Source organism: Enterococcus sp. R12, assembly GCF_058135755.1.
Window position 1 is genome coordinate 1268772 of sequence record NZ_CM176874.1, and the last position, 57671, is coordinate 1326442.

Consider the following 57671-nt stretch of genomic DNA (forward strand, 5'->3'; position numbering starts at 1 on the left):
ATATTTTAAAAGGGGATATGAGTCTAGTTGGGCCTAGACCTCCGTTAGAAAGGGAAGTAGCAGAGTACACTAATTATGATAAACAAAGATTAATGGTAAAACCTGGAGCAACAGGGTTATGGCAAGTCGGCGAAAGAAATGATGTTAGTTTTGATCAAATGGTAAATTTAGATTTAAAGTATATAAAAAAGCTTAGCACTCTAAATGATTTTAAAATTATTCTTAAAACAGTTTTAATTATGTTTTTTCCAAATAATGCATATTAGGGAGACAATATGTTAGATAAGATTGACTTATACTTGGATGATATGAATAAATTCATATCAATGATGGTAAATAACAAACAGAAGAAAATGTATTTTGCTATAAATGTTGATTGTTACAATATTGCTTTAAAAAATGTTGAGTATAGAGATATATTAAAAAATAAATATGCAGTAGTTTATATTGATGGCATGGGTTTGATAAAAGGTCAAAAATTTTTGAAGATGAAAGTTGCAAAAGAAAGAATTGCAACTACAGATTTATTTCCTGCACTATTCTCATACTTAGAAGAAAATGAGATATTTGATAAAAAATTCTTCTTGTTTGGCGGTAAAGAAAATACTGCATTAACAGTTAGAGAAAACTTCAAAATTAAATTTCCAAATGTAAAAATTGCTGGAGTGATGGACGGTTATAATGTTGATCTAAATAATTCGAAAATGCTAATAGAAGAAATAAACAAGTTGAATATTGACTTTCTTTTCGTTGGATTAGGGTGTCCACTACAAGAAAAATGGGTAATCGATAATTATGAGGCTTTGAATGTGAATAATATAATTACATGTGGTGGACTGTTTGATTATTATTCCGGAAATGTTAAAAGAGCACCAAAGTGGATGCAAGATAATTCTTTAGAATGGTTTTATAGATTAATTCAAGAACCTAAAAGACTTTTTAAGCGATATGTATTTGGTAATTCAAGATTTCTTTTTAAAGTATTTAAGCTGAAATTATTAGGAAGGAATTTATAATGATAGATCTATACTCATGTTCGACACCCTTACATGTTTTGAACAGTTTAGTAATGATTTCAAAAAATAAGAATGATGCATATATTTATTTAACACCTGTTAGTAAAGAACTGTATGACAATTTTAAAAAAATGACACCTAAATTATATAAGTTGAATAAAGTTAAAAAAGTTATATTAAGGCGAAGACCTCTTTTTTTGGATCGCATTTTACTTTCTTATGCTATAGATTTATCCTATAGGATTAGATATCTGCCAAATGAGTTTCATTTAGTAACTTATAATTGGAAACCCCAAAGTTTGTTTTTTTCATCAAATCAATTATTTTATTTTGCTAAAAAAGTCACTTTAATAGAAGATGCTCCAAATATTTATATGTATCCTGAAGATTCTTTTAGCAAAAAAATGATAAGGAAATATATATATAGAATTAATTATAAATATATGTATGACTCAAAATTAGAAAAAGTATTAGTGACATTTCCAGAAAAATTTTCGTTCAAGTCTTCTATACTGGAGATTTATAATAATGATAAGGAGTATTTATCTTTACCAAACAAAACGAAAAGACAAATTAGTAATATTTTTGATGTGCCTGAAAATCTCGATCAAATTTCTGATAAGGAGGTTGCGTTGGTTTTAACTCAACCTTTGTCAGAAACTGCGTATATGGATGAAAAGCAAAAGATTTTAATATTTGATAACATTATAGAAAAATATAAAAATAACGGATATACTGTACTACTAAAAAAGCATCCGTTAGATAGCTCGTATTATTCTAATGAGGATTTGACTATATTAATTAATAAATTTATCCCGTCAGAATTATTAAACAACAATAATTTTGTAGTGTCGGATGCTATAAGTATATTTTCAAGTAGTATCTCAACTATTAAAGCTAAGAGAAAAATTAATCTGAATTTAGAATTTCCGGAAAACAGAAGTATTTCGGTAATATATTGTAACTTAAATAATATTTTCGATGAGGAGAGCCGAATTTGACTTCAAAAAATTTTTTTTCCTTGAAAAATGTATTCATAGTTTTTCCAATAATTTTTTTTCTAAACGAAAAAATCTACATGAGTATTAATCAAGCATCAGGTACATATAACTCATATATATCTATAATCATGCTTGTTTTAATTGTTATAGTTGGTTTTCTTTTAGATATACGTTTTACCAAAGTTCAAATTTTAGTTTCTTTTATATTTCTTTTTTTATTAATGATTACCTTTTTACTAAATAAAGCTTCGCTGGATGAGACATTTCGATACCTCTTTGACTATTTGCTATTCGTGATTGTTTCCAAAATTAACTATATTAACCTTTCAGTACTATCAAAAATAATAATAATGAATGGATTATATTATGTCTTAACCAATCAAAATTTGTACTTTGAAAGAACGGCAGGTTTTTTTATAACCAGTCCACCAAATTTTTCGATAGTTATTTTAATTTCAATGTTAGTTTTATTGAAAGAATTGGAATATAAACAAGTTAATTCGGGAACCAAATTTTTGAATTTAATTTGTATATTCGTTTCATTGTACATGATTTACTTGAGTGAAACACGAAGTGTTTTAATTCTTGCTTTGATTTTTAATATATTTTATTTCTACAAAAAATATATTAAGAAACATTCTTATAAAATAAAGTTTTTGTTTTTTTCAATATCAATACTGGGGATCTTCCCAATTTATCAAATTTTTAATAACATCTTAAATTCTAGATTAAATGGGGATGCTAGTACAGAAACTAGATTTTTTTTGTACAGAACGGTATTTGATGCCCTTGTGGCTAATCCGAGCAAGTCTTTAATAGGAAATGGTCCAGGGGCTGCATATGACTTAATTTCAAGAACAGTAAATTTGCAATTTCCATTGCATTTTGATTTTTTATCAATAATGTATGACTTAGGAATAATTGGTATTGTGTTGTTGTTCATATCCGGACGAGTATACTATAAAAAAACTCCCTTATCGGTAGGACTTTTAATTTTGTTAGCAAATTTCCATAATTTAATTTTTTTTCCGTTGGGCATAATATATATTTCTTTGTTTTGGAACTATTTAAATTCGCTGAAAGAGAACAAAGAGTTAGGAGAAGCTGAGTTTGTTGAATCAATTAAAAGAATCAAAGCTTATTAAATCAAGTTTTTGGTATATAATTGGAAATTTTTTTGTTAAAGGGATATCATTTATCACAGTTCCTTTATTTGTACGGATAACAACACAAGCAGAATACGGGTTGATTAACAATTATACATCCTTTGTTTCTATTTTTTCTATATTAGTAGGACTAAGTTTAAATGCTTCAGTGAATAATGCTAGCTTTGACTTTAAGAAGGATATATCAAATTTTATGTCCTCAATTTTATCTTTAGCAACATTAAGCTTAATCTTCTTTTTATTTTTTGGAAACTTTTACTTTTTGATATTTGATAATTTTTTTGATATGAATCAACTAATTTTTAATTTGATGATAATTCAAAGTTTTTCAACTTTTTTAGTTACATTTTTACAAGCGTTATACACAATAAATTTTCAACATTTTAAATTTCTCAAAATTTCTCTCCTATCAACAGCATTAAATATATGTGCATCTGTTTTATTGATGCAAACAGTGTTTTCCTATGATAAATATTTGGGAAGAGTTTTAGGAGGAGCGGTTGGTTTATTAATTTGTGGTGTATTTATCTATTTATCCATAGCAATTAAAGGCAAGGAAAGGTTTAATTTAACTTACTGGAAGTATGCTTTGAGAATTTCATTACCACTCATACCCCACTCATTAGCAAGCATTATGTTAGCCCAATTTGATCGGATAATGATTAATTTTTCGTTAGGGTCTAATGAAGCTGGTATATATTCTTATATTAGCAACATAGCTATCATATTAAATGTAGTTTGGATTTCAATAAATAATTCATGGGTTCCGTGGTTTTATGAACAAATGAGTAAAAAAAAATATTTAAATATAAAAAAAGTTTCAAGTTTATATAGTCTTTTTTTTACTATTATTTCCATGTCATTTATGGTTATTTCGGTGGACTTAGCAAAGATTATGGCAGATTCTAGTTATTATAGTGGGATTCCACTTGTAATTCCGATTTGTTTAGGGTATTTTTTTCAATTTTTGTATAGTTTACCAGTAAACATAGAGTTTTATTTAAAAAAGACGGGGTATATATCCTTTGGTACTTTATTTAGTGCGATAGTTAATATAGTGTTAAACTTAATTCTTATCCCAGTATATGGTATTTTAGCAGCTGGATATACTACAGCTTTTACGTATTTTTTGTTATTCCTGTTTCATTATAATTGGGCTAAGAGAATAATAAGTAAACAATTGTTCGATACTAAACTTTTAATGATTTTAACAATTTTAATGATTTTATTTTCGTTTACAATTTTATATTTAATTGATTATTTTTGGATAAGGTATGGTTTCACATTAGCTTTAATTTTGATGATTGGTGTTTTAGCTTATATTTTAAATAAAAAAACGAACAAGTGAATCTGGGGGAAGAATAGGATGTTTAAAGATAAATCGATTTTAGTTACAGGTGGTACAGGATCTATAGGAAGCGAACTTGTCCGACAGCTACTGAAATACGAGCCAAAAGTAATTAGGATTTTTAGCAGAAGTGAAGAAAAACAATTTTACATGCAACAAGAATTATCGGAGTACAAAAATATAAGGTTCTTAATTGGAGATATAAGAGACAGTAATAGAGTAAATTACGCATGTAAAGGGATTGATTATGTTTTTCATGCAGCTGCTATGAAACATGTTCCAGCTAGTGAATATAATCCCATGGAGGCAGTTAAAACTAATGTTATTGGAACCCAAAATATTATAGAGGCAGCAATTAATCAAGGTGTAAAAAGATTGGTTGCAATCAGTACTGACAAAGTAGTGAATCCTCAGAATACAATGGGAGCTACCAAGCTTCTGAGTGAGAAAATAATCTTGTCAGCAAATAAATATAAAGGGAACTCAGATACTGTTTTCTCTATTGTAAGATTCGGAAATGTTATGGGATCTAGCGGTTCAGTAATTCCATTATTCATAAAACAAATTAAAGAAAATAAAAATATAACATTAACAAGTAAAGATATGACAAGGTTCATGATGTCTATACCAGATGCTGCTAAATTGGTTCTAACTGCTGCTGAGCATGCGAAATTTGGAGAAACATATGTTTTGAAGATGCCGGCTATAAATATTGAATCAATGGCAAGATATTTGATTGAAGATTATAATTTTAAAAGTGAAGTTCCGTACAGTGGAAATATAATTGAAGTTGGTATAAGACCGGGTGAAAAATTATATGAAGAATTAATGACTACAGAGGAAATCGCGGTTGGTTTAGAGAATGATCAGCTCTATTTGATTCCCGATCAAAAAAATTGTAATTTATATGAAAATTTTAAGCATATCCAATTAAACACATATTCTTCAGATAAAACAGATTTGTTGGATAAAAAAACATTTTTAGAAATTCTTCGTAAAAATAATCTGTTGAAATGGTAGGTGTAGGTTATTATGAAAAAGAAAAATTCTGTTTACATCATAGCAGAAATAGGTGTAAACCATAATGGTAGTCTGGAAATCGCAAAAAAGAGTATATATCAAGCAAAAATATCAGGAGCAGATGCAGTAAAATTTCAAACATTTAAAACAGAAAAGTTAACTTCTAAAAATGCGGAGATGGCTGCTTATCAAAAGGCTAATACTGGAAAAACACAAACCCAGTTTGAAATGTTAAAAGCTCTTGAGTTAAAAAATTCGGATTTTATTTACTTGAGAAAATATTGTGAAGAATTAAATATTGAATTTTTATCTACACCCTTTGATGAAGAAAGTGCTAGCTTTTTAAAAGAAATCGGGGTACATGCTTTTAAAATTGGTTCGGGTGATCTGACGAATATTCCATTTTTGAGAAAAATTGATTTGTACGGATTACCTGTCTTATTATCTACGGGGATGTCTAATTTAGATGAGGTTAATGAAGCTGTTAGGTGCTTTAACTACAGCCCTTTAACAGTTCTTCACTGTACTTCAAACTATCCTGCTCAACCAGAGGATATAAATTTATTAGCTTTAAACTCTTTAAAAAATGAATTAAATTTGGAAGTTGGTTATTCAGATCATTCTTTAGGTTATGATGTTGCGATTTGTGCGGTCGCTATGGGAGCACGGGTTTTAGAAAAACATTTTACTTTGGATAATAATTTGGAAGGACCAGATCATAAATCATCTTTAAATCCTCAAGATTTCAAGTTGTTTGTTGATAGGATTAGGAATTGTGAGATTTTTATGGGGGATGGAATAAAAAAAGTTACTCCTTCAGAACTGGATACAAAAGAGAAAGCTAGAAAAAGCTTGGTTGTGACTCAGGATTTGAAAAAAGGTGAGATTTTAACTGAAAATATGTTAGAAATTAAAAGACCAGGAAGTGGTATTAGTCCTAATATGTTATACAAAGTAATTGGACGAGAATTGGTGAATGATAAAAATCAAGACGAATTATTATATGAGGATGATTTAGTGCTATGAAAATAGTTGTTATTAGTGGTACCAGAGCTGATTACGGGATTCTTAAACCTGTTGCTAAGTATTTTTTGTCGAAAAAATGTGATTTATCGTTCCTAATTAGTGGTATGCATTTGGCGCATGATTACGGATATACTGTCAACGAAATAAAGAATGATGGTTTTGACATTATTGGTGAAGTTGATAGCTTGTTTTTAGAAAATACAAAAAGTAATATGGCTAGAACCGTCTCTAATGAAATCAATGGTTTCACAAATATAATAAAAAAAGAAAATCCCGATTTTGTTTTTTTATTAGGAGATAGAGGAGAAATGTTAGCGGCTAGTATTTCCTGTCTATATTTAGGTGTTAAAACTGTTCATTTTCATGGGGGGGAAGTTTCTGGAACAGTAGATGAATCTATAAGACACGCGATATCTAAATTATCATCCATTCATTTCACCTCTACTATTAATTCGAAAAGAAGATTAGAGAGGATGGGTGAAGATTCTTGGAGAGTATTCAACATTGGAGCTCCTAGATTAGACGAAATTTTAAACATTTCGTTTCCTGATTTTAGTTTAGTAAAACAAAAATATAAGCTAAATATAATCGAAAAGAAATATGCCCTTTTAGTTTTTCATCCAGTTGTGACAGAATATGATGATACTCGTGAACAAATTAAGACCATAATCAAAGCATTAAACTTGAAAAAGCAAAAGGTTCTTTGTATCTTACCAAACTCAGATGCAGGAAGTAGTAGTATAAAAGATGTTTACAAAGATATAAATTCAAATTTATTCGAATTTGTTGTTAATCTTCATCCAGATGATTATTTATCTATATTAAAAAATTGCTCATATATGATAGGTAATTCGTCATCAGGTATAATAGAAGCAGCTTCGCTTAGTGTTCCGGTAATAAATATTGGTTCTAGACAAAGTGGCCGGGAAAAATCTAAAAATATTATAGATAGTTCAAATCTCTTAGAAGATATTATAGATTCTATTGACAAAGTAACATCTGATTCTTTTTTAAAGGGACTCTGTGCAGATGATAACATTTACGGAGATGGAAAATCGAGTGAGAAAGCTTTTAAAATCTTGCGAAAAATATATGAAACATCTAAGAATGATATAAAATGGATTCAAAAAAAGATTACTTATTAAGCGGGAGTAATGATGAAAAATAGTTATATTTTAATTGGAGCCGGTGGTAATGCCAAAGTTGTTCGAGAGATACTTTTAAATGAAGGCAAAGAAATAAAAGGCTATTTTGATGATGAAAAAAAACAATTTTATAATTTAAAATATTTAGGGAATATTAGTGAAATTTTATCAATGACAGATGATTTTCTATCACAGCATTATTTTATTATTACTATTGGTGATAATTTGCAGAGAAAGAGTATCAAACAAATTTTGTCCAAAAGAAAAATTTCATATGGTAGAGCAGTAGATCCTAAAGCTATTATTTCAAGTACAGCAGAAATTGGCAATGGATCTGTGATCATGGCTAACGCAATTATTAATGCGGATTCCAGAATTGGTGAATTTTGTATTATTAATACAGGGGCAATTATAGAACACGATTGCAAAGTTAATAATTTTGTCCACGTTTCACCAGGTGTGAAAATAGCCGGTAATGTAATTGTTGATGAAGATACCCACATAGGTATTGGAGCAACTATAATTCAAGGGATTAATATAGGTTATGGTGCAACTGTAGGAGCCGGTAGTGTTGTAATCAGAGATGTACCGAATAAATCTATTGTATATGGAGTACCAGCTCAAGTAAAAGAAAGAAGGAGTAATATTGACTAAAAGAATTTTACTTTCATACCCACACATGGGACAAAATGAAATTAAGTATATTGAGAAAGCTTTTGAGGACAATTGGATTGCTCCGCTAGGACAAAATGTGGACGAGTTCGAACGTGATATTGAGAATTTCACAGGTGCAAAAGGTGGTGCTTCAGCCGTGAGTTCGGGAACAGGGGCCATACACCTTGCTTTAGACATATTGGGTGTTGGAAAGGAAGATATAGTTTTTGTACCATCGTTTACTTTTGTGGCTACAGTTAATCCCGTTTTATATCAAGGGGCTATTCCTATTTTCATTGATTCAGAACCAGATACTTGGAACATGAGCCCTGAGGCGTTAGAACAAGCATTTATCGATGCAGCTTCAATTAACAAACTTCCCAAAGCTGTCATAGTAGTTAATTTATATGGCCAAGTAGCTAATTATGATGAAATCAGAAGAGTCACTGATAAATATGAAGTGCCTATCATAGAAGATGCTGCCGAATCACTTGGATCAAGTTACAAAGAAAAAAAGAGCGGTTTATTAGGAGACATTGGAATTTTTTCTTTTAATGGCAATAAGATTATTACAACTTCTGGTGGGGGTGCTCTAGTCTCCAATAATAGAGATTATATAGAGAGATCTAGATTTTTAGCTACGCAGGCTAGGGACATTGCTCCGTACTATCAACACTCACATGTAGGGTATAATTATCGATTAAGTAATATATCTGCAGGAATTGGACGTGGGCAGATGGAAGTTCTACCGAATAGGATAGAGAAACGACGCAAAATATTTGATTTATATACTGAGTTATTTAGAAAAAATGACGCTATTAAAATGATGCCAGAGCTTGAACAATATTTTTCAAATAGATGGTTATCTACTTTGACTATAAATACATGTTGTGACATAGAAGATGTAGTGAAAATTATTAATGAAATGTCTGAGAAAAACATTGAGGTTAGAGCTTTATGGAAACCACTTCATTTGCAACCATTATTCAGAGGATATAAGTTTTATAAAAATCCCAATTTTGATAAATCTGTCAGTGAAGTTTTATTTAGTAAAGGCTTATGCTTGCCTTCCTCAAGTCAAATGAGCTTAGACGAACAAACATATGTGGCTGATTCTTTATTAGATATAATTAATAATCAATGAAACTTTATGGTAAAAGGAAGGAAAAATGATGAATATATTGTTTACACTCTGTGGGCGCGCAGGATCAAAGGGGCTAAAAAGCAAAAATTTACTCAGTATTTTGGACAAACCGCTAATTGATTATGGCATATCATTAATTGAGTTGTATATAGATACTCATCCTAGTGATCAAGTTCATATAGCATTAAATACAGATAGTGATGAATTGAAAAAACAAGCAATTAGTAGAAACTCTGAAATAGTAATCATTGAACGAACAGAAGCATTAGCAAATGATACAGTCGGTAAAATAGAAGTAATACGAGATACTTTTTTTAAGATGAAACAAAAAAAAGAAGTGATCTATGATTTTATTATTGATTTAGATTTAACCTCTCCATTACGTACACTTCCTGATTTAAATGGATTGATTGAAAAATACATGAATAGTCAAAATACTGATTTAATCTTCTCTGTAGTTCCATCTAGACGTAATCCTTTTTTTAATATGGTTAAGTTAGATGGAAACCAAGTATCTTTGGCGATAAAATCTCAGTTTACCTCTAGACAACAAGCTCCTGATGTATACGATATTAATGGTTCAATGTACCTATATAAACCGCTGTTTTTAGAAAATAACACATATTTATTCGATGGTATAATTGATCTGTTTGTTATGAAAGACTACAAAGTTTTAGATATAGATGACAAAGAGGATTTTGAATGGATGAATTTTTTAATGCCAAAATTTTTGAGCGATGATCCGGAACTAAAAAGGGTTTATCTAAAAAGATAATTAGAATTTAGCATAAATTGATCTGTTTATTTTCTTAGGCATCATAGTTCACATAGTATGCCACGTTTAATAGACTTTTATGTATGATGTCAAAAAGAATTGCTTTGTTATATAAAAAAGACTAGGATTAAATGGATAAGAATCATCACCACTTAATTTCACATAATAAATTTTTGTGACTTAGGTTAAGCACAGTTAGTTCTTTAAGTAAATATAACTTTGAAATACTAATCTTAGTAGTTTGTTGTATCCAAAGATTCTTAACTTTCTGGGTATTTAAATTGATATAGCAGTACCTGACGGTTTTCAAAGCAAATATTATTTACTCATCTTCACCCACTTTTACAAATTTAAGATTTAATAAGTAATATAGCTATCAGAATATTCTTCACGTTTATATCTACTTTTAAAATCAATCTGCACTTAACAAAGTATTGAGGAAGCGAAAGCTAGATTCTCATTAAAATACTGAGTGATTCCGTGTCCATTCATAAAACAAAGAATAGTTTCTATTACTTCTAAGGCTGCTGCAGATCATCTTGTTATGTCCTATCATAAAACCTACGACTTGAATGTCAATATTGTTAGAGCAGCAAATAATTACGGTCCAAATCAATACAAAGAAAAATTGATCCCGTTGATGTTACATCAAATAAGCAATAATAAACCATTGCCGGTATATGGCAATGGTTTGAATAAACGTGACTGGCTATATGTTGAAGACTTTTGTAGGGCAATCTTCATCGTATTAGAGTGCGGAAAAACGGGTGAAATCTATAATGTTAGTGCCCATGAAGAAATTGATAATCTTGCTTTAGTTAAGAAGTTATGTCACTTATGCTCATATGATGAACGCATGATTGAATTCGTTGAAGATCGATTAGGTCATGATTATCGTTATGCCATGCAAACATCAAAGATAGAATCACTTGGCTGGAAACCAAAAACAAACCTAGAAAAAGGTTTAATTAAAACTGTAAAGTGGTACTCTGAAGCCAAACGGTTGGAAAGTTGAAATAGCATATAAGATCATGACTTTCATTGGATAATCCTTCTTGGCTTACATCTCAAACTTCCGCCAATCAAACAAATTAATCACCCCAATTGCTTTAAACGTCAAATAGATAAAATGACCATAATTATGGCCAATCAGATGTAACGCATCTGCGGAAGCTCCTTTATTCGACCAAAGAGTAAAACCTAATATAATGGCTAAGATCAACAGACCTTTTCCTAATGCAAAGACAATTGTTTTTGCAGGGAGGGGTCTTTTTTTTGTGAGGAAAAAGCCGAATAAAAGGACAAAGTTAACTAGTAACAAAAAATGTGCAGCAGCTGTCCATAAGGTCATTGTTCCTGTAGGTGTGAAGAAGTCGGTGAAAACGCAAGCGACGACTGCAGTCAAATTTAGCAAGTATAGAGGAAGGCGAAAGGTTGGTTTCTTTTCGTCACTCATTCTTTCTGGTTCGTCTGCTAATTGTTCTGGTTTTAGCAGTGACTCTAAATCGATTTGGTAGAGATCACTTAATTTGATCAAGGTGTCGATGTCTGGGGTACTTCGGTTGTTTTCCCAATTTGAGATCGTTTGTCTAGTAACAAATAATTTTTCGGAAACTTCTTGTTGAGTGAGTCCTAATTTCAAGCGACTCTCTTTTATTTTTTCAGCTATAGTCATTTCAATGCTCCTTCTGACCTATCCTATCATAAAGCGGTTCAAAGAAACAATTGTAAAGCTCGATTTAACGAAAAAATGCACAAGATATTTTCTTTGTTTACATAAGATTAAATTAAAATGAGCTTCCTTCAGATATTCCTAAAAAAATTTCTGGAATTACTCGATTTTTTTTCAATGAATCCTTCACCTGTAATAAGTAACAATTGTCATATATGAACTGATAAATGTTCAAAGATGGCACATATTCAGAGTAGAAGATAGACTTGCTCGAATCATTCAAAAAAAGAATGCCACGATTAAGTAAAAAATAATTTGCTTTTTTGAAAATGAAATCATTGATAAAACAAGGATGCAAAGAAGATTTGCGCTGATTTGCACTGGATTTGCTTGAAGGTAAGGGTGCTTGAATTATAAAATTCTGAAGAGGTGATGCAATGCGCTGACAAGTGAATTAAGTATACATACGATCAATGGTATTTCATGTGTCCGCATAAAAAATTTTTGAGAGGAGTGGATGATACGCTAAATAAAAAATTGTTTGTAAATTAAAAATTAATAAATTATAATGATTTTTAGGCGAAAAAAAGTTTGGATAATAAGGTTTTAATTTTGAAAAAGAAGGTTAAGGTGAAAGTTTGTGAAAAAGAAGTTTAAATCTATTCTATCTTTAGTAATCTTATTAAGTGCTGCGGTGGTAACGCCAGCATTTCAGGTAATGGCGGAAAGCCAAGTGTTTTCAGAATCTCCGCAGGTGGATCAGGAAGAAGTGAATACTGTGCAATCTGATGATACGAATGTTTCTGCGGATGTTGGACAAGCTACCTCTCAAGTAGAAAATCCTACGTTGACAACAACGACCTCAGCGCGCGTGGATGCTGAGAACGAACAAACACAAGCAAGTAGTGACAGTAAAGAAGCCATCAGCGGATCAGAAAATAAAGAAGAACCTGCTGCAAGCCCTGTAAATAATGTCCCTTCTTCTGTTGATCCGTCTTCTGCAAGAGCTGTCAATGCGCAACTGACGGTTCAAGTTTTAGATAGTAATTCAAACCAGCCAATCCAAGGCGCTTATTTCACATTGACCTCCTCGACATCTGGTGAAGTGACGTTGTTAGTCACGGACAGTTCAGGAAAGGTAACGATTCAGGTTCCTTCAGGGGGCTATTTTATTAAGCAAGTGGGTACAACGAATCAAAGTTTGAACTACGCATTTACATCGATTGGAAATTCTATCAATTTGCAAGCAGGAGAAACGAAAACATTGGCACTTTATGAGCGTCTAATTGTGGGCGAGTATGCTTTTGGAGATAGTCCCGATACGATTCATATTCCTGTAAACAGTAGCTTCGATTTCTCAACACAGGCATTAGGGATCGAGGCGTTTAAGTTAAATTTTAGCGGCAACATAGAAAAAAGTATTTCTGACTCACAGATCTTTCCGTACTACACAAATGTTGATCCGAGCAAACCGGGGACTTACGTAGCAATTTTTATGGCTAGACAAGCCTCATATAGTGTATATACAACACATGTAGTCAATGTCATTGTTGACCCGGAGCAGGTGGGAGAGGTAACTGTCAGATATCTTGATAATCAAGGGCAAGAAATCCATGAAACGAAGACTTTATCTGGTACCATTGGTGCTTCATATGATGCTAGTACGGATGAGTATAAGTTATCAATTGACGGTTACACCCTAGACGAAAGCCAATTACCAGAAAACAGTAAAGGCGTATTTAGTGAAACAGCACAAACCATCACCTACATTTACACAAAAAATCCGATATCAGCAGCGGATGTCACGATTGAGTATGTAGATTTAGAAGACAACGAAATCCACGCTAGCCAAACGATTAGCGGGAATGTGGGTGACTCTTACGATGCAAGCACAGATCAATATAAACTATCGATCGATGGCTATACACTAGACGAAAGTCAATTGCCAAAAAACAGTAAAGGTGTGTTTAGTGAAACAGCACAAACCGTCACCTATATCTACAAAGAAAATCCGATACCAGCAGCGGATGTCACGATTGAGTATGTAGATTTAGAAGACAACGAAATCCACGCTAGCCAAACGATTAGCGGGAATGTGGGCGACTCTTTCGATGCAAGCACAGATCAATATAAACTATCGATCGATGGCTATACACTAGACGAAAGTCAATTGCCAAAAAACAGTAAAGGTGTGTTTAGTGAAACAGCACAAACCGTCACCTATGTGTATACAAAGAATCCGATACCAGCAGCGGATGTAACGGTCGAGTATGTGGACACAGAAGGCAACGAAATTCACGCTTCACAAACGATCAGTGGAAACGTAGGCGACTCTTACGATGCTAGTACAGAAAAATATCAGCTAACAATCGATGGCTACACCTTAGATCAAAGCCAATTACCAGAAAATCTTAAAGGTGTGTTTAGCGAAACAGCACAAACCGTCACCTATATCTACACAAAAAATCCGATACCAGCAGCGGATGTAACAGTCGAGTATGTGGACACAGAAGGCAATGAAATTCACCCTTCACAAACGATCAGTGGAAACGTGGGTGACTCATATGATACCAGCACGAAGAACTATCAATTAGTGATTGAAGGCTTCACTTTAGACGAAAGCCAATTACCAGAAAATAGTAAAGGCACATTTAGCGAAAAAGCGCAAACCGTCACCTACATCTACACAAAAAATCCGATACCCGCAGCTGATATAACAGTAAAATACGTTGATACAGAAGGCGAAGAAATTCATTCTCCTCAAACGATCAGTGGAAACGTAGGCGACTCTTACGATGCTAGTACAGAAAAATATCAACTAGCAATCGAAGACTACACATTGGATGAAAGCCAATTGCCAGAAAATAGTAAAGGCGTATTTAGCGAAACGGCACAAACCGTCACCTACATTTACACAAAAAATCTGATACCCGCAGCGGATGTAACGATTGAGTATGTGGACATAGAAGGCAACGAAATTCACCCTTCACAAACGATCAGTGGAAACGTAGGTGAGTCTTACGATGCCAGCACGAAGAACTATCAATTAGTGATTGAAGGCTACACCTTAGACGAAAGCCAATTGCCAGAAAATCTTAAAGGTGTCTTTAGTGAAACAGCACAAACCGTCACCTATATCTACACAAAAAATCCGATACCAGCAGCGGATGTAACAGTCGAGTACGTGGATACAGAAGGCAATGAAATTCACCCTTCACAAACGATTAATGGAAACCTAGGCGACTCTTACGATGCCAGCACAGATCAATATAAACTATCGATCGATGGCTATACACTAGATGAAAGCCAATTGCCAGAAAATAGCAAAGGCATATTTAGTGAAACCCAGCAAATAATTACCTACATTTACAAAAAAAATCCGATACCAGCAGCGGATGTCACCGTGGAGTACGTGGATACGGAAGCTAAAGAAATTCACGCTTCTCAAACGATCAGTGGAAACGTAGGCGACTCTTACGATGCTAGTACAGATAAATATCAACTAGCAATCGATGGCTACACTCTAGACGAAAGCCAATTACCAGAAAATAGTAAAGGCGTGTTTAGCGAAACAGCGCAAACCATCACTTACATCTATACAAAAAATCCGATACCAGCAGCGGATGTAACGGTCGAGTATGTGGACACAGAAGGCAACGAAATACACGCTTCACAAACGATCAGAGGAAACGTAGGCGACTCTTACGATGCCAGTACAGAAGAATTTCAACTAGCGATCGAAGACTACACTTTAGACGAAAGCCAATTGCCAGAAAATAGTAAAGGTGTATTTAGCGAAACAGCACAAACAATCACCTACATCTACAAAGAAAATCCGATAACAGCAGTGGATATAACGGTCGAATACGTAGATACAGAAGGCAAAGAAATTCACCCTTCACAAACGATCAGTGGAAACGTGGGCGAGTCTTACGATGCCAGCACAAAAAAATATCAACTAACAATCGAAGGCTACATAGTAGACGAAAGTCGGCTGCCGCAAAATGCCAAAGGTACATTCGGTAAGGAAGAGGCAACTGTGACGTATGTTTATACAAAAGAAAACGCAGCAACCGCCATTATTTCTAATAAAAAAGAACCAACGGCGACTGTTGTTTCGAAAAAAAGCGCTTCTGCACAAAGATTGCCGCAAACCGATGAACAGGGGACGTTGTTCCCGTTTGTAGTTGGTTTGTTCTTTATCGCCACGGCAAGCTGGCTTTATTTCAAAAAGCGTAAATAGTGATTAAGTAAGCCTTTGGGGAAAGGCGGTACTAACTATCAAAAAGGACAGCTAGGCTTCAGCTGTCCTTTTTGTTGCTTATTTACCTAAAAATGAAATGAATCCCAGAGAGTCATAGAGAAAATGGCAGATCCAGCTGACCCATACGCTATTGGATTTTTTCCAAACGTAGTTGAGTGCCAATCTGGCAGGCATCAAGGTGATCAATAATTGGGCTGGATGAAAGCCGTACGCTGGGATGTGCCATAAAGCGAATAGCACACTGCAAATGATGGATGACCAGGCAAATGAAAGGCCTCTTTTCTGCAACGCCAACAAGAGGTTGGTACTTAGCAATTCTTCTCCCATCAGCATAAAGGGAACTTGCAAAAAGACCATTTGGACAGTGATGGTTTCGCTGATCGAGTTGGTTGTTGGTTGTCCAAAAATAGCGGCATAAATAAAGGAAAAGAACACGCCAGTCAAAATAACGAAAGGGACACCCCACAATAAAACGGTAAACCGAAAATGTTTGAACTGCTCCAAAAAGGTTGCTCGTAAGAGAAAATACCCTGCGCTAAATGCGAAGACCAGATTCCAGATGGTACCGATGATCGATAACACGGAATCATTTAGTGGGGTATAAGGAAGTAATTGATAGGTTAACCCAATGAGTAAGGTAAGAACGAATAAATAAACTGCTGATTTGTGTTTCATTTTGAACACATCCTTCATAGTAATTGCCACATGCTGAATTATAAACAGAAAAAACATCAAAGTACAAAAAGATATCTCTCATTATTTTTAAACAAAAAGAAAAAGCAGTGAACACGATATCATACTTGGCAGAATTGGTTTTCTTAAAAGCAGAATAAAGGATTTCTAAGAACAATTCTCAAAATTTGTGAACAAAAAGAGAAGTTTATAAGAATCTCTGTAACACTGTTGAAATATTATTACGCTTATGTTACATTTTGTTTACGTTATTATGTTTGAGGGAGAATGTTTATGAAGAAATCAAGCAATGATTCAAATAATTCACAACATAGAGAAGCGACTTCTGAAAAACAAGCACCTACTTCAAGGGTCGAATCACATCAAAAGCAAACAACGGGAACGACAAGACGCACGCCAACCGCCAATCGTCAAGTTTCTAAAAAGAAGCCAACCCATCGCAAGTATCTCTTTTCATTGATGACGCTGCTGACAATCGTCATTATCGCCACTGGCGGCTATATCGCTTTTACTTTGAAGCAGCAAGAAGCATTGGCACGCGAAAAATATGAAGCTGCCGCGCAAAAGCTATTAGCATCGATCCAAGAAGAGCAAGCCAAAGAGGGAATTCCCGCAAAACTTGAAACATTGTCTGATGGGGACAAAAAAGAATTGATTTTCCGACCAAAAGAAGAAAATGCCATCCCGGTAAAGGATGCAAGTCAGAAATTATCGACCATGGCGAACAAGCTATGTAAAAAACATGCCGACAAAGAGACCGTTACGATCGCTCGGATTCAAGCACAAGCAGTCGCATCGAAAGTGTCAACCTATTCCTTAAAAGCGGACAGCTATGTTTGGAATCGGGAGACTGGGCGGTTTGAAGATGCGGATAGCGTGGTTGCCGATCCAATTTTTATTTCCGAGAAAACTGGCAATGAACTATCTTTGAAAGACTTGGTTCCAGATGAAGGCAGCTTGCTAGGGATCCAGCAAGTGATTCAACAAAAGCTTTTGGATCAAGCCAAAGAACCGACTAAAATCATTGATGCGGTCTTGGGGATGGACCGAATCACCTATGATTCAAAATTTACTTATGATCCTGAAAAAATAACGCTCCAGTTGCCGCAAAATCAAACAGGTGTATCCGAGATCACTTTGGCTTACAAAGAGATTGCGCCGTTTATTGATCCAGAGCTGGTCAATGCGGATCAATTGAAAGAGCAACAAGCGATGTTAGACGAAAACAAAAAATATGTTGCGTTGACTTTTGATGATGGACCAAATGATACTTCGACATTGGATCTCTTAAAAATCTTGAAAGACAATGATGTGAAGGCAACGTTTTTTGAATTAGGCCAAATGGTGGATCGATATCCTGAAGTCGCGAAAAAAGTCCATGAGGAAGGGCATGAAATTGCCAGTCACTCCTATTCTCATCCCCAATTAAATACGTTGTCGCCAGAGGAGGTCAAAGCGGAAATAACCAAAACGGACAAAGCCATCTATCAGGCGACAGGGGTCTTGCCTAAGAATTTGCGCCCGCCATATGGGGCGATCGATCAACAAAGCGCCCAAGCGGCAGGAAAATCGATCATTCAATGGAGTGTTGATACCGAGGATTGGAAGCTAAAAGATCCGAACAAGATTTTGAAGGTCGTCCAAAACAATGTTTACGATGGATCGATTATTTTGTTACATGATATTCATCCGAAATCTGTTCAAGCCGTGCCCGGTATCATCAAAGCACTCAAAGCGCAAGGCTATGAATTTGTGACGGTCGATCAATTGCTCAATGGCAGCCAAAAACCAATGTATCAATACTTTGGTGCAACAGATGAACGCAGTGTTAGCTAATAGCTGAAAAAGGAAGTGATGGCAATCATCGCTTCCTTTTTTTTAAACGAGCGCTGCAGTTGCTGTTTTATCACTCGGAGGAGGCAAATGCTCGAAGGTAGTCATCATCCAGTAGTAAAGCAAAATCATCGGCAAGGGCACCTTGATCCAATTCTCGCATGATAGCTAGCATCTTTGTGGTAATCCTTTTGCCTGCTTTTTTGTCACCGGTTCTTAAGAGCAACACGCCTTGGAAAAACTTGCAGACGGCTTGGTGGAAAAATTCTTTGTAGTCTGTCGCCAAAAGTTTTAATTGGACGACGAGAACTTCCGTCGCATCGTATTGCTGGTGTTTTAGCGTATATTCGATCAAATTGATCAGTAGTGCGCAATAGATTTCCCGACCTTTTTCCATATCGATGTAGTATTCGAGCATCTTGGATACTTTTTTGAAGAAGAGGAAATTATGGTCGTTGTCCAAAAGATCGATGGTGTTGCCAAATAGTTGGATTTCTTGTAACGTCCAGCTCTCAACATCAACGAGATAGGAGATAATCGTTTGACGATCACATTCCAAAACCGCACGTTTCCGATAGACGCCATGCTCTGCCAAGCATTGCAGCATGCGAATCCGTGAGCGAACCTCTGCAATGCGGACCTTGTTCAGTCGGCTAGAGGTTTGCTGCAGCTCCTGTAATAGAATTTGTAACTGGTTGATATCGTGCTTGTTTGAATATTGTGTGTACCGATGGTTGTAGCTGTTTTGCTCATCCAGCCGATAGCCATTCGCGATATAGAGAAATTCATCGATATCCATTGATAGATTTTCTAAGATTTGCAACAGCAGGTTGGCAGCAATCTGATGCTTGCCTTTTTCAAATTCGATGGCATAGGATTTTGAAATAATCGTGCCATAGACTTCTTTTTGGGTGAAGCCTTTTTTCAATCGGATTTGTCTGATCGTTTCGCCATACATAAGAAAGCCTCCGCTCTCATTGAATTAATGAAATCATGTATCCCCATTATAGTAAAACAAGTCCAGTGTAGGAATTAAAAAGGTCTTATATTTCAGACCTCAACTTATTTTATGAGAAAACAGTTGGTAGTTTTTGTGATGATTGCTAGTTAGACAGATACAAAAATAAACCAAATCAATTGAAAAACGTGAGAACGCCGGGTTCTCACGTTTTTTTTATTTCTCATGACGACCTTTCTTTCGAAAGAAAAGTAGTCCAGCAATTCCGATGACCATTATCCCAACAGCTTGCATCAAAAAGGATAAAAGACTATTTTCGCCTGTTTTGGGTAAATAGCTATTGTCAGCTGCAGTGTATGATTTGATCTGTTGCTTATGATTTAGTCGGGTATTTTCGCGCTCTTCAGTATTGTCAAAGTTTTTCTTAGATAGTTCTTTAGGTCTTTGTTGAACAAGTTTTTTTCTGATCGATTTGACTCTAGAAGGAGCGTTGCTTTTCTGTTGTCTATGAATGTCGTTATCCAAATTTTTCGTTTTCGTTGCTTTAGATGACGGAAGGGCTGCAATCTGTTCTTTTCCTTTAGGGTGAACAATCGTCATTGCTTTAGGTTCAGCATTGACAGGAATTACAGGTTGCGGGAATTCCGTTTGGTTTGAAGGTGTCGGTATCTTACTAGGTACAGCCATCGGAATTTTCGTCGGAACCAGCAATTCCTGCTTTTGGTTAATCGCAGTTGGCGTAGCACCAGGTACAGCATAAGGCACTTTATTAGGCACCAAGGAATCAAAGGTTACTAAAGGAACAGGAATTTTCTCAGGTACAGCCATCGGAATTTTCGTCGGAACCAGCAATTCCTGCTTTTGGTTAATCGCAGTTGGCGTAGCACCAGGTACAGCATAAGGCACTTTATTAGGCACCAAGGAATCAAAGGTTACTAAAGGAACAGGAATTTTCTCAGGTACAGCCATCGGAATTTTCGTCGGAACCAGCAATTCCTGCTTTTGGTTGATCGCAGTTGGCGTAGCACCAGGTACAGCATAAGGCACTTTATTAGGGACCAAAGAATCAATGGTTACTAAAGGAGCGGGAATTTTCTCAGGTACAGCCATCGGAATTTTCGTTGGAACCAGCAATTCCTGATTCTGGTTTATGACAGTTGGCGTAGCACCAGGTACAGCATAAGGCACTTTATTCGGCACCAAAGAATCAATGGGTACTAAAGGAACAGGAATTTTCTCAGGTACAGCAATTGGAGTTTTCGTCGGAACCAGCAATTCCTGTTTCTGGTTGATCACAGGTGGTGTAGCACTAGGTACAGCATAAGGCACTTTATTCGGCACCAAAGAATCAATGGGTACTAAAGGAGCAGGAATTTTCTCAGGTACAGCAATTGGAGTTTTCGTTGGAACCAGCAATTCCTGCATCTTGTTTATGACAGTTGGCGTAGCACCAGGTACAGCATGGGGAGCGCTCGTAGGTATTACCTCTTGTGCCACTTTACCTGAAGGTTTTGGAACAGCAGGTGGGACCGCTTGAGGCGTTTTTATGGGTTCTATGGTCGATGCAGGTTGCTCGGATTTTTCAGGTTTCATTTCTGGAACGGCAAATGGTTCTTTTGAGGTAGGAATAGTTTGCTCATTTTGTTTTTTCGGCGCTGGTATCTGCTGTGGTTGACATACTGGTTGTTTTTGTGAAGGAACTTGCATAGTCGGATGAGGATCGGGCTCCTGTGTAGGTTTACTTAATTGCTCGTTTGCAATCAGTTGCTCCGCATGTTCCTTGGGAACGGCTTTGCCTTCGTCATACCAATAATCACCATCTTTTAATAAGACGTGATGAGTGATTGGATCGGTCAAATATGATGCGCTTTTTTCCTGTGCGAAGCAGGTTTTAACAGTGAAGGTTCCTAAAATTGCTGTGGTCATTAAACTTGTTACGATTTCTTTTTTCATAATCTTCTCCCTTACATTTCTTTCTCAGACAAAACTAAGACATATCAATACAAGAATCATTACTAACCAATCCATCTTCTCATGCTCCTTATGTGGTATTAGAAGAAGACGATTGGGCAGCTGCGTTTCCTTCTTACCTGCAAGTATAAACAAAAAGAAGCGAATGAACGCTTGCGTCCAAAATATAAGACCAAATAGCTACGGAAGAATTTCCCTGAAAGAAAAAAGTAAATGGCGATTGAAGAAATTTCATTTCATGATTGCGCACGCTCGATTTTAATAGGAGATTTTCATTCCTTTTTTCACAGAACGTTCTGGGAGCTTTTCGAGCCCATTTTTTTCGTCGGTAAGAGTTATTTTAGACAATATCGTGAAAAACGCCTGGATTATTTTTGTTTTTTTATTTACAGAGGTGAAAAACGAGGTTGAATATAAGAAAAAACGACATCATCGTTTTTCTCCTCTGTTGCGTGCAAAGAGACAAATGTAATCGTATTCATTGTATTGATTAATTATAAGGAATAAGGTGCTTTTTTTGATAAAAAACGATAACTTTTTATCGTTATGCACCTGTTTATAAGATAAATATAAATAATCCGTGCTTGTTTATAAAATAAACGTTTTATGTTTTGTAACGTTAATTTCAGTGTTTTTTTAATTATTTATCGTGTTTATAATTTGTTGGAAAGAAATAAATTTGCTAGAATTTTGTTATACAGTGTGTTCGATTAGTTATTTTATTTCTTGGTTTTCACAAGCGCATGCTAATGTGCTGTGAAACTATTTGAACAAAAATCACTGGGTTTTTCAGAAAGCATGCGGAAAAATCTTCGCTTTGCGATCGGTAACTTTTGTTTTCTCTCTATGCCTTTGGGTGTTGGGTTGAAATAGATTTTCATCTGGTTTAAAAGGGGGCAGGAATCATTCCAGAGATCATCAGTTTTATCTTTTGTCGGTTAAATTTTTTCGAACAGGAGGAGAATGAATGAAAGGCATTAATTACAAAAAGCTCATGGATTCAAAGAAAAACACACGCGTTCGAACAAAGAAAAACATTATTGCGAATTTAACTGTCAGTGGGATGTTGTTGACGAGTACGGTGGTCGTGCCAGCAAGTTTGTTATGGGCACCAACGACGGTTGAAGCTGCTTTGGTTTCAGCTGAACTTTTCTCAGATATCACAGCGTCTAATAACTCAGGCACGAGTGCGTCTGCACCTTATGCAACGCCTGGTGCAACGAACCAAGTCAATTTCTCGATTTCTGGATCAAATGCAGTAACGGTTGATGTCTTGAATGGGGACAAAGTCGCAGTTGTTGGGGTTCCTCAAGGGCTTACTGGTTTGGTTCAACCGGCAGGAAATGCGTCGATTTCCACCAATGTGACACTACAACTGGGGAATTTCCCAGCCTTGCAAACATTGATCGGGACAGTCACACCCGCAGTCAATACCTTGATCAGCACGGTGGATGGAATCGTCAATCAAAATTTAGCTGACGCATTGGATATTCCTCCGACTGGAGTAGGAGGGTTACCTAATCCAATTTACACTATAGCCTCAGGAGTTGGAGTTAGTGAAATAATCTCCGTCAACTTAGCTGAAATTACGACCCAGTTAGACTTATTAAATCAACTTGGACAATTTGGCCAAGCGAATTTTGAAGTTCCAGCTGGACTAACCGAAAACGAACGTGCCCTGATCGCCAATGTGGATGATGGTTTATTTATCGTTGTCAATCAGCGCATCAATCAAATTCTTGATAATTTACAAGCAGCACAGATTCAAGTCAGTATTCTAGATGGTGCCAGCGGAATCCCAGGAATTGGTACCTTGATCAGCGGGATCAATACACTGGTTCAAACGACGGTCAATACCGCCAAAGCGACTTTAAATGGCACGGTTGAAACTGCTCAAAATGTCTTAAATGCTACGACCAATCTAGCAGATCAAGTCGCTTCTGCTTCTGTGTTAGGTCAAACCAATGTGGTGATTCCGACGAATGTTACCAGTCCGACCTATGCGCAATTGGTTGAAAATGGTGTGGCGAATCCTTCCACTCCTTACGAAGCTCGCTTCGAAGCAACGATGTCTCAGCTTGACCTCATCACCATTGATTTATTTACGGATGCTGACGGCAATAACTCGATTTGGTTTGCACCAGATACACCAGAAGATCAAACCGATACACCAACGATCAATCCATTGACAGCAGGGGAAACGACGATCAGCGGAACAGCTGAGCCAGGCGCAGCCATCACGTTGGCGATCAACGGCGGTGCACCTATTACCACAACTGCAGATGGTGACGGCAATTGGACGACCGATGTCCCTGAATTGGTAGAAGGTGATACAGTCACAGCAGTAGCGGAAGCGGATGGGGAATCAGCGAGTGAACCTGCGACGGCAACGGTAGCAGCACCAGTGGTCAATGCCCCAACGGCTTCGATTACAGGAAACAGCACCGATGGGTATCCTGTGACGGGGACAGCCGCAGCAAATGCAGCCATTGAAATCACCAATGCCGAGGGTGAAGTCGTTGGCACTGGGACGGCAAATGAGAACGGCAACTACAGTATCACGTTGAACCCAGCAGATGTAGCAGAAAATGAAAACTTGAATGTTGCTGCAATCGTTACTGCTGGCGGTCAAACTTACCGCAGTGGCAATACGCCAATCGTCGTTCCAGCAGACGATGCCGAGCAACAAACGGGAACACCAACGATCCAACCAGTGACTGCCGGGGATACAAGCGTCAGCGGAACGGCTGAGCCTGGTGCCTCGATTACTGTGACCGTCAACGGTGCAGATCCGATCGTGACGGAAGCCGATGAAGAGGGCAATTGGCGTGTTGATGTGGACGAAGTGTCAGAGGGCGATACGGTTTCAGCTGTCGCCGAACTAGAAGGACAAACACCAAGTCAGCCAGCAAGTACCACCGTGTCCGCCTTAACGGTCAATGCCCCAACAGCTTCGATCACAGGAAATAGTCAAGAGGGCTATCCAGTGACTGGAACAGCTGCACCAAATGCGGCCATTGAGATCACCAATGCGGATGGCGAAATTGTCGGAACAGGTACTGCCAATGAGAATGGCGTTTATACGGTGACGTTAGATCCAGCAGATGTTGCCGCGGAAGAAACCTTGAATGTGACGGCGGTTGTGACCGCTGGCGGCGAAACCTATCGAAGCAACCCGACACCTGTTGTGGTGCCTGCAGATATCCTGCAGACGGAAACACCAACGATCGATCCAGTCAGTGCTGGAGATACGACCGTTAGTGGGACAGCTGAACCGGGGGCAACGGTAACGATCACGCTTCCTGAAGGCGACCCAATCACGGCTGAAGCCGATGATGAAGGCAACTGGGAAGCAACGGTTCCTGAATTGTCAGAAGGCGATTCCGTGACGGTCGTAGCTGAGTCTGAAGGCAAAGATCCGAGTGCCCCAATCACCGTGAGTGTAAGCGGTTTGACTGTGGCGGCGCCAACAGCTACGATCACTGGAAATAGCACAGATGGGTATCCAGTAACGGGAACAGCGACTGCCAATGCAGCGATTGAAATTTTGAATGAAGCAGGCGATGTCGTTGGTAGTGGAACAGCTGATGACGATGGCAACTTCACGATCACCCTTGATCCTCAAGAGGTGGCAGCTGGCGACAACTTGCGGGTGGAAGCGATCGTGACGGCTGGTGGTGAAGACTATCGCAGTACAGGTACACCACTTGTAGTTCCTGCAGATGATGTAGAAAACTTGACGGAAACACCAACGATCGACCCAGTAACAGCTGGGAATACGACTGTTAGCGGAACGGCTGAACCAGGGGCAACAGTGACGATCACGCTGCCTGAAGGCGATCCGATCACGGCAGAAGCCGATGACGAAGGCAACTGGGAAGCGACGGTTCCTGAATTATCAGAAGGCGATACGGTAACAGTCGTTGCCGAAGCCGAAGGCAAAGATACAAGTGCACCGATTACCGTGACCGTTGATGGTGTTACGGTCAGTGCACCGAGCGCTTCCATCACAGGCAATAGCACAGATGGCTATCCAGTCAGCGGAACAACGACACCGAATGCGGCAATTGAGATTTTGAATGAAGCAGGCGATGTTGTTGGTAGCACGACGGCGGATGACACGGGTGCTTATACCGTGACCTTAGATCCAGCCGATGTGGCGCCAGAAGAAGCCTTGCAGGTGGTGGCAGTTGTGACAGCAGGCGGTCAAGACTACCGCAGTAATGCCACACCAATCACCGTACCAGCAGACATTGAACAAACAGGGACACCAACGATCGATCCGGTCACAGCAGGGGATACCACGATTAGCGGAACGGCAGAACCAGGGTCGACGGTTACTGTGACGATCACCGATCAAGAACCAGTAACGGCTGAAACGGATGACGAAGGAAACTGGCTTGCAGAAGTGCCTGCAGTCTCTGGTGGCGATACAGTTACGGTCGTTGCGGAAGCCGAAGGCAAAGAGCCAAGCGCGCCAATCAGCGTTGGAGTCAATGGAGTGACGGTGGCAGCACCAACAGCGATCATCAGCGGCAATAGTACCGATGGCTATCCAATCACGGGGACTGCTCCAGCGAATGCAGCGATCGAAGTACTGAATGAAGCAGGCGATGTGATTGGTACTGGCACAGCCGATGGGGATGGAAACTATACGGTAACCATCGCACCAGCCGATGCAGCACCAGAAGAAACCTTGTCTGTCGTTGCGATCGTAACAGCTGGCGGGGATGAGTACCGCAGTCCTGCCACACCAGTGACGGTCCCAGCAGATGAGCTTGAACAAACAGAATTACCAACCATCGACCCAATCAATGCAGGGGACACGACGATCAGTGGGACTGCCGAACCAGGCGCTACGGTGACGGTAACGATCCCAGGTGAAGAACCTGTGACTGGTGAAGCCGATGACGAGGGCAACTGGACGGTTGAAGTTCCTGAAGTTTCTGAAGGAGAAACCGTCACAGTGGTCGCACAAGCACCAGACAAAGACCCAAGTGCACCAATCAGTGTTGGGGTCAATGGGTTGACGATCGCTACGCCGACCGCGACGATCAGTGGCAATAGTACCGATGGGTACCCAGTAACGGGAACGGCACCAGCCAATGCAGCCATCGAAATCTTGAATGCCGATGACGAGGTGGTAGGTACTGGCACTGCCAATGACGAAGGCCAATACACGATCACGTTGACGAGTGATGATGCGTCTCCAGCTGAAACCTTACGGGTGGTGGCGGTAGTCACAGCCGGTGGTCAAGCCTACCGCAGTGCGGCTGCCCCAATCACAGTACCATTGGATCAAACCGCAGTCCCAACCATTGAAGCGGTGACAGCCGGCGACACCACGATCAGCGGAACGGCTGAACCTGGTGCGACAGTTTCGGTAACGATTGGTGACGCAGAGCCAGTCACTGCCGAAGCAGATGACGAAGGCAATTGGACGGCAACGGTGCCCGAGGTTTCTCAAGGAGAAATAGTTTCCGTGGTAGCGACCCTTGATGGGGAAACGCCAAGTGACGCAGCAACGGTCGTCGTAAATCCACTTAGTGTGGCGACACCGACAGCAGCGATCAGCGGCAATAGTACCGATGGGTATCCAGTTACAGGAACGGCAACGCCGAATGCAGCGATTGAGATTTTAAATGCAGCCGATGAGGTTGTCGGCAGTGGCGAAGCAAATGAGGAGGGTGCCTACAGCATCACCTTGAGCAGTAGTGATGTTGATCCTTCAGAACCACTTCAGGTGGTGGCAGTGGTAACCGCTGGCGGCGATGAATACCGCAGTGCGTCGCTTTCCATCGTGGTACCAGCAGATCAAACGACCGCACCAACGATCGATCCAGTGCAAGCAGGGGATACATCCGTCGGAGGAACGGCCGAACCTGGTTCAACGGTGACGGTGGAGATTTCTGGAGAAGATCCAGTGACTGCCGAAACGGATGAGGAAGGCAACTGGACAGTCACCGTACCAGAGCTTTCAGAAGGCGACATGGTCACAGTGGTTGCGGAAGCTGAAGGCAAAGACCCAAGTGAACCAATCAGTGTCGGTGTCGGTGCCTTGAACGTGGCAGCACCAACGGCAACGATCACTGGCAACAGTACTGACGGCTATCCAGTCACAGGGACAGCACCAGCCAACGCAGCGATTGAGATCTTAAATGATGCGGGTGAAGTGGTGGGCAGTGGGACTGCCAATAGAGATGGTGAGTATACGATCACCTTGACAGAAGGTGTTTCTCCAGCAGAAACCTTGCGAGTGGTAGCAGTGGTAACAGCTGGCGGTCAAGAATACCGCAGTCCAGCAACTACTATCGTGGTGCCAGAAGATAACGCAGAAGACCAAACAGCAGCACCGACTGTCGCACCCGTGGTTGCTGGGGATACAACCGTTAGCGGAACGGCTGAACCAGGAGCAGAGATAACCGTTGAACTGCCAAGCGGTGATACTGTTACTGCAACAGCGAATGACGAAGGTGAGTGGACGGCAACTGTGCCGACGGTTTCTCTAGATGATGTCTTGAAAGTTACTGCTTTGGCAGACGGCAAAACAGAAAGCTTACCAGTAACGGTGACGGTGCAAGGGCTGATCGTGGCAGCACCAACGGCAACGATTTCTGGCAATAGTTCAGATGGCTATCCAGTAACTGGTACAGCACCAGCCAATGCGGCAATCGAAATCTTAAATGCTGATGATCAAGTGATTGGCAGAGGGACAGCCAATGAGAATGGCGTTTACACCGTTACCTTGACCAGTGAAGAGGCATCAGCGGGGGAAACGGTCCGTGTCGTTGCCATCGTTTCCGCAGGTGGGGATGACTTCCGTAGTCAACCAACGGCTGTCGTGGTGCCAGCGGATCAAACGGCGACACCAACGATCAATCCAGCAGTGGCTGGCGCAACAGAAATTAGCGGAACAGCCGAGCCAGGAGCAACAGTCAGCGTGACGGTCGGTGAGGAAGACCCAATCACCGCTGAAGTTGACGATGAGGGCAATTGGCAAGCTGAGGTACCAGCGCTTTCCGAAGGAACGACTGTTACGGCAGTGGCAGAAATAGAAAATGAAACACCAAGTACACCAGCAACGATCACGGTCGGGGCATTAACGGTGGCGGCGCCTAGTGCGTCTATCAGCGGCAATGCAGCCGATGGCTATCCAGTGACCGGAACAGGACCAGCGAATGCGACCATCGAAATCTTGAATGAAGCTGGCGAGACAGTTGGAACGGGTACGACCGATGATGCAGGACTTTACACGATCGCTTTGACCAGTGAAGACGTCTCTCCTGAAGAAAACTTGACAGTGGTTGCGGTGGTCACAGCTGGTGGCAAGGATTATCGCAGTCCAGCGACGCCGATCATGGTGCCAGCTGAACCGGGTGAAAACCAAACGACGGCACCAACGGTTGATCCAATCAAAGCAGGCGATGAAACAGTTAGTGGAACGGCCGAACCTGGCTCAACTGTGACTGTGACACTACCTGATGGCACAGAAGAGACCGCCGAAACAGATGACGAAGGCAACTGGAGTGTCGATGTGCCTGAATTGTCTGAAGGGGATACCATCACAGTCGTCGCAGACAGTGACGGCAAAGACCCAAGTGATCCAATCACTGTCATCGTTGAAGGAGTGACTGTCGCAGCACCAACAGCTTCCATCAGCGGCAACAGCACGGATGGCTACCCAGTGACTGGTACAGCACCAGCCAATGCAGCGATCGAGATTTTGAACGCAGCCAATGAAGTCGTAGGAACAGGCACTGCTGATGGAGACGGCAACTATACAGTGGCCTTAACTGCTGAAGCTGTCGATCCAGAAGAAACCTTAAACGTCGTTGCCATCGTTACAGCTGGTGGGAAAGAGTACCGCAGTAATCCAACAGCGGTCATCGTACCAGCAGATACGGTAGTGGATCAGACAGCAGCACCAACGATCGATCCAATCACGGCGGGGGATACCAGCATCAGCGGAACGGCTGAACCAGGTTCAACCGTGACGATCACCGTACCAGATGCGGAACCAATCACGGCTGAAACGGATGACGAAGGCAATTGGACGGCAGAAGTACCAGAAGTTTCTGAAGGCGATGCAGTCACCGTTGTGGCACAATCACCTGACAAAGAGCCAAGCGCTCCAGTCACAGTTGGTGTAGGTGCGTTGACGGTCACTGCTCCTAGTGCAACAATCACAGGCAATAGCACGGAGGGCTATCCAGTAACGGGAACGGCACCAGCCAATGCCACCGTACAAATCTTGAATAGCGATGGACAAATCGTCGGTTCAGGAACTGCAGACGCAGAAGGAAACTACAGTATCACTCTTGAACCAACAGCTGTTGCACCAGCGGAAAGCTTAACCGTCGTTGCAGTTCTGACAGCTGGCGGCAAAGAATACCGCAGTAATGCGACACCGATCGTGGTACCTTTGGATCAAGAAGAGCAACAAACTGCAACACCAACGATCGATCCAGTCAAAGCTGGCGATACGACGATCAGCGGGACTGCCGAACCAGGTTCAACGGTGACGGTAACGATTGGTGAAAATGAACCAATCACGACCGAAACGGACGAAGAGGGCAATTGGACAGTTGAGGTACCTGAAGTTGCGGAGGGTGATACTGTCACTGTTGTGGCACAATCACCTGAAAAAGATCCTAGTGCACCAATCACAGTGAGTGTGGATGGCATCACGGTTTCAGCACCGACAGCGTCCATCACTGGCAATCCAGAGGATGGTTACCCAGTGACGGGGATGGCAGCACCAAATGCAGCGATTGAAATCTTGAATGAAGCGGGAGACGTCGTTGGATCAGGCACTACCGATGAAAATGGCAACTACACGATCACGCTTTCTGGTGAAGCTGTTTCTCCTGAAGAATCACTGAACGTCGTTGCGATCATCACCGCTGGCGGCAAAGACTATCGGAGTAATGCGACACCAATCGTCGTGCCCGTTGAGAATACGATCGATCAAACCGCTACACCAATCATCGAACCAGTCACAGCTGGTGACACGACCATCACTGGTACTGCTGTAGCGGGAGCGATGGTCACCGTGACGGTAACAGGAGAAGAAGCGGTTGAAACCGAAGCAGATGAAGCAGGAAATTGGTCTGTGGACGTTGCGGAAGTTTCTCGGGATGAAATCGTAACAGCAGTGGCGCAAAGCGAAGGAGAAACCGCTAGTGAACCAGCAACGACCGTTGTTAATGGCATCACGGTCAACGCACCTTCAGCATCCATTACTGGGAATTCCCAAGAAGGCTATCCAGTAACTGGGAACGGTCCAGTCAATGCAGCGATTGAAATTTTGAATGAAGCGGGGGATGTCGTAGGAACAGGCACTACCGATGAAAATGGTGACTATACGATCACATTGACTAGTGAGGATGTCGCACCAGAAGAAAACTTATCGGTTGTGGCGATCGTCACTGCTGGTGGGGATGACTACCGCAGTAATGCGACGCCAATCGTCGTACCTGTCGATGATGAAATCATCAAGACAGATACACCAACCATTGACCCAGTTACGGCTGGTGATACAACGATCAGCGGAACGAGTGAGCCAGGTGCTACGATTACCGTTACCATCAGCGATCCGTTAACAAGTAGATTCCTGACCATCTTCGCGGCTGAAGGACCAATCACAACGATCGCCGATCAAAATGGCGACTGGCGTGTTGAGCTATCCGCGGAAGCGACGGAAGGTGAAACCGTTACGGTTCTTGCTTTAGCAGATGGCGAAACCTTAAGTGATCCGACGACGACCGTAGTCGATGCTTTGACGGTTGATGCACCGGTTGCTACGATCACTGGCAATCCTACCGATGGCTATCCAGTCTTCGGGAATGGACCAGCCAATGCGACAATCGAAATCTTGAATGAAGCGGGTGACGTTGTCGGAACAGGAACGACCAATGGAAATGGTGCGTTTAGCATCACATTAGATCCAGAGGATGTTTCACCAGAAGAAACCCTTAACGTTGTGGCGATCGTTACAGCAGGTGGCAGAGAATACCGCAGTGCAGCTACACCAATCGTGGTACCAACGGGTGACAATGGCACGGATGGTTCAGATGGTACGGACGGTACGGACGGAACCGATGGCACGGATGGCACCAATGGTTCTAATGGTACGAATGGTACCGACGGAAGCAACGGCGCTTGGGGCAACTGGGGCAATTGGGGAAACAATAATTGGAACAGCAACAATAACAACCAAAGCTGGTGGGGAAGTAAATTCTTACCGAAAACGGGATCAGAAGGAACCTGGTACGCTTCAGTGATTGGAGCAGCAGTCTTCGTTGTCGGAGGAATTGGCTTGTTCTTCAAAGCAAGAAAGAGAAAAGACCAGCAAAAATAGCATGATTTTACCAGCGGAGTGGACATCCTCCGCTGGTATCTCTAGTGAATCAAAATGTTGAAGCATTGATCATCGTTTCGTAAAGAAAGGGTTAGAAATGGTATGGAAAGCAGAAGGAGGGAAAAACGCTTTTACAAATGGACGATCGCTCAGTTGATTTTCTTGTTGACCAGCATCAGTTTCGTCAATTTGTATCTTTTAACAACGACCAAAGAAGCCGAGGCGGCAGTGAACGTATTGGATGTGGAAATTTTAAGCAATTTAACGAGTGTCAATACAAGTGGTACTTCAGCAAGTGCTCCTTGGCCAGGCAGTGTGACAAATCGACCAGTGACTTTTTCGATCAAAGGGAACGGGGGCTTGAACGCTTCTGTCAATGTCAACGGTGAGGATAAATTTGCTTTGTTGGCGATCCCCACAGAGTTGAGAAATCGCATCAGTGCCAATGGATCAGCAGCTATCAAAACGTCGACCACAGTCAATATTGCCAATGTCCCGCTTTTGAATGCGATCTTAACAGCGCTTGATTCCTTGACCAGCTCCTTAAATCTCAATCTCGGGATCGTGCAAATCGATTTAACAGCTGTCAATCAGCAAATTTCCTTGCTAAAAACCGTTGGTAATTTAGGAAATGTAGAAATAAGCAGTCCGTTGCAGTTCACCACCCAAAGAGAAGCGTTGTATGCCAATATGAGTTCGAACCTCGGTGTCATTTTAGGAACCAATGTCCCGCAAATTTTACGGAATTTAAGCACGGCGATTCAAAATACCCAGATCCGAGTGATCGGCATCGATATTGGGGGCGTTGTTCGTGCATTGCTGCAAGGATTGCTGAATACCTTGCTTAGCACCGTGACGTCAGCGTTGAACAATTTGGCAACCGTCCAAGAACAAATGGCGGATGCAGCCGTTTTAGGAGCAACGGATGTTCAAATTCCGACGCTACTTTCGGGTCCAGGACAGTTGTCCGCAAATTGGACCGCCAATTTTTCGGCTTCTGTGTTGAAGGCAAAGCCGACGGACATCAATCTCTTGAACTTTAGTGCGCTAAATATCAGCAGTCGCCAAACTATGATTTATTTCATGGTCGAAGCACTGACGATGGATCGGACGAATCTGCCGACTCAGCTGAATTTTGGCCGACATGCCATTCAAACGAAAAAGAGTGAGACATGGCGGGCAACCGCCAACGGCGACCAAAGCGCAGCAGCTACAACTGGGATTTTACGGATCAATGATACCCGCAATCGTCAGAAAAAATGGCAAGTCAAGGTCAGACAATCCACCAATTGGGTCAATGGCACGCGAACATTGCCAGCTGCCGAATTAAGGGTTCAGCTTGGAACTGTCAATTCGACATTTACAGACGGTCGAGTGGTTTTACCTGATAATGCAACGATTGCTCTGCAGCAAAATGTCGAAAAAAATGTGGTGACGTTGGAAAATGCGGCATCGACTGGTGGACTGACTGTTAATTTTTCCCAGTTCAATTTATTTGTACCTGAGAAAACACCGAAATTTCAAGGTCAGTATCGCGCCACAGTCGTATGGACCGTTTCCGATACACCTTGAAAAGGAAGAGCAGAATGAAAAAAAATTCCCTTGTGCTGCTTCTGATTTTGATGATCGGCAGTTTCTCCAGTATCGTTCCATCAGCAGTAGCCAATACGACGACCGGCAACATTGAGTTTTATGAAGGACCAACGGAAACAGCTAGCAGTGATTCCATTGATGAAGAAATTGAACCACCAACCAGTGAAGAAACGGTCACTAACGCAGAAGAACCGCTGCCACAGCTTGCAGAAACCAATCACTTTTGGTTGCCCGTAATAGGCGGATTCTTCACTAGTCTGACATTGATCATTTGCATCAAAAAAAGGAGGATGGCAAAATGATTTCAAAGAAATCGATAATAGGCGCATTGGGGGTATTGACTGCACTTAGCATTGGTGCGACAGTGCAAGCAGATGACACGACTGGTGTCGTAGAATATACCTCTGGGGGCATCGTGTTTGACCCGGATAAAGGCGGGAGTGATCCCAATACGCAGCTACCAACGAATTTAGATTTTGGTGCCCATGAAATCCAAACAGAAAATGCCGAAACGTGGGTGGCTACTACGGATGGAACTGGACTACCTGGGGATGGGTCAACGCTGCAAAGAGGGGCAGTTGCGGTCAGCGATAACCGAGGACAGGCGAACTCTTCTTGGGCGATCAAAGTACGGCAAGCAACCCAATTTACGGCAGGAGACAGCACGTTGGACGGTGCGGTATTAACGGTAGATACGGGGACGTTGACCAATAACTTGAGTTCGCCGCCAACAGGAACCAGTGATATTGCCAATGGCGAGCTTGATTTTGCGGCGATCAACAATGAGTATGCGTTCTTGACCGCCAATGCTGGCGAAGGGATCGGTGAAACGTCGATGCCTTTAGAACAATTTACCCTTTCGATCCCAGCCAATACGGAAAAACAATCAGCAACCTACCAAACGACCCTCGTTTGGACGATCAGCAGTGCGCCGACGACCCCATAGGGCAGTAGTCATTGCGTAACAGTTAGCAGAAAAAAAGCAGCTTGCCTGAGCGGCTGCTTTTTATGCTAGCTGATTTTTCTTTCCTATTTTGTGTAGAAAGGATCTGACAGGATGCATCAGAAGAAAGTTCGAGGCAAAGGATTTCAGTATTGGGTAGTAAGTATTCTAACGGTCTTATTTTTCATTGGTACGAGCATTACGGGGGCAGCAGATTCGCTTGATACCTTCGATGTTCAAATCAAATTGCCAGAATCACAGCGGGACAAAGAGTTGATGTACTATGATTTGTTGCTGGAGCCCAAGGCAGAAGAAAAACTAGCGGTCATGGTTTCCAATAAAAGCGAGCAACCAATCAATCTACAGCTATCCTTTAATCGAGCGGTCACGAACATGACGGGCATCGTTGAGTACTCTGGGGCAAATGAGGAAGCAACGCCTTCTGCTCCGTACGCGATCGAAGAACTCGTCACCTTAAGTGATGAAACCCTCTCATTAGCCCCTAATGAGCAAAAAGAAATCACCTTGACAGTCCAGATGCCATCTGAATCCTTTGATGGGATTTTGGCAGGGGGACTATACGTCCAGCAAACCGGCAGTGAAGAATTTCAAGGAAATGTCCAAAACCTACTAGCCAGAGAAGTGGCGGTGTTGCTCCGTAACAAAGAGACCGACATCCCACCAGCGGTCCGGATTGAGAAAGCCCATCTGGAAGAAATCAATCGCCGCAATGTCATCATCGTAGCGGTGGAAAATACAGCGGCAAATTATCTTAGTAAGGCCACGCTTGCTTACGAAGTGTTTCATGATGGGCAAGCAACAGCGATCAAAGGGGAAAAAGAGATCCAATTAGCGCCCAATGCATTAATGAATTACGCACTGCCATTAGATGGAAACGAACTGCAATCAGGAGAGTATGAAATAAAAACGACCCTCAAAGCAGCTGATCAACAATGGCAAGGAGAACCGACCTTCCAAGTTGAAAGTCAAGAAGCGCAAGAAAGAAACAAGCAAGATGTCAGTATTGAAGAAACCGCTTCGCCGATCCTTCTCTATTTATCGATTGGTGGTGTTTTATGTCTGATCATCGCCTATTTGATTTGGCATAATCGAAAACTAAAACGAGCATTAAAAAAAACAGATGATAAAACCCCATGAGCACTTGTAAGAAATTCCTTATTAATATAGAAGGAAAAAAAGAAAACAAGTAAAATTCATGGGATGCATGTAAATCAGAAGCATAATAAAAGCAGCAAACAGGCCATTTATTGTTCGAAATAAATGGTTTTTTGTCGTGTCCAAGAAGATTCGATATGGTAAATTAAGTAGAAAATTTTTTTGATTGCATCTTGCAGCAGCTAACGATCACTTTTATTTTGATGGAAAATCTTCAGAGGAAACAGTTGATTACCCATGACCGGACTGCCCCTAGAGAAGGGTAGCTTTTTTTTGCGAAAAAATGAAGAATAAATAACGATTAATATTTTATTCGAACAAAGGTTATTTTTTTGGAAATCATTAGAAAGGCTGGTAAGTAGTCGATAAGCTTTGGAATAGCTAACGAGTTAAACTAATTAAAAAAACATAAGTTATTATTGTTGTTTGCGCTTTCTGACTTATAAATGTGTTAAGAAAGCAGTACGTCGGGGTCTCCTTTACTATAATAGGTTTAGACCAATTATAAAGTCTTTTCTTACTTTGTTTTTAATTTAAACTACCTTTTTTGCATAAACGTTTCGTTAATCCGTTTGAAAGTGCAAGCAGGCATTTTTAATTAAGAATACAATTAGAAATGATGTGAAAAGGAGAATTAAGATGTCTGCAAATTTGAGCAATTTCGCTGTTTATATAGTAGATGACAACTTTTTTAATGGAAATGTGATGAAAAAAATGATCACTGAAAGTCATGTTCCTTATTCTATGGTGGAGATCATTTCACCGGACGAACTAGCTTCTTTTCTTGACGGATACCTAACAGATGTGAACGATCTCTTCTTATTTTCCATTGAAATGATGGGATTTGATCGAAGCTTTCAATTAGCAGGGCGATTGAGGGAGCAGTGCAAAAAGTGTCAAATTGCTTTTTATGGTGCCTATGCGTCCAAAATCGAAATCAAGAAACTGAATCTTATCTGTCCTTTAGGAATCATCGATACAGAAGAAAAGGAGGTGGCAATGCAGCTAAGAAATTTATTAACGGAAGCGATCGAAGTCAAACGATCACTACTCGGAAAAAAGCACTTATTAAAAATCGTCAGTAAACGAGAGTTGATGGTGGTTGATGCAGAAGCAATCAACTATATTACAACGATCAAAGGAGAGCGAAACCGAATCGTATTCCATCAAAAAAAATCAGTTGAGTGCCTTGAAACTTCGTTAAAGGTCGTCAAACAGCTAGATTTGCCCGAGTATTATAAAGTATTCAAATCGTACATTATTAATGCGCGACAAATCAAAATTATTGATCGAACAAACAATGTTCTTTGCTTTTTTAATGGGGAAGAATTAGAAGTCGGGAAAAAAATTCGTAAGGCAATTAGTTAAAACTACATATATTTAGTGGAGGAAAAAAATGAAAAAGAGAAATAAACGAATTCGTCATGGCATTGTTGTTACCGCTTTAGGTCTGTCCCAAGTGATCACTCCGGTCATGGCGCTTGCGGAAACCACGGCACAGGAACAAACCATTCGTACTTTAGATAACTCAAATCATCTGCTGGAATCAACCAGCGGCGTTGCCAATGAAACAAACACAAGCGACGCGCAAACAACTGAGACTACTCAAACGGATCGTTCTTCAGAAGAAAGCGGCGAAGCAACCTCAAAGACGGATGCAGCAACAACGAGTCAAAGTGAAACGCCTGCTACAACTTCTTCAACGCATACAGCAGATACTACAGATTCGACGCAAACAAGTTCTTCAGAAATTGAATCGAAAGAGGCAAAAGAAACCGAAAAGAGTGCTCGTGTCAGCACCCGCATCAATGGACAAGAGCTTTTAGAAAAAGGCACATTACTGACGATTGCTGGTGAGGAGTTCAGTCAAACGGAAGAAACACGAATCTTAAACAATAGTCCAGTGAAACTGAAATTGGATTTTGAAATCAATGACAAAGATTATTTCGCTGGCACCACTGCTGTTTTTGACTTGCCGCAAGGCCTTGGCTTTAGTGATGTGCAAGGAACAAATGAAGCAATCAATGCTTCGTGGGCAGTAGATAGTGCCGCCCATCAATTAACGATCACCTTTAACCAATCCGTTCACGATGCCTCGTTTTCGATCGAGTTGACTAGTTATCTTTATTCAGAAGACAAGCCTCAGCTCACCATTGAGATCGGCGATCAAAACCAGACAAGCTACGCCATTGATTTGTATGAAGAAGTTGACCCGATTCAATATGTGTCAGAAAAAAATGTCTTTGGGATGGAAGGAATGGTCTACTACAACGTTGATCGGATGTTGTCTGGGACAGAGACCCTCTCATTACGATTGGTTGATACACCGGGTGCTTCCTTCAAAAAGATTGAAACGCAACCGTTAAAAGTCTTCAGCTATGAAGTGGATATCAAAGGAAAGATCAAGCCAGAAACACAAACAGCCTTAGTCGAAGGGGCAGACTACACAATTACCTCAAATAGTCTCTACAATACTGCTGTTGAAATCAAACAGATGGACAAACAAAAGGCTTATGGTGTTTCTTATCAATTCACCATGAGTTTGACCGAGCTGACGGATTATACGCCTTCTTTTTCAAAAGGATATCCAACGACCGGATTTGGTTCGGTACAGCTAAAACAAACAACTGCCCAAAACAGAGGGTTTTCCTTTATCGCAAAAACCAGCAAAGATGAAAAAGAAGTCGATTCTAGGTATTATATGGGGGTTGCTTCTGCCAATTTTATGAATGGCCTTTTTAAAGGAAACTACTATGTATCAATTCATCAAATGCCGACGGAGATGAAAGCAGGTCAACAAATCATTCTTTCGAGTCAAAACGGACAGCCGATCACGGCGAAACAGTTGACAGCAAGAGACGTTTATTATCAAAATGTAAATTTTGCTGATTATTTTTCCGTCGAAAATAATGGGGACAAACTGATTGTGACCGCTACAAAAGACAGCAATCTCGCTCTTGGTTCCACGGAAATAACCGTACCCTTCAATCAGAAAGATATCATTCTCACTGTCTCGACACCATTGATCACCAATCAAGAATTCAAAATCGTTGAAGACAACTATGTCGAACCAATCAGTGTGCTTAACCCCAATAACGCTGAAACGGCTTGGGGAAATTACGATCAAAATGGTGCCTACATGAGTGATACCTCTATCAACATCGAAGGCAGTAGCTCACAACCTATTGAGAATTTACAGCTCTTTATTGAACATCCAGAGTATCTTTCTTTTAGAAAGCTGCCAAAGGTCAGCTTTTATTACTCATTAGGAAAAGATTATACGATTGAAGAAGTAGCAGGAGGAACGATGGTCACTTTTTCGTCGCCCATTACCTATTCCGTTCAATTTGATATTGGCTTCAATTACGTGCCGGACAGTTTAGCACCGTCCCAGTCTATTCCTAAAGAAACAATTCCCATCACGGCTTCCGCAACCGGACTTGATACGGTTCACACCTCCGTCTATACCGGTAGGAAACTGTATTCTGAACGCACGCTCCAAAGCAGTAAGAATCAGTTTTTAGTCAACGCGCGTCAAGATACCATCAGTGATTTGACCGTTGAAACTCACGTACCGAAAAATACCGATGTCGTGTTTTCGATCATCGATGTTTCCAATGAACAAGTCAGTGGCATTTATCCACAGTATTGGGATCGTGGCTATTATGATAACCAAGCCATGAAGGAAAGCGATCCGAATTATCCAACGATCACCCATGATGAAGAAACCAACTATTATACCTTTGATTTTGGGACGACCAATCGGCGCTACATTATTGCTTATCAATACGCCAATGGATGGCAGGAAATGAGTACGATTTATGTACCTGGTTATGCAAAAGAACCGTTATCTAATAATCAGCAAGGCACAGCCACAGTTTCAGTATCCAATACGGCGACAGATATTATTGGTATTACGCAAAATACCGTCAATAATACGAAAAACATGACGCAGGTCAAGGTCACAACAAAAAATATCGATGATGGCTCGAAAAAGGTAGCCAATCCAACGATTCTTCTTAAATCATTGGGAAATACCAATGGTGAAATCGATCTAGGTTCAATCAATGTTTCGAATGTGCCAGATGACAGCTACGAAGTCAAAGAAGTTGATGGGGACGTACAGCTTGTCTTTTCAAACTATGTTCTAACGAAAAATATCGAAATCAGTTACAACGTACTTTCACAAAACGCCGGCCAAATCTCAGCTTCAGCAACGATCGTTTCTGATACGATTGATACCTTGTCGGAAGCCAAACGGACGGCTACTTCGACGGTGACTAACCTGCAATTTTCGGCAGGTGACTCAAACGGGATCATTTACAAAACTAGTGCGTCACTTGATGTTTATAATACCGAAGAACCAACTCAGAAAATTGCAGGCGTTACATTGATGCTTTGGAATCAGTTGACTGGGGATGTCATTTCTGTCGTAACAGATGAGAAGGGGGAGTATCAATTAGTTGATATTTATACGGGGACCTATACGCTTTATGTTTCCTCCGTCCCAGAAGGCTACGTTGTGCCGCAGGAGCTTCAGCTTGGTAAAGAAATCCAAGTGAATCGGACAGGCAATCATCTTTCTGTCGGTATCACACCAGAAGAAGATTTATCAACGATCGACGCCAAGAATAGCACGATCTACGTGGGAGATGAATGGCATGCTGAAGACAACTTTGTTTCAGCGACAGACAAACACGGCAATGCGTTGACCTTCTCGGAAATCACAGTCAATGGCGAGGTCGACACGACAAACGTTGGCACCTATGAGGTCAAATACATCAACGGCAGTGTTAGCCAAACAGCGACGATCACCGTGGTTGCCAACCAAGAAACAGTAGCAGCCAAAGACAGCACGTTATATGTGGGCGATGCATGGACAGCAGCTGATAATTTTCTATCGGCAACGGATAAAGACGGCAACGCAGTGACAATCGCAGAAGTGACCATCAACGGCGAAGTTGATACGGACACACCAGGAGAATACCAAGTCATTTATCGCAATGGCAAAGCCGAAGTGACAGCGAAGATTACCGTGTTAGCTGATCAAACATCAGTCAAAGTAAAAGATAGCACCTTATACGTCGGGGACGACTGGCATGCGGTGGATAACTTTGTTTCGGCAACGGACAAAACAGGAGTGAATGTACCATTTTCAGGAGTGACCGTTAGTGGAACCGTGGATACTTCCAAAGAAGGTCAATATCCAGTGGTTTATCAAAACGGCAATCAAAAAGCAACAGCGAAGATTACCGTGGTTGCCAATCAAGAAACAGTCGTTGCCAAGGATAGTACACTTTATGTTGGAGATTCATGGGAGCTTGCGGATAATTTTGTTTCAGCAACAGATAAGAAAGGACAACCGTTAAGCTTGGCAGAGCTCACCACCAGTGGTGACGTGGATACGAAAGTACCAGGAGAATACCAAGTAACCTATCGCAATGGCAAAGCCGAAGCAACAGCCACGATCACCGTGTTGGCTGATCAAACATCAGTCAAAGTAAAAGATAGCACCTTATACGTCGGGGACGACTGGCATGCGGTGGATAACTTTGTTTCGGCAACGGACAAATCAGGAGCGAATGTCCCATTTTCAAATGTGACCGTTAGTGGAGCCGTTGATACTTCCAAAGAAGGTCAATATCCAGTGGTTTATCAAAACGGCAATCAAAAAGCAACAGCGACGATCACCGTGGTTGCCAATCAAGAAACAGTCGTTGCGAAGGATAGTACACTTTATGTTGGAGATGCGTGGGAACTTGCGGATAATTTTGTTTCAGCAACGGATAAGAAGGGACAACCGTTAAGCTTGGCAAAAGTCACCACCAGTGGTGAAGTGGATACGAAAGTACCAGGAGAATACCAAGTAACCTATCGCAATGGCAAAGCCGAAGCAACAGCGACGATCACCGTATTGGCTGATCAAACGAGTGTCAAAGCCAAAGACAGTACTCTGTACGTCGGCGACGATTGGGAGGCTGCCGACAACTTTGTCTCAGCCACAGACAAAACGGGAGCAAACCTGCCATTTTCAGGAGTAACCGTTAGTGGCTCAGTCGACACCTCCAAAGCAGGCGAGTACCCAGTGGTTTACCAAAATGGTCATGTCAAAGCAACGGCGACGATTACAGTCGTTGCGAACCAAGAAACCGTAGTCGCTAAAGATAGTACGATTTATGAAGGCGATGACTGGCAAGCCGCCGACAACTATGTGTCGGCAACAGACAAAGACGGCAACGCAGTAAAACTGACTGATATCACAACAGTAGGCACGGTCGATAGCGCCACACCAGGGAAATATGAAGTGATTTATCGCAATGGCAAAGCCGAGGCGAAAGCGACGATCACCGTATTGGCAGATCAAACGAGTGTCAAAGCCAAAGACAGTACTCTGTATGTCGGCGACGATTGGGAAGCTGCCGACAACTTTGTCTCAGCCACAGACAAAACGGGAGCAACGGTTGAATTATCAGGAGTAATCGTTACTGGTACCGTCGATACCAATCAAGAAGGCACATACGATGTCACTTATACGAATGGAAAAGTCAGCGCCACAGCGACAATCACTGTGGTTGCTCACGAAGAAACGGTCGTAGCAAAAGATAGTACAATCTATGAAGGAGAGAAATGGCAAGCCGTCGATAATTTTGTCTCGGCATCAGATAAAAGCGGACAAGCAGTCGATTATGATCAAGTATTGATTAGCGGTACAGTCAATACTGATGTGCCTGGAAAATACCAAGTCATTTATCGAAATGGCAAAGCCGAAGCAACTGCCACGATCACCGTGTTGGCAGATCAAACGTCTGTGACTGTGAAAGATAGCGTGATTTATGTCGGTGACAACTGGACAGCAGCCGACAATTTTGTCTCCGCTACAGATCGTGACGGTAAGTCACTCGCATTGGAGCAACTACTGGTGGACGGTTCGGTGGATACGAAGAAAACGGGCACCTATCAAGTCACTTATTCAATCGTCACTGATGAAGCAGCAACTCCTAACTTTTTCGCACGTTTATTTGGTACTCGCTCACAAGAAGCAGTCACCGCCACAGCGACGATCAAAGTCGTTGAAAAAGCAGAAGAACCAGAGGAGGACGATCAGCAGCCAGAGAAAGATGATTCTGACAAAGGGCAACAAAAACCAACGGATGAAGGGCAGACTGACAAACAAACCAAAGCGACCGCAAAGGACAAACGGGTGCTACCAAAGACTGGTACAGCCATCACTCAAGGCTATTCGATTGCAGGAGTGAGCCTTGTTGCTCTAGCGGGGATCGTCTTCTTTCGTAAGAAACACACGAACAAAAGCAGAAAAACGAAATAAGTCGCAATGACTCTAGCAGCGGATATCGTGAAGAATATCCGCTGTTTTTTTAATACCTGCTGTATTGCGGTTTTCTTATCCGATAAGCAGCCGTATAAAGAAGATATAAAGATGCTAGCAGAAGATTTACACTATTTTTATTTCTTTTTGCGTATGCTTACGTCATGAAGGAGTGAAGAATATGAATCTTGTTTTAGGAATAATCGGAGTGATCGTAATGATCTATCTCTTTTGGTACTTGTTTGAGGGGGGAGAACGATGAGTAGCTATTTTGTGCAAGGCTTTTTATTTTTACTGATCTTACTAGCAGCAGCGGTTCCTTTGGGCTGGTATATCAAAGAAATCATGCAAGGAAAAACACCGCGGTTTGTCCGCTTTATTCAACCCATTGAACGGTTGACCTATCGAGTGATTGGTTCGGTCAGCAAAAAAGAAATGACCGCCAAAACCTATCTATTCTCAGTCTTGGCCGTCAGTGTCTTTTCCATCATCGGCTTGACCGGATTATTGATGGTCCAGCATTGGTTACCGCAAGGGGCAGCCGTTGAGAATATGTCCTTTGACTTAGCATTGAACACCGCCGTCAGTTTTGTGACGAACACGAACTGGCAAGCTTACGCTGGGGAAGAAGCACTGACCAATCTTTCCCAAGCATTAGGATTAACGGTGCAAAATTTCTTATCAGCGGCAGTAGGACTAGCCGTACTGTGTGCCTTGATTCGTGGGCTGCAGCAAAAACAAAAACGTACGGTAGGGAATTTTTGGCAAGACATCACCCGTTCCTTGCTCTATATCCTTTTGCCACTTTCATTGATGTTAGCGATCTTACTCCTGTCTCAAGGCGTTGTCCAAACGTTGAGCAGCGGCGTGGAAGTCAATGGATTTGAGGGGGAATCCTTTTGGATGGCGCTCGGACCAGTAGCGAGTCAAATCGCCATCAAGCAATTAGGGACCAACGGCGGCGGTTTCTTTGGCGCCAACGCTGCTCATCCATTTGAAAACCCAACGATGTTCAGTAATTTTTTAGAAAACTTAGCGATCTTGTTGCTGCCAGCTGCTTTGATTTTTGCCTTTGGCTTTTGGATCAAAGAGTGGAAACAAGGACGTACGATCTTGATCACCGCAACCGTCTTTTTGATCCTGGCTTTTATTGGTGTAGTGATCAGTGAAGCTTATGGACCGCAATTCAGTCAAGTGCTTGGGAATGCCAATCTAGAAGGCAAAGAAGTACGCTTCGGTGTCGGTTGGTCGAGTCTCTGGGCAGTGAGTACCACCGCCGCTTCCAGTGGATCAGTCAATGCCATGCTGGATAGTTTCACACCACTCGGGGGTGCGATCCCAATGTTCTTGATGCAGCTGGGGGAAATCATCTTTGGCGGTGTCGGTAGCGGACTTTATGGCATGATCGCTTTTCTATTATTGACGGTCTTTATCGCTGGTTTACTCGTGGGACGAACACCAGAATATATCGGCAAAAAAATCGAAGCTTTTGACATTAAAATGACGAGTATCGTTATTTTGACGCCATTGCTACTGACGCTTTTCGGGGCTATGTTGATGACTTTGCATCCTGACATCATGAGCTGGCTAACCAACCAAGGCGCCCATGGCTTTAGCGAACTGTTGTATGCAGCAACTTCCTTCAGCAACAACAACGGGAGTGCCTTTGGCGGCTTGACCGCAGATACTGTTTTCCTAAATAGTTTGGGTAGTATCTTGATGTTCATTTCACGTTTCGTTCCCATCGCAGCTATTTTGTATCTGGCAGAAAACATGGGGGCCAAAAAGAAAACCGTTCGTAATGAAGGAACCTTGTCAACCACGAGTCCAGTCTTTGTCACGATGCTGATCATTGTGATCATCGTGATCGGTGCACTGAGCTTTTTACCAGCGATGGCTTTAGGCCCAATCGCAGACTTCTTTACAACGAAATAGGAGAGAGAAAAAATGAAAAAAATCTATCAATGGGCGATCGGCGAATCCTTTAAGAAATTGGATCCTCGCCAACAAATCAAAAACCCCGTAATGTTTGTGGTTTACTTAGGGGCGATCTTGACAACGATTCTATGTTTTCAAGAACAAACGGTCCCGTTGTGGTTTAGCATCAGTGTGACCATCTTCTTATGGTTGACCTTGTTGTTTGCCAATTTTGCCGAAGCAGTGGCAGAAGGGCGCGGCAAAGCACAAGCGGATAGTTTGAAGCAAGCCAAAAAAGAAATCATGACCTACAAAGTCATGTCCCTGGAAGATGTCGCCAAAGAGGCTTTTATCGAAGTCCGTTCCTCCGATTTGAAAAAAGGCGACTTGGTGTACGTTCCATCTGGCGAACAAATCCCTGCCGATGGGGATGTCGTGGAAGGTGCTGCTTCGGTGGACGAAAGTGCCATCACAGGAGAATCAGCACCTGTCATTCGTGAGTCTGGTGGCGACCGCAGTGCAGTCACGGGAGGAACGTTAGTCGTTTCCGATTACTTGGTCATCAAAGTGACCGCTGAAAATGGCCATTCCTTTTTGGATAAGATGATTGCGATGGTGGAAGGGACACAACGGAAAAAAACACCCAATGAGATTGGCTTGCAGCTGTTCTTAGTGACACTGACCATCATCTTCTTGGCAGTTTCCATCACATTGATTCCTTTTACCGATTTTAGCAGTCAGTTATCTGGTCGGGGAACGGCGATTTCCAGTGTGATCGTGATCGCTTTATTGATTTGTCTTGCCCCGACTACGATCGGCGCCTTGATTTCCTCGATTGGGATCGCTGGAATGAGTCGTTTGACCAAAGAAAACGTCATCGCCATGAGTGGACGCGCGATTGAAGCAGCAGGAGATGTGGATGTTTTGCTGCTGGATAAAACAGGAACCATTACTCTGGGAAACCGCCGTGCCAGTGAGTTCTTGCCAGTACCAGGGGTCACCGCCAAAGAGTTGGCAGATGCAGCGCAGTTGGCATCCTTTGCCGATGAAACGGCGGAAGGCCGCAGTATCGTGATTTTAGCCAAAGAAGCCTTCAATATTCGTGAGCGGGAGTTTCAGCAAGCCGATGTTCATTGGATCGATTTTAGTGCCAAAACACGGATGTCTGGGATCGACTATCGTGGTGATGAGATCCGTAAAGGAGCTGCGGATACGATCAAGCAATATGTGACGGCAAAAGGGCATACCTATCCCACTGTGTGTGACGAGATCGTAGAAAAAGTCGCTAAGGCTGGTGGAACTCCATTGGTCGTAGTGAAAAATGGCCAAGTACTCGGAGTCGTTTATTTAAAAGACATCGTGAAAAACGGGGTTAAAGAAAAATTTGCCGACATGCGCAAGATGGGTATCAAAACGATCATGATCACTGGGGACAACCCTTTGACGGCAGCTGCTATTGCCGCCGAAGCGGGCGTCGATGATTTCTTAGCCGAAGCAACACCAGAAAACAAAATGAACCTGATTCGCGAATATCAGGAAAAAGGGCATTTGGTGGCGATGACGGGGGATGGAACCAACGATGCCCCCGCACTCGCCCAAGCCGATGTGGCAATGGCGATGAACACTGGTACGCAAGCAGCCAAAGAAGCGGGCAATATGATTGATCTTGATTCCAGCCCTACCAAATTACTGCAAGTAGTCCAAATTGGTAAACAGCTGCTGATGACCCGTGGGGCTTTGACGACCTTTAGTATCGCAAATGATATCGCCAAATATTTCGCAGTGATCCCTGTTCTGTTTTATGCGATTTATCCAGAACTCGCGGCGCTGAATATCATGAATCTTGGTAGTCCCTTAACTGCGATTTTGTCCGCAGTCATCTACAATGCAGTTGTGATCATCGCCTTGATTCCTTTGGCGTTAAAAGGGGTCAAATACCAAGAAAAACCAGCCAGCCAAATGCTGCGGCACAATCTGGTCGTCTACGGCCTAGGCGGCATCATCGCACCATTCATTTGCATCAAGCTAGTAGATTTGCTTTTATCAGCTGTTCTGCTATAAGAAAAATCCATCAGAGTCAAGGAGTCATTTAGGAGGAAAACATGATGAAGAACACCCTCTTTGCCAGTATCAAATTTTTACTAGTTAGTACCGTGCTATTTGGCGGTCTCTATACATTGTTGGTCACTGGTGTCGGACAAGTCTTTTTTGCCCATCAAGCCAACGGCAGTCAAATCGTGGAAGACGGAGCGGTCAAAGGATCTGAGCTAATTGCGCAACCTTTTGACCAAGCAGGTTACTTCCAAGGGCGTGATCAAACCGTTTCACAATTGTCGCCCTATGATACGACCCAAAAAAAGACTGTAGCTGAGCGGACAGCGACGTTGCTGGCAGAAAACCCAACCCAAACCAGTGTGCCGATCGATCTCGTGACCGCTTCGGGTAGTGGCGTCGATCCTGATATCAGTGTCGAAGCGGCACTTTTTCAACTGCCACGAATCGCTGACACAAGAGGCATCGATGAACAAATAATTCATGATATAATAAACAGGAATAAAGTAGCTGATTTGTTCTCCACGAGAGAATACGTCAATATCATGACCTTGAATCAGCAGCTCGATCAAATACCCGAGGAATAGGGGGAAGCATCTATGAGTGAAAACAACCAGCAGACGATTCCAGAAGAGATGCTGCTGCAAGCAGGCTTTGGACCTAAACGTGGCAAACTACGGGTGTTTTTCGGTTTTGCTGCCGGTGTCGGAAAAACCTATACGATGTTAACCGAAGCCCATGAGTGTTTGCTCATGGGCAAAAATGTGGTGATCGGCTATATCGAACCCCACAAACGTCCCGATACCAACCGATTGCTTGAAGGGTTACCACAAGTACCATTAAAGCAATACCAGCACAAGCAATTGACCCTTTATGAGCCAGATATCGATCGACTGATCCAACTAAAACCAGATATCGTCTTGATCGATGAGTTAGCACATACCAATCCTATTGGTGCGCGAAACAAAAAACGTTACCAAGATGTCGATGAACTATTGAATGCAGGAATCACCGTCTACACAACCATCAATGTCCAGCATATCGAAAGTCTGAATGATATCGTGGAAAAGGTCACGGAAGTGGAAGTCAGAGAAACGGTGCCTGACACCTTTTTCCAACACGCCAGTTTGCGGGTAGTGGATGTTGAACCAGACGAACTGATCGATCGATTGGAACAAGGAAAAATCTATGCTGATGAAAATGCCAAACGAGCGCTAAAAAACTTTTTTACGCCAGAAAAACTTGATCACTTACGTGGATTAGCGATCCAAAAAGCTTCCAATCATATCAATCAAATGAACGGCGGTCGAAAACGAGTCCAAAGCAAGCTTTTGACCATCATTGATGATCGCTTGCCGAAAATGGCAGAGAAATGCATTCGTTGGACCGCCCGCTTAGCCCAAGGAGTGGGTGCCGAATGGACGGTCATCCAAGTTCGATCGTTAGATGATACACCTACCGAAGTGCCATTGGCAGAGCGTTTGGGTGCAGAAGTCATCAACATCGAAGCGGATGACAGTTTTGAAACCATCGTAGAGTATGCCAAAATGACGGGTGCCAGTGACATTATCATGGGGAAACAGGTTTCTCAAAAGTGGTTCCAAAAATTGTTTGTCGAGGATTTAGAAGACCGCTTGATTCGGCGACTTGATGACATTGAGATCCATTTGATTCCTTTTAAAGAAAAAATGCAGCGACCACGGCTGACATTTTCGCAATTATTTGAAGGCGGCGGTCGAGATTTCACCTTGACCTTTGGGCTAATCATGCTTGCTACCTTAGTGACAGAAGGCATGCAGTACCTGCATTTCGGCGAGCAGAACTTGATGCTGGTTTACATCTTTTTTGTTCTCTTAGTGGCCCGTTACACGAGTGGCTATCTATGGAGTGCCATGGCATCGATCATTAGTGTCCTTTCTTACAACTGGTTCTTTGTCGAACCCTTGTATTCCTTGACGGTCTATAAAGCAGGCTATCCAATCACATTAGTGATCATGCTGATCGTTGCCTTGATGATCAGTAACTTGATGGTTCGATTGAAGACCCAAGCAGAAAATGCCAAGGAAAAAGAGCATCAAATGGAGATATTGTATGAACTGAACAAACAATACATGGAAACGCGGAATGAGCAAGAAATCTATGAAAGTACGACCACCTATTTGGCACGCTTACTCCAGCGAGAAGTGGCGTTATATGACAGAGAAGGCCATTTAAGAAGTCTGCATTCTTCAAGAGAAACACTGTCTCAACTGACTGGCAAGGATGAGAAAGCCGTCGCTTTTTGGGTCGTAAAAAATCAAAAAGAAGCTGGTCGCGGCACAGATACTCTGATTGGTGCCAATGGGTTCTACTTGCCGATCGTTTTAAACGGCAAACCACTAGGCGCCCTTGGGGTAGAACGCAACGAGGAGCATCAGTTGGCCAATAGTCAATTGAATTACTTGCGCCTTGTGATCACCCAAATCGCGACCGTGTTGGAACAAGTCTCATTAGCGAGTGAGAAAGAACAGATCCAATTAGAAAACGAACGGGAAAAAGTCCGCAGCAATCTACTACGTGCGGTCTCTCATGACTTGCGGACCCCTTTGACGACGATTTCTGGCATTGCCGAAACATTGAGTGAAACCGAAGGCGTGATCAAAAAGGAAACGAAACAAAAGCTGCTAGGAGACATCCAAAGTGAATCCCAGTGGTTGATCCGCATGGTCGAAAACTTATTGTCGGTGACCCGTATCAACTTGACCAATATGGCGGTCAAGCGCAGTGAAGAACCAATCGAAGAAATTATCGAAGCGGTTTTGACACACCTAAAAAAAGTCTATCCGCAACAAAAAATCATCGTGAAGATGCCTGATCAGCTGATTTTTGTCCAAGTCGATCCCATCTTGATCGAACAAGCCTTGTTTAACATGATTGAAAATGGGGTTCGCCATGGAACCGCCGATACACCGATTTTCTTGCGAGTTTCTCAAGAGCAAGATGTGGTCATTGAAATCGAAAACCAAGGGGAGATCCCCTTAGGACAATACCAAAAAATCCAAGCGAATTTGACCAATGACACCGAAGTGCCGGTGGATTCAAAAAATGGATTAGGCATCGGACTGAGTATCGTCAAAACCATCATCCATGCCCATGAAGGCAAATTGGCGATCGAAACGAAAGCAGGCAGTACGATCTTTCGTATTTATTTGAAGCAGTAAGGAGGGAGAACATGCAGCGACATTTTTTATTGATTGAAGATGATTCGAATATCGTTGATTTTATGGAGGTCGTCTTGCAAAGAGAGCATTACAACTTTACGTCAGTCGGCACTGGCATGGAGGCATTGATGCTCTTGCAGGAAGAAACCATCGACTTCATCTTGCTGGATCTGGGCTTACCGGACATTGACGGCATGGAGCTGTTGAAAATCATTCGTAAGCGCATGAACACACCGATCATCGTGATCTCTGCTCGCAAAGATGAACAAGACAAAGTGCAAGCATTAGACCTCGGTGCCGATGATTATGTAACGAAGCCCTTCAGTACCAATGAATTATTTGCCCGTATCCGCACGGCATTGCGGCACAAGGAGACAGCTGCCTTTAGCAGCAGCCCGATTCTCGTAAACAAGGAGTTAACGATCGATTTTGAGAAAAAAATCCTGTACAAGAATCAAAAGGAGATCCATTTGACCAAAAACGAATACCGCATCATGGCAGTTATGTTCAAGAATTTAGGCAAAGTCGTCACTTACGATACCCTGACTAGCGAAGTCTGGGGACCTTTTGCAGCGGATGCACAAACCTTGCGAGTCAATATCTCAAACATTCGTAAAAAAATCGAAACCAATACGCTGCAGCCAGAATATTTGATCACTGAAATCGGCGTCGGGTATCGCTTGCGGGAGTATCCAGCAGAATAGCGGTCGTCATTGGAAATAAGGAGGAAAAACGTGCAGCGGTTCTTGGGTCGCTGCTCGTTTCTATTTTTTGTTAATTGCGAAGAGACGTTGAACTGATTGCTTCTCCGTAGATGATTTGAAACTGTGGGTAAACAAGTAGGTTGGTTGTTAACTAAAATTTCTTTTCATTCTGATCATTTTGTGTTTATATCATAGTATAAAGTAAAAAAGGAGAGTATTATGGCAGGAATTAGAGACGTCGCAAAACGAGCGGGTGTATCGATCGCAACTGTATCGAGGGTGCTCAATGAAGATCCTACGTTATCTGTCACGCAAGAAACAAAAAATAAGATCAACGAAGCCGTGGAATATTTTCACTATAGTAAGAAGAAAGTACCTGTGAAAAAGGCAATCAATATTGCAGTGGTATCCACTGTTTCGGAAGAAGCTGAATTAGAAGATCCCTATTTTCGGGCGATTCGTCGTGGCATTCAAGCACAAGCAGAACAAAATAAGTTTCGCATAAAAAAAACGTATTATATGTCTGAACGCCCCGTTGCCATTGAGGAGCTAAGGGAGTATCAGGGAATCCTTGTCATTGGTCAAGTCTTGCCAACTTTTTTAGCAAAGATCGCAGCAGTCAATCCTCATATCGTCGTGATCGATGATCCTTCTTTGTCTTCAGAATGGGATGCGGTATATACGGATTTCTCTATAGCAGCAACCGAGCACTTAGAGCGTTTGTATAAAAAAGGGCATCGAAATATCGCTTTTATTGGGGGATATCGGGTACGTTTGGATGCATCCAGTGAGAAACATCAATCGCCAGATGATATGCGGATGAACACTTATGTGTATTGGATGAAAGAAAAAGGATTGGAAGAATACATCAATGTTTACCTAGAAGGTTGGAACACATTAGACGGTATCAAAGCCACTGAGCAATTGCTTGAACAATACAAAGAGAGCCTTCCTTCAGCTATTATGGTCGCCAATGACTCGATTGCAGTTGGTACATATCGCTCCTTGCAAAAACGTGGGTATCGGATACCAGAAGATATTTCAGTAGTCAGTTTCAACAATATCGAAGTTGCAGAATTTTTGACCCCATCTTTAAGTACCGTTGCCATCGATATGGAAGAACTGGGAAAAATTGCTTTACGGATGGTAGAAGAGCGGATCAAAGGCATTCGTCAAGTACCTGTTAAAATCATGGTGGCCAGTAAGATGATCGTCAGAGAAAGTGAAAAAGAAAGAGATTAATGTTCAAGGTAAACACCTTAATGTGTTTACCTTTTTATTTTAGTTAAAAAGTATTGACAAATTTATTAGTAAACAGTATATTTGTTTTGTGAAAAGAAAGCGGATACATGAATCAGAACTAGAGGAGGAATGGAAGATGAATTGTTTCAAGAGAGTAACACTTGTTAGTTTGAGTCTTTTAGGAACTTTGGTTTTAGGAGCTTGTAGTAATGGCAACGGTGATAGTGGTGGTCAAGTCACGTTAAGTTATGCGAGTTGGGATACTGAACAAGCACCGGGACTGCGAAAAATGCTTGATGCTTTTGAAGAACAAAACCCAAATATTAAAGTCGAAATGGAAACCACCCCATGGGATCAATATTGGGTGAAGCTTGAAGCTGCTACTACTGGAGGAAATATGCCTGATATTGTCACGATGCATTCAACTGAATCATACAAATATATGTCTCAATCGATGCTTATGGGTCTAAATGAGTTGATTGCAGAAAATAACATTGACATGACAAACTTTACCGAAGGAATCGCAGAGTCTTATACGTATGAAGAAGAACTTTACGCGATTCCTAAAGATGCCTCCGTTATTGGATTGTGGTACAACAAAGAGCTCTTTGATCAAGCAGGAATTGCATATCCAGACGCAACGTGGACATGGGATACATTGAAGGAAGCAGCTGTTCAGTTAACAGATGAAGAAGCAGGTATTTATGGATTTGCTGCGGATAATTCAACTGAGGGAGGCTATTGGCCATTTATTTATCAAAATGGTGGAGAAGTCTTTATTGATGAGAATACGAAGTCGGGAATGAATAGCGAAGAAGTACAAGATGCATTAAGGTATTATATTGATTTTTATCTAAATGATCAGTCATCACCTTCAGCGAAAGAATTGCAAGATACGAATAAAGTTGGTCGTTTTCAAGCAGGAAGATTGGCGATGATCGTGGAGGGCAACTGGCAAACACCAGGTTTTTTAAAGAATGAATACTTGGCTGAAAATGCGGATGTTGCCGTTTTACCTAAAGGAAAAGAAAATGCGACGATCACAAATGGTTTAGGTTGGGCAGCTAGTGCCAATACCAAGCATCCTGAAGAAACAAAAAAATTATTAGCATTCTTGGCAAGTGAAGAAGCCAACCAAATTCAAGCAGAAACAGGGGCATCGATCCCAGCGCTAAAAGGATTTGAGGAAGTTTGGGCAAGTTCTGCGGACACTTTCAATTTAAGTGTTTTTGCAGAAATGCTAGAGTATGGCGTGCCTCGTCCCTATAACAAAAATGGCTTGAATGCGGAAAAAATAGAGACAGAAATTATGAACCGGGTATTTTCTGGAGAATTAAGTGTCGAGGAAGGGACTGCACAGATTGCGGAAGAAGTTGATGCAATTTTAGCTGAAAGTAATTGATCAAAACGGAAAATTAGCTAATCAACCCACCTAAACAAAAGGAGACCTCTATGAAAAATCGTATGCTTGGAAATTACCAGAAAGACCACCTTTTCTGGGGATACTTATTTATTCTCCCAACAGCAGTCGGATTGATTTTATTGAATATTTGGCCAGCGATCCAAACAATCATTCTAAGTTTTCAACGAACAATTGGTTTTGGTAACACCGAGTGGATCGGCTTAGCCAACTATCAGAAACTTTTGACGGATCGAGAGGTGTTGCAATCCTTGATCAATACCTTGATCTATGCAGTGGTATCAATTCCATCAATCATAGTGTTATCACTTTTAGTCGCGGTCCTAATGAATAAGAAAATCAAAGGCGTGTCGATTTATCGAACGATTTATTTTCTACCTGTAGTTGCAGCCCCCTCTGCAGTCGCCATGATCTGGCGTTGGATGTTCAATGATGATTATGGATTAGTCAACGAGCTTTTATCAAAAGTTGGTCTAACGGGTCCAGCATGGCTTAGTGATCCGAATGTTGCGATTTATTCCGTCATTATTGTCGGAATATGGAGTGCTATTGGCTACAACATGGTGCTTTTCTTAGCTGGACTACAGGAGATACCCAAAGATTACTATGAGGCAGCCGATATCGATGGAGCTTCTTCATGGCAGCAATTTTTTCAAATCACTTTACCGCTTGTGACACCAACGCTATTCTTTGTCGTGGTCACAACGGTTATCAATGCTTTTCAAGTATTCGATGTGATTTTTATGATGATCGCACCTTCAAGTGAGGCAATGCTGAAGACACAATCATTAGCATACTTGTTCTACAAACATTCCTTTATCTTAAATGATAAAGGGTATGGTTCAGCGATCGTCGTTTTTCTTCTAGGTATTATTTTGCTGATCACAGCCCTACAAATGAAGTTGCAAAAAAAATGGGTCAACTACTAAAAGGAGGTTTCTTGATGCAACGAATTAGCAAGAATTGGCTTATCCATCTACTTTTGATCAGTGGCGGAATAATCATGGCATTGCCTTTTGTATGGATGATTCTGACTTCTGGAAAAACACTTGTTGAATCGACTCAGATTCCACCAACATGGTTTCCTAAATCCTTTCAACTTTCAAATTATCAGGCAGTTTTAAATCTTTTACCCTTTGGTGCCTTCTATCTCAATACTTTTTTGATGGTCATTGGACGTGTGATCGGTTCCGTTTTATTTTCAGCGATGGCAGCCTATGCCTGCGCACGCTTGCGCTTCCCTGGACGAGAACTTTTTTTTGCTCTAGTCCTTATCCAAATGATGATTCCCGCATCAATCTTTATCACACCCCAATATTTATTAGCGCAAAGATTAGGAATTCTAAATTCAGTACCGGCATTGATATTGCCAGGTGTTGTCAGCGCTTTCGGAACCTTTTTACTTAGACAGTTTTTTCTAGGCTTACCAAGTGAGCTGGAGGAAGCAGCACACCTTGAAGGAGCAAATGTATGGACGATCTTTTTCAAAATCATGCTGCCATTGGCGAAATCCGGGTTGATCGCACTAGGTATTTTTACAACCCTCTTTGCTTTCAAAGATTTAATGTGGCCACTGATCGTCAATACATCAATTCGACAAATGCCATTGGCAGCAGGGTTAGCCAATCTTCAGGGACAATATGCGACCAATTTCCCACAATTGATGGCAGGCTCGTTACTAGCGATTTGGCCCATGGTTGCTGTCTTTATCATTTTTCAACGTAAATTTATTGAAGGAATTGCCACTACTGGCGGTAAATTATAAAAGAATGGAGCAATAGAAAATGACAAAAATCACCTTTATCGGAGCAGGAAGCACTATTTTCGCTAAAAATGTTCTAGGAGATGCAATGTTGACCCCGAGCTTAGCAGATTCCCACATCGCCCTTTACGACATCGATGAGAAACGACTTCGTGAATCCGAGGCAATGTTAAAGACGATCAATAAAAATGCCAATCAAAACCGAGCAGAAATACAGGTCTATCATGACCGCAAAGAAGCACTAAGAGATGCCGACTTTGTAGTAAACGCCATTCAAGTTGGTGGCTACAAACCTTCCACCGTCATTGACTTTGAGATACCGAAGAAATATGGCTTACGCCAAACAATAGGTGACACGATGGGCATTGGCGGAATATTTCGGACGTTGCGTACGTTACCAGTCATGTTGGAATTTGCTCGAGAAATGGAGGAAGTTTGTCCAAATGCATGGTTGCTGAATTATACGAACCCGATGGCGATGCTGACGATGGGGGTATTGAAAGCAACATCCATCAAAACGGTTGGGCTTTGTCATAGTGTGCAAGTATGCGTCCCAGAATTATTCGAGCATTTAGGGATCAAAGAACAATATGATCTGGCTGACTTCCAGTGGAAAATTGCTGGGATCAATCATATGGCATTTTTATTGGAAATTACCAAAGATGGGGAAGATTTCTATCCAACGATCCGTCAGTTGGCTGAAGAGAAAGAAAATCCCCACCGTGATTCAGTCCGCTTTGAATTGATGAAACGTTTTGGCTATTATATTACCGAATCTAGTGAGCACAATGCCGAGTATCACCCTTATTTCATTAAATCAAAATACCCAGAATTGATCGACGATTTGGGGATTCCGTTGGATGAATATTTAACCCGTTGCGAAAATCAGATTCGCGATTGGGAAACGATGCGGGAGGATATCGTCGATAATGGCGATTTGACCCATAAGAGAAGTCGGGAATACGCCTCTTATATCATGGATGCCATCAAGACCGGCAATCCAACCGTTATTGCTGGAAATGTGTTGAATAAAGGCTTGATCACCAATTTACCAGAGGATGTCTGTGTGGAAGTTCCATGTTTGGTGGATAAGAACGGCATCCAACCAACCTACGTCGGCGCTTTACCAACGCAGCTTGCTGCATTGAACCGAACCAACATCAATGTACAAGAATTGACTGTCGAAGCAGCGTTGACCCTTGAGAAAGACAAAATTTATCAAGCAGCTTACCTCGATCCTCATTTATCATCAGAGTTATCATTGGCAGATATTACCCAATTAGTCGATGATTTGATCGAAGCCCATGGGGATTATTTACCAGATTATCACTGATAAAAAAATGGACGCGCAGTTTTCTTTACGAATACTGATAGCGCCAACATTTCTTTGGTTTTTTTGAAGAGATATGGCAAAAGAGTTGTTGACAACCAAATTGGTCAAAGCTATAATCGGATTTAGGATTGCTACTGAAAAGGCGACACCGACAAAATATACACTAGCTTATTTATGCTCGGAGTGTATATTTTTGTCGGTTTTTTTGTCTGTTTGAAGGGGGGAGAAAAGATGAAACCAATCACGATCTACAATAACAATGCCGTCCTTGTGGAGGATAATGGCACAGAATGTGTAGTGATTGGCAACGGTGTTGGTTTCGGTGTAAAAGGCAGTGGGGTGATTGATCAAACGAAAATTGATAAAAAATATGTCTTAGATGCAGAATTTACCCAAAACAAATTTGGGTCGCTGATGGCAGGAATGGATGAACGGCATGTGATTCTGACCGCCAAAATTATTGAAGAAGCAGAAAAGGATCTTGCACGAACATTTGATTCCAGCATCTATCTATTTCTTGGTGATCATATTAATTACGCAATTGAGCGTAATCTTAAAGGAGAAGCGATCACCAATGACTTAATGTGGGAAATCAAAAAATATTACCCACGAGAATTTGCAGCAGCAAAGCGATCGTTGCAGTTTATTGAACGATCAGAGAAGATTCGTTTTATTGAAGATGAAGCTGGCTTTATAGCCCTGCATTTTGTAAACGCTAGCTCAAGTTCACGCTTTAAAAATGAGACGATTTTTACGACAAAAGTAATTGCAGAAATTGTTCAGATCGTGGAGTATGATTATGGGATGAAGTTGGATGAGACGTCCATGAACTATGATCGATTCTTGACCCATATACGCTATTTTGTAAGCCGAATTTTTTCGGAAAGTAAAGAAGTAAAAGATGAAGCTGATTTATTGCAACATGTGAAGCAATTATATCCGAAAGCTTACCAAAC

Annotated in this window: 36 protein-coding genes (2 of these 36 cut by a window edge); 32 read left to right on the forward strand and 4 right to left on the reverse strand. The window is 41.4% G+C overall.

Annotation, left to right across the window (positions count from 1 at the left end):
- The 12 genes from ACTW1R_RS05900 to ACTW1R_RS05955 all read left to right on the forward strand — a co-directional run.
- Positions 1–266: the 3' end of a sugar transferase gene (locus ACTW1R_RS05900; protein WP_489927508.1), read on the forward strand. It extends 430 nt beyond the left edge of the window; 266 of the gene's 696 nt are visible here — the last part of the coding sequence; its start codon lies beyond the left edge, outside the window; the stop codon is at positions 264–266.
- A 9-nt stretch (positions 267–275) separates the two neighbouring features.
- A complete protein-coding gene (locus ACTW1R_RS05905) occupies positions 276–1016 on the forward strand; it encodes a WecB/TagA/CpsF family glycosyltransferase (protein WP_489927509.1) in 741 nt (246 codons plus the stop codon).
- Positions 1016–2017, forward strand: a complete 1002-nt coding sequence (locus tag ACTW1R_RS05910) for a polysialyltransferase family glycosyltransferase (protein ID WP_489927510.1) — start codon at positions 1016–1018, stop codon at positions 2015–2017. The genes ACTW1R_RS05905 and ACTW1R_RS05910 overlap by 1 nt, the downstream gene beginning before the upstream one ends.
- Positions 2014–3162, forward strand: coding sequence for an O-antigen ligase family protein (locus ACTW1R_RS05915; RefSeq protein ID WP_489927511.1), 1149 nt, complete (start codon positions 2014–2016; stop codon positions 3160–3162). The genes ACTW1R_RS05910 and ACTW1R_RS05915 overlap by 4 nt, the downstream gene beginning before the upstream one ends.
- Positions 3128–4531 (forward strand): oligosaccharide flippase family protein, encoded by a 1404-nt coding sequence (locus ACTW1R_RS05920; protein ID WP_489927512.1) that lies wholly within the window; start codon positions 3128–3130, stop codon positions 4529–4531. Before ACTW1R_RS05915 ends, ACTW1R_RS05920 begins: the two co-directional genes overlap by 35 nt.
- Positions 4532–4549: 18 nt before the next feature.
- A complete protein-coding gene (locus ACTW1R_RS05925) occupies positions 4550–5551 on the forward strand; it encodes a UDP-N-acetylglucosamine 4,6-dehydratase family protein (protein ID WP_489927513.1) in 1002 nt (333 codons plus the stop codon).
- Between the two features lie 12 nt (positions 5552–5563).
- A complete protein-coding gene (gene neuB, locus ACTW1R_RS05930; RefSeq protein ID WP_489927514.1) occupies positions 5564–6577 on the forward strand; it encodes an N-acetylneuraminate synthase in 1014 nt (337 codons plus the stop codon).
- Complete coding sequence (neuC, locus tag ACTW1R_RS05935) at positions 6574–7722, forward strand: UDP-N-acetylglucosamine 2-epimerase (RefSeq protein WP_489927515.1); 1149 nt, start codon at positions 6574–6576, stop codon at positions 7720–7722. The genes neuB and neuC overlap by 4 nt, the downstream gene beginning before the upstream one ends.
- 12 nt (positions 7723–7734) lie before the next feature.
- On the forward strand, positions 7735–8376 hold the full coding sequence (locus ACTW1R_RS05940; protein WP_142425509.1) for an acetyltransferase: 642 nt from the start codon (positions 7735–7737) through the stop codon (positions 8374–8376).
- A complete protein-coding gene (locus ACTW1R_RS05945) occupies positions 8369–9520 on the forward strand; it encodes a DegT/DnrJ/EryC1/StrS family aminotransferase (protein ID WP_430616230.1) in 1152 nt (383 codons plus the stop codon). Before ACTW1R_RS05940 ends, ACTW1R_RS05945 begins: the two co-directional genes overlap by 8 nt.
- A gap of 28 nt (positions 9521–9548) precedes the next feature.
- Positions 9549–10295 carry an acylneuraminate cytidylyltransferase family protein gene (locus ACTW1R_RS05950; protein WP_489927516.1) on the forward strand — a complete coding sequence of 249 codons (747 nt, stop codon included), beginning with the start codon at positions 9549–9551 and terminating at the stop codon, positions 10293–10295.
- A gap of 472 nt (positions 10296–10767) precedes the next feature.
- Positions 10768–11310: a dTDP-glucose 4,6-dehydratase gene (locus tag ACTW1R_RS05955; RefSeq protein WP_489927517.1), complete on the forward strand. Its 543-nt coding sequence runs from the start codon at positions 10768–10770 to the stop codon at positions 11308–11310.
- A gap of 45 nt (positions 11311–11355) precedes the next feature.
- Here ACTW1R_RS05955 and ACTW1R_RS05960 read toward each other — a convergent pair whose 3' ends face one another.
- Complete coding sequence (locus ACTW1R_RS05960) at positions 11356–11970, reverse strand: helix-turn-helix domain-containing protein (protein ID WP_489927518.1); 615 nt, start codon at positions 11968–11970, stop codon at positions 11356–11358.
- Between the two features lie 637 nt (positions 11971–12607).
- Between ACTW1R_RS05960 and ACTW1R_RS05965 the strand changes: the two genes are divergently transcribed.
- The gene (locus tag ACTW1R_RS05965) at positions 12608–16210 is read left to right on the forward strand and encodes a MucBP domain-containing protein (protein ID WP_489927519.1); all 3603 of its coding nucleotides are present in this window, start codon (positions 12608–12610) and stop codon (positions 16208–16210) included.
- Positions 16211–16288: 78 nt separating this feature from the next.
- On the opposite strand, the gene ACTW1R_RS05970 is transcribed toward ACTW1R_RS05965, so the two are convergent.
- Positions 16289–16963 carry a CPBP family intramembrane glutamic endopeptidase gene (locus ACTW1R_RS05970; RefSeq protein WP_128432396.1) on the reverse strand — a complete coding sequence of 225 codons (675 nt, stop codon included), beginning with the start codon at positions 16961–16963 and terminating at the stop codon, positions 16289–16291.
- Positions 16964–17197: 234 nt separating this feature from the next.
- Here ACTW1R_RS05970 and ACTW1R_RS05975 point away from each other — a divergent pair, with 234 nt between their 5' ends.
- Positions 17198–18760, forward strand: coding sequence for a polysaccharide deacetylase family protein (locus tag ACTW1R_RS05975; protein ID WP_185938659.1), 1563 nt, complete (start codon positions 17198–17200; stop codon positions 18758–18760).
- 70 nt (positions 18761–18830) lie between these two features.
- Here the strand turns inward: ACTW1R_RS05975 and ACTW1R_RS05980 are convergent, their stop codons facing one another.
- The gene (locus ACTW1R_RS05980) at positions 18831–19715 is read right to left on the reverse strand and encodes a helix-turn-helix domain-containing protein (protein ID WP_015509406.1); all 885 of its coding nucleotides are present in this window, start codon (positions 19713–19715) and stop codon (positions 18831–18833) included.
- 216 nt (positions 19716–19931) lie between these two features.
- On the reverse strand, positions 19932–21668 hold the full coding sequence (locus ACTW1R_RS05985; RefSeq protein ID WP_489927520.1) for an LPXTG cell wall anchor domain-containing protein: 1737 nt from the start codon (positions 21666–21668) through the stop codon (positions 19932–19934).
- Positions 21669–22653: 985 nt separating this feature from the next.
- Here ACTW1R_RS05985 and ACTW1R_RS05990 point away from each other — a divergent pair.
- From ACTW1R_RS05990 to ACTW1R_RS06075, 18 genes are all read left to right on the forward strand, one after another.
- A complete protein-coding gene (locus tag ACTW1R_RS05990) occupies positions 22654–32046 on the forward strand; it encodes an Ig-like domain-containing protein (RefSeq protein WP_489927521.1) in 9393 nt (3130 codons plus the stop codon).
- Between the two features lie 102 nt (positions 32047–32148).
- Positions 32149–33618 carry an adhesive domain-containing protein gene (locus ACTW1R_RS05995; RefSeq protein ID WP_375806304.1) on the forward strand — a complete coding sequence of 490 codons (1470 nt, stop codon included), beginning with the start codon at positions 32149–32151 and terminating at the stop codon, positions 33616–33618.
- A 14-nt stretch (positions 33619–33632) separates the two neighbouring features.
- A complete protein-coding gene (locus tag ACTW1R_RS06000) occupies positions 33633–33941 on the forward strand; it encodes an EF2685/EF0750 family sortase-dependent surface protein (RefSeq protein ID WP_375806306.1) in 309 nt (102 codons plus the stop codon).
- A complete protein-coding gene (locus ACTW1R_RS06005) occupies positions 33938–34585 on the forward strand; it encodes a WxL domain-containing protein (RefSeq protein WP_005225652.1) in 648 nt (215 codons plus the stop codon). The genes ACTW1R_RS06000 and ACTW1R_RS06005 overlap by 4 nt, the downstream gene beginning before the upstream one ends.
- A 111-nt stretch (positions 34586–34696) precedes the next feature.
- Positions 34697–35740, forward strand: a complete 1044-nt coding sequence (locus ACTW1R_RS06010; protein WP_375806307.1) for a WxLIP family cell surface protein — start codon at positions 34697–34699, stop codon at positions 35738–35740.
- 657 nt (positions 35741–36397) lie between these two features.
- Positions 36398–37126: a LytTR family transcriptional regulator DNA-binding domain-containing protein gene (locus tag ACTW1R_RS06015; protein WP_375806308.1), complete on the forward strand. Its 729-nt coding sequence runs from the start codon at positions 36398–36400 to the stop codon at positions 37124–37126.
- 28 nt (positions 37127–37154) lie between these two features.
- Positions 37155–43085: a bacterial Ig-like domain-containing protein gene (locus ACTW1R_RS06020; RefSeq protein ID WP_489927522.1), complete on the forward strand. Its 5931-nt coding sequence runs from the start codon at positions 37155–37157 to the stop codon at positions 43083–43085.
- 258 nt (positions 43086–43343) lie between these two features.
- On the forward strand, positions 43344–45020 hold the full coding sequence (kdpA, locus tag ACTW1R_RS06025) for a potassium-transporting ATPase subunit KdpA (protein WP_270290500.1): 1677 nt from the start codon (positions 43344–43346) through the stop codon (positions 45018–45020).
- 12 nt (positions 45021–45032) lie between these two features.
- On the forward strand, positions 45033–47063 hold the full coding sequence (gene kdpB, locus ACTW1R_RS06030; protein ID WP_325836273.1) for a potassium-transporting ATPase subunit KdpB: 2031 nt from the start codon (positions 45033–45035) through the stop codon (positions 47061–47063).
- 41 nt (positions 47064–47104) lie between these two features.
- Positions 47105–47641 carry a potassium-transporting ATPase subunit C gene (locus ACTW1R_RS06035; RefSeq protein ID WP_156236891.1) on the forward strand — a complete coding sequence of 179 codons (537 nt, stop codon included), beginning with the start codon at positions 47105–47107 and terminating at the stop codon, positions 47639–47641.
- 12 nt (positions 47642–47653) lie between these two features.
- Positions 47654–50254: a DUF4118 domain-containing protein gene (locus tag ACTW1R_RS06040; protein ID WP_375806314.1), complete on the forward strand. Its 2601-nt coding sequence runs from the start codon at positions 47654–47656 to the stop codon at positions 50252–50254.
- 11 nt (positions 50255–50265) lie between these two features.
- Complete coding sequence (locus ACTW1R_RS06045; RefSeq protein WP_167822390.1) at positions 50266–50958, forward strand: response regulator transcription factor; 693 nt, start codon at positions 50266–50268, stop codon at positions 50956–50958.
- A 219-nt stretch (positions 50959–51177) separates the two neighbouring features.
- Positions 51178–52200: a LacI family DNA-binding transcriptional regulator gene (locus ACTW1R_RS06050; protein ID WP_489927523.1), complete on the forward strand. Its 1023-nt coding sequence runs from the start codon at positions 51178–51180 to the stop codon at positions 52198–52200.
- A gap of 136 nt (positions 52201–52336) precedes the next feature.
- On the forward strand, positions 52337–53602 hold the full coding sequence (locus ACTW1R_RS06055; protein WP_167822391.1) for an ABC transporter substrate-binding protein: 1266 nt from the start codon (positions 52337–52339) through the stop codon (positions 53600–53602).
- 50 nt (positions 53603–53652) lie between these two features.
- A complete protein-coding gene (locus tag ACTW1R_RS06060) occupies positions 53653–54549 on the forward strand; it encodes a carbohydrate ABC transporter permease (RefSeq protein WP_167822392.1) in 897 nt (298 codons plus the stop codon).
- A gap of 14 nt (positions 54550–54563) precedes the next feature.
- Entirely contained in the window at positions 54564–55385 is an 822-nt protein-coding gene (locus ACTW1R_RS06065) for a carbohydrate ABC transporter permease (RefSeq protein WP_167822393.1), read from the forward strand.
- A 19-nt stretch (positions 55386–55404) separates the two neighbouring features.
- Positions 55405–56715, forward strand: a complete 1311-nt coding sequence (locus ACTW1R_RS06070; protein WP_087627248.1) for an alpha-glucosidase/alpha-galactosidase — start codon at positions 55405–55407, stop codon at positions 56713–56715.
- A gap of 231 nt (positions 56716–56946) precedes the next feature.
- Positions 56947–57671 carry the 5' portion of a PRD domain-containing protein gene (locus tag ACTW1R_RS06075; RefSeq protein ID WP_008378725.1) on the forward strand. The gene runs 115 nt beyond the window's last position, so only the first 725 of its 840 coding nucleotides appear in the window; the start codon lies at positions 56947–56949; its stop codon lies off the right edge, out of view.

Coding starts and splice junctions, on each gene's coding strand:
- ACTW1R_RS05905 (WP_489927509.1), top strand. CDS start 276: ATGTTAGATAAGATTGACTTATACTTGGATGATATGAATAAATTCATA.
- ACTW1R_RS05910 (WP_489927510.1), top strand. CDS start 1,016: ATGATAGATCTATACTCATGTTCGACACCCTTACATGTTTTGAACAGT.
- ACTW1R_RS05925 (WP_489927513.1), top strand. CDS start 4,550: ATGTTTAAAGATAAATCGATTTTAGTTACAGGTGGTACAGGATCTATA.
- neuB (WP_489927514.1), top strand. CDS start 5,564: ATGAAAAAGAAAAATTCTGTTTACATCATAGCAGAAATAGGTGTAAAC.
- neuC (WP_489927515.1), top strand. CDS start 6,574: ATGAAAATAGTTGTTATTAGTGGTACCAGAGCTGATTACGGGATTCTT.
- ACTW1R_RS05940 (WP_142425509.1), top strand. CDS start 7,735: ATGAAAAATAGTTATATTTTAATTGGAGCCGGTGGTAATGCCAAAGTT.
- ACTW1R_RS05950 (WP_489927516.1), top strand. CDS start 9,549: ATGAATATATTGTTTACACTCTGTGGGCGCGCAGGATCAAAGGGGCTA.
- ACTW1R_RS05960 (WP_489927518.1), bottom strand. CDS start 11,970: ATGACTATAGCTGAAAAAATAAAAGAGAGTCGCTTGAAATTAGGACTC.
- ACTW1R_RS05970 (WP_128432396.1), bottom strand. CDS start 16,963: ATGTTTTTTCTGTTTATAATTCAGCATGTGGCAATTACTATGAAGGAT.
- ACTW1R_RS05975 (WP_185938659.1), top strand. CDS start 17,198: ATGAAGAAATCAAGCAATGATTCAAATAATTCACAACATAGAGAAGCG.
- ACTW1R_RS05980 (WP_015509406.1), bottom strand. CDS start 19,715: ATGTATGGCGAAACGATCAGACAAATCCGATTGAAAAAAGGCTTCACC.
- ACTW1R_RS05985 (WP_489927520.1), bottom strand. CDS start 21,668: ATGAAAAAAGAAATCGTAACAAGTTTAATGACCACAGCAATTTTAGGA.
- ACTW1R_RS05990 (WP_489927521.1), top strand. CDS start 22,654: ATGAAAGGCATTAATTACAAAAAGCTCATGGATTCAAAGAAAAACACA.
- ACTW1R_RS05995 (WP_375806304.1), top strand. CDS start 32,149: ATGGAAAGCAGAAGGAGGGAAAAACGCTTTTACAAATGGACGATCGCT.
- ACTW1R_RS06000 (WP_375806306.1), top strand. CDS start 33,633: ATGAAAAAAAATTCCCTTGTGCTGCTTCTGATTTTGATGATCGGCAGT.
- ACTW1R_RS06005 (WP_005225652.1), top strand. CDS start 33,938: ATGATTTCAAAGAAATCGATAATAGGCGCATTGGGGGTATTGACTGCA.
- ACTW1R_RS06010 (WP_375806307.1), top strand. CDS start 34,697: ATGCATCAGAAGAAAGTTCGAGGCAAAGGATTTCAGTATTGGGTAGTA.
- ACTW1R_RS06015 (WP_375806308.1), top strand. CDS start 36,398: ATGTCTGCAAATTTGAGCAATTTCGCTGTTTATATAGTAGATGACAAC.
- ACTW1R_RS06020 (WP_489927522.1), top strand. CDS start 37,155: ATGAAAAAGAGAAATAAACGAATTCGTCATGGCATTGTTGTTACCGCT.
- kdpA (WP_270290500.1), top strand. CDS start 43,344: ATGAGTAGCTATTTTGTGCAAGGCTTTTTATTTTTACTGATCTTACTA.
- kdpB (WP_325836273.1), top strand. CDS start 45,033: ATGAAAAAAATCTATCAATGGGCGATCGGCGAATCCTTTAAGAAATTG.
- ACTW1R_RS06035 (WP_156236891.1), top strand. CDS start 47,105: ATGATGAAGAACACCCTCTTTGCCAGTATCAAATTTTTACTAGTTAGT.
- ACTW1R_RS06040 (WP_375806314.1), top strand. CDS start 47,654: ATGAGTGAAAACAACCAGCAGACGATTCCAGAAGAGATGCTGCTGCAA.
- ACTW1R_RS06045 (WP_167822390.1), top strand. CDS start 50,266: ATGCAGCGACATTTTTTATTGATTGAAGATGATTCGAATATCGTTGAT.
- ACTW1R_RS06050 (WP_489927523.1), top strand. CDS start 51,178: ATGGCAGGAATTAGAGACGTCGCAAAACGAGCGGGTGTATCGATCGCA.
- ACTW1R_RS06055 (WP_167822391.1), top strand. CDS start 52,337: ATGAATTGTTTCAAGAGAGTAACACTTGTTAGTTTGAGTCTTTTAGGA.
- ACTW1R_RS06060 (WP_167822392.1), top strand. CDS start 53,653: ATGAAAAATCGTATGCTTGGAAATTACCAGAAAGACCACCTTTTCTGG.
- ACTW1R_RS06065 (WP_167822393.1), top strand. CDS start 54,564: ATGCAACGAATTAGCAAGAATTGGCTTATCCATCTACTTTTGATCAGT.
- ACTW1R_RS06070 (WP_087627248.1), top strand. CDS start 55,405: ATGACAAAAATCACCTTTATCGGAGCAGGAAGCACTATTTTCGCTAAA.